Annotated in this window: 45 protein-coding genes and 1 pseudogene; 19 read left to right on the top strand and 27 right to left on the bottom strand. The window is 61.5% G+C overall.

Features of this window, described 5'->3' with window-relative positions:
• Positions 1 to 498 precede the first annotated feature (498 nt).
• Positions 499 to 2,307 carry an aspartate--tRNA ligase gene (gene aspS, locus AA309_RS20505; RefSeq protein ID WP_047190889.1) on the bottom strand — a complete coding sequence of 603 codons (1,809 nt, stop codon included), beginning with the start codon at positions 2,305 to 2,307 and terminating at the stop codon, positions 499 to 501.
• 309 nt (positions 2,308 to 2,616) lie between these two features.
• On the opposite strand from aspS, the gene AA309_RS20500 reads away from it, so the two are divergent.
• Entirely contained in the window at positions 2,617 to 3,003 is a 387-nt protein-coding gene (locus tag AA309_RS20500; protein WP_052954886.1) for a hypothetical protein, read from the top strand.
• A gap of 45 nt (positions 3,004 to 3,048) precedes the next feature.
• On the top strand, positions 3,049 to 4,209 hold the full coding sequence (gene rnd, locus AA309_RS20495) for a ribonuclease D (RefSeq protein ID WP_047190867.1): 1,161 nt from the start codon (positions 3,049 to 3,051) through the stop codon (positions 4,207 to 4,209).
• Positions 4,210 to 4,375: 166 nt separating this feature from the next.
• Here rnd and AA309_RS20490 read toward each other — a convergent pair whose 3' ends face one another.
• The 6 genes from AA309_RS20490 to AA309_RS20465 all read right to left on the bottom strand — a co-directional run bounded on the left by AA309_RS20490 (position 4,376) and on the right by AA309_RS20465 (position 11,307).
• Positions 4,376 to 4,999 (bottom strand): 2OG-Fe(II) oxygenase, encoded by a 624-nt coding sequence (locus AA309_RS20490; protein ID WP_047190866.1) that lies wholly within the window; start codon positions 4,997 to 4,999, stop codon positions 4,376 to 4,378.
• Between the two features lie 104 nt (positions 5,000 to 5,103).
• Positions 5,104 to 6,627, bottom strand: a complete 1,524-nt coding sequence (gene ppx / locus AA309_RS20485; RefSeq protein WP_047190865.1) for an exopolyphosphatase — start codon at positions 6,625 to 6,627, stop codon at positions 5,104 to 5,106.
• Position 6,628: 1 nt separating this feature from the next.
• Positions 6,629 to 8,797 carry an RNA degradosome polyphosphate kinase gene (locus AA309_RS20480; RefSeq protein WP_244470430.1) on the bottom strand — a complete coding sequence of 723 codons (2,169 nt, stop codon included), beginning with the start codon at positions 8,795 to 8,797 and terminating at the stop codon, positions 6,629 to 6,631.
• A gap of 146 nt (positions 8,798 to 8,943) precedes the next feature.
• Complete coding sequence (locus tag AA309_RS20475; protein WP_047190863.1) at positions 8,944 to 9,636, bottom strand: P-loop NTPase family protein; 693 nt, start codon at positions 9,634 to 9,636, stop codon at positions 8,944 to 8,946.
• Positions 9,629 to 10,744 carry an AI-2E family transporter gene (locus AA309_RS20470; protein ID WP_047190862.1) on the bottom strand — a complete coding sequence of 372 codons (1,116 nt, stop codon included), beginning with the start codon at positions 10,742 to 10,744 and terminating at the stop codon, positions 9,629 to 9,631. The genes AA309_RS20475 and AA309_RS20470 overlap by 8 nt, the downstream gene beginning before the upstream one ends.
• Before the next feature lie 32 nt (positions 10,745 to 10,776).
• A complete protein-coding gene (locus AA309_RS20465; RefSeq protein ID WP_047190861.1) occupies positions 10,777 to 11,307 on the bottom strand; it encodes a CDP-alcohol phosphatidyltransferase family protein in 531 nt (176 codons plus the stop codon).
• Between the two features lie 275 nt (positions 11,308 to 11,582).
• On the opposite strand from AA309_RS20465, the gene purM reads away from it, so the two are divergent.
• Together purM and purN are read left to right on the top strand one after the other, a co-directional pair.
• A complete protein-coding gene (gene purM, locus AA309_RS20460) occupies positions 11,583 to 12,650 on the top strand; it encodes a phosphoribosylformylglycinamidine cyclo-ligase (protein ID WP_047190860.1) in 1,068 nt (355 codons plus the stop codon).
• A complete protein-coding gene (purN, locus tag AA309_RS20455; RefSeq protein ID WP_047190859.1) occupies positions 12,650 to 13,294 on the top strand; it encodes a phosphoribosylglycinamide formyltransferase in 645 nt (214 codons plus the stop codon). Before purM ends, purN begins: the two co-directional genes overlap by 1 nt.
• A gap of 148 nt (positions 13,295 to 13,442) precedes the next feature.
• Here purN and AA309_RS20450 read toward each other — a convergent pair whose 3' ends face one another.
• The 4 genes from AA309_RS20450 to AA309_RS35385 form a co-directional block, all read right to left on the bottom strand.
• Positions 13,443 to 13,805, bottom strand: a complete 363-nt coding sequence (locus AA309_RS20450) for a hypothetical protein (protein WP_052954885.1) — start codon at positions 13,803 to 13,805, stop codon at positions 13,443 to 13,445.
• Between the two features lie 92 nt (positions 13,806 to 13,897).
• Entirely contained in the window at positions 13,898 to 16,051 is a 2,154-nt protein-coding gene (locus tag AA309_RS20445; RefSeq protein ID WP_047190858.1) for a molybdopterin oxidoreductase family protein, read from the bottom strand.
• 88 nt (positions 16,052 to 16,139) lie between these two features.
• Complete coding sequence (gene ndk / locus AA309_RS20440) at positions 16,140 to 16,562, bottom strand: nucleoside-diphosphate kinase (RefSeq protein WP_047190857.1); 423 nt, start codon at positions 16,560 to 16,562, stop codon at positions 16,140 to 16,142.
• Positions 16,563 to 16,568: 6 nt separating this feature from the next.
• Complete coding sequence (locus AA309_RS35385) at positions 16,569 to 16,880, bottom strand: hypothetical protein (RefSeq protein WP_047190856.1); 312 nt, start codon at positions 16,878 to 16,880, stop codon at positions 16,569 to 16,571.
• On the opposite strand from AA309_RS35385, the gene AA309_RS20430 reads away from it, so the two are divergent.
• The gene (locus AA309_RS20430) at positions 16,879 to 17,283 is read left to right on the top strand and encodes a DUF2147 domain-containing protein (RefSeq protein ID WP_047190855.1); all 405 of its coding nucleotides are present in this window, start codon (positions 16,879 to 16,881) and stop codon (positions 17,281 to 17,283) included. The two genes, AA309_RS35385 and AA309_RS20430, sit on opposite strands and share 2 nt — an antisense overlap.
• 163 nt (positions 17,284 to 17,446) lie before the next feature.
• On the opposite strand, the gene AA309_RS20425 is transcribed toward AA309_RS20430, so the two are convergent.
• The gene (locus AA309_RS20425; RefSeq protein ID WP_047190854.1) at positions 17,447 to 18,154 is read right to left on the bottom strand and encodes a glutathione S-transferase N-terminal domain-containing protein; all 708 of its coding nucleotides are present in this window, start codon (positions 18,152 to 18,154) and stop codon (positions 17,447 to 17,449) included.
• 188 nt (positions 18,155 to 18,342) lie between these two features.
• On the opposite strand from AA309_RS20425, the gene AA309_RS20420 reads away from it, so the two are divergent.
• Positions 18,343 to 18,591 carry a hypothetical protein gene (locus tag AA309_RS20420; protein WP_047190886.1) on the top strand — a complete coding sequence of 83 codons (249 nt, stop codon included), beginning with the start codon at positions 18,343 to 18,345 and terminating at the stop codon, positions 18,589 to 18,591.
• 152 nt (positions 18,592 to 18,743) lie between these two features.
• On the opposite strand, the gene AA309_RS20415 is transcribed toward AA309_RS20420, so the two are convergent.
• Positions 18,744 to 19,202 (bottom strand): GNAT family N-acetyltransferase, encoded by a 459-nt coding sequence (locus tag AA309_RS20415; RefSeq protein WP_047190853.1) that lies wholly within the window; start codon positions 19,200 to 19,202, stop codon positions 18,744 to 18,746.
• The gene (locus AA309_RS20410) at positions 19,199 to 19,843 is read right to left on the bottom strand and encodes a glutathione S-transferase family protein (RefSeq protein WP_052954883.1); all 645 of its coding nucleotides are present in this window, start codon (positions 19,841 to 19,843) and stop codon (positions 19,199 to 19,201) included. The genes AA309_RS20415 and AA309_RS20410 overlap by 4 nt, the downstream gene beginning before the upstream one ends.
• A 96-nt stretch (positions 19,844 to 19,939) precedes the next feature.
• Between AA309_RS20410 and AA309_RS20405 the strand changes: the two genes are divergently transcribed.
• Together AA309_RS20405 and AA309_RS20400 are read left to right on the top strand one after the other, a co-directional pair.
• Positions 19,940 to 20,350: a DUF4345 domain-containing protein gene (locus AA309_RS20405; protein ID WP_047190884.1), complete on the top strand. Its 411-nt coding sequence runs from the start codon at positions 19,940 to 19,942 to the stop codon at positions 20,348 to 20,350.
• 202 nt (positions 20,351 to 20,552) lie between these two features.
• The gene (locus AA309_RS20400) at positions 20,553 to 21,959 is read left to right on the top strand and encodes an adenylate/guanylate cyclase domain-containing protein (RefSeq protein WP_047190852.1); all 1,407 of its coding nucleotides are present in this window, start codon (positions 20,553 to 20,555) and stop codon (positions 21,957 to 21,959) included.
• A 120-nt stretch (positions 21,960 to 22,079) separates the two neighbouring features.
• Here the strand turns inward: AA309_RS20400 and AA309_RS20395 are convergent, their stop codons facing one another.
• Both AA309_RS20395 and gatB read right to left on the bottom strand, forming a co-directional pair.
• Positions 22,080 to 22,583, bottom strand: coding sequence for a GNAT family N-acetyltransferase (locus AA309_RS20395; protein WP_150117666.1), 504 nt, complete (start codon positions 22,581 to 22,583; stop codon positions 22,080 to 22,082).
• A gap of 2 nt (positions 22,584 to 22,585) precedes the next feature.
• Positions 22,586 to 24,061, bottom strand: coding sequence for an Asp-tRNA(Asn)/Glu-tRNA(Gln) amidotransferase subunit GatB (gene gatB, locus AA309_RS20390; RefSeq protein WP_047190851.1), 1,476 nt, complete (start codon positions 24,059 to 24,061; stop codon positions 22,586 to 22,588).
• Between the two features lie 338 nt (positions 24,062 to 24,399).
• On the opposite strand from gatB, the gene AA309_RS20385 reads away from it, so the two are divergent.
• Both AA309_RS20385 and AA309_RS20380 read left to right on the top strand, forming a co-directional pair.
• Complete coding sequence (locus AA309_RS20385; RefSeq protein WP_052954881.1) at positions 24,400 to 24,735, top strand: hypothetical protein; 336 nt, start codon at positions 24,400 to 24,402, stop codon at positions 24,733 to 24,735.
• Positions 24,736 to 24,885: 150 nt separating this feature from the next.
• The gene (locus AA309_RS20380) at positions 24,886 to 25,413 is read left to right on the top strand and encodes a hypothetical protein (RefSeq protein WP_047190850.1); all 528 of its coding nucleotides are present in this window, start codon (positions 24,886 to 24,888) and stop codon (positions 25,411 to 25,413) included.
• A gap of 131 nt (positions 25,414 to 25,544) precedes the next feature.
• Here AA309_RS20380 and AA309_RS20375 read toward each other — a convergent pair whose 3' ends face one another.
• The 4 genes from AA309_RS20375 to AA309_RS20360 all read right to left on the bottom strand — a co-directional run bounded on the left by AA309_RS20375 (position 25,545) and on the right by AA309_RS20360 (position 28,735).
• Positions 25,545 to 25,853: a hypothetical protein gene (locus AA309_RS20375; RefSeq protein ID WP_047190881.1), complete on the bottom strand. Its 309-nt coding sequence runs from the start codon at positions 25,851 to 25,853 to the stop codon at positions 25,545 to 25,547.
• A complete protein-coding gene (gene gatA / locus AA309_RS20370; protein ID WP_047190849.1) occupies positions 25,850 to 27,364 on the bottom strand; it encodes an Asp-tRNA(Asn)/Glu-tRNA(Gln) amidotransferase subunit GatA in 1,515 nt (504 codons plus the stop codon). The genes AA309_RS20375 and gatA overlap by 4 nt, the downstream gene beginning before the upstream one ends.
• Positions 27,365 to 27,486: 122 nt before the next feature.
• Entirely contained in the window at positions 27,487 to 27,774 is a 288-nt protein-coding gene (gene gatC, locus AA309_RS20365; RefSeq protein ID WP_047190848.1) for an Asp-tRNA(Asn)/Glu-tRNA(Gln) amidotransferase subunit GatC, read from the bottom strand.
• A 259-nt stretch (positions 27,775 to 28,033) separates the two neighbouring features.
• Positions 28,034 to 28,735, bottom strand: a complete 702-nt coding sequence (locus AA309_RS20360) for a metal-dependent hydrolase (RefSeq protein WP_047190847.1) — start codon at positions 28,733 to 28,735, stop codon at positions 28,034 to 28,036.
• 132 nt (positions 28,736 to 28,867) lie between these two features.
• On the opposite strand from AA309_RS20360, the gene AA309_RS20355 reads away from it, so the two are divergent.
• From AA309_RS20355 to AA309_RS20325, 7 genes are all read left to right on the top strand, one after another.
• Positions 28,868 to 30,133 (top strand): ABC transporter substrate-binding protein, encoded by a 1,266-nt coding sequence (locus tag AA309_RS20355; protein WP_047190846.1) that lies wholly within the window; start codon positions 28,868 to 28,870, stop codon positions 30,131 to 30,133.
• A gap of 2 nt (positions 30,134 to 30,135) precedes the next feature.
• Complete coding sequence (locus AA309_RS20350) at positions 30,136 to 31,107, top strand: carbohydrate ABC transporter permease (protein ID WP_047190880.1); 972 nt, start codon at positions 30,136 to 30,138, stop codon at positions 31,105 to 31,107.
• Positions 31,104 to 31,928, top strand: coding sequence for a carbohydrate ABC transporter permease (locus tag AA309_RS20345; protein ID WP_047190845.1), 825 nt, complete (start codon positions 31,104 to 31,106; stop codon positions 31,926 to 31,928). Before AA309_RS20350 ends, AA309_RS20345 begins: the two co-directional genes overlap by 4 nt.
• A 17-nt stretch (positions 31,929 to 31,945) precedes the next feature.
• The gene (locus AA309_RS20340; protein ID WP_047190844.1) at positions 31,946 to 33,082 is read left to right on the top strand and encodes an ABC transporter ATP-binding protein; all 1,137 of its coding nucleotides are present in this window, start codon (positions 31,946 to 31,948) and stop codon (positions 33,080 to 33,082) included.
• Between the two features lie 65 nt (positions 33,083 to 33,147).
• A complete protein-coding gene (gene ruvX, locus AA309_RS20335; protein ID WP_047190843.1) occupies positions 33,148 to 33,708 on the top strand; it encodes a Holliday junction resolvase RuvX in 561 nt (186 codons plus the stop codon).
• 438 nt (positions 33,709 to 34,146) lie between these two features.
• Positions 34,147 to 34,497: a hypothetical protein gene (locus AA309_RS35380; protein ID WP_160310513.1), complete on the top strand. Its 351-nt coding sequence runs from the start codon at positions 34,147 to 34,149 to the stop codon at positions 34,495 to 34,497.
• On the top strand, positions 34,418 to 35,332 hold the full coding sequence (locus AA309_RS20325) for a DUF4238 domain-containing protein (RefSeq protein WP_047190841.1): 915 nt from the start codon (positions 34,418 to 34,420) through the stop codon (positions 35,330 to 35,332). Before AA309_RS35380 ends, AA309_RS20325 begins: the two co-directional genes overlap by 80 nt.
• Before the next feature lie 433 nt (positions 35,333 to 35,765).
• Here the strand turns inward: AA309_RS20325 and AA309_RS20320 are convergent, their stop codons facing one another.
• The 7 genes from AA309_RS20320 to AA309_RS20290 form a co-directional block, all read right to left on the bottom strand.
• Entirely contained in the window at positions 35,766 to 36,272 is a 507-nt protein-coding gene (locus AA309_RS20320) for a hypothetical protein (RefSeq protein WP_047190840.1), read from the bottom strand.
• A gap of 83 nt (positions 36,273 to 36,355) precedes the next feature.
• Positions 36,356 to 37,486 carry a hypothetical protein gene (locus AA309_RS20315; protein WP_052954880.1) on the bottom strand — a complete coding sequence of 377 codons (1,131 nt, stop codon included), beginning with the start codon at positions 37,484 to 37,486 and terminating at the stop codon, positions 36,356 to 36,358.
• Between the two features lie 184 nt (positions 37,487 to 37,670).
• Complete coding sequence (locus AA309_RS20310) at positions 37,671 to 38,249, bottom strand: TetR/AcrR family transcriptional regulator (protein ID WP_047190839.1); 579 nt, start codon at positions 38,247 to 38,249, stop codon at positions 37,671 to 37,673.
• Between the two features lie 98 nt (positions 38,250 to 38,347).
• A complete protein-coding gene (locus AA309_RS35375; RefSeq protein ID WP_047190838.1) occupies positions 38,348 to 38,575 on the bottom strand; it encodes a DUF6894 family protein in 228 nt (75 codons plus the stop codon).
• Positions 38,576 to 38,896: 321 nt separating this feature from the next.
• Positions 38,897 to 40,195 (bottom strand): ISL3 family transposase, encoded by a 1,299-nt coding sequence (locus AA309_RS20300; RefSeq protein ID WP_052954879.1) that lies wholly within the window; start codon positions 40,193 to 40,195, stop codon positions 38,897 to 38,899.
• A gap of 42 nt (positions 40,196 to 40,237) precedes the next feature.
• Positions 40,238 to 40,483 carry a DUF551 domain-containing protein gene (locus AA309_RS20295; protein ID WP_047190837.1) on the bottom strand — a complete coding sequence of 82 codons (246 nt, stop codon included), beginning with the start codon at positions 40,481 to 40,483 and terminating at the stop codon, positions 40,238 to 40,240.
• A gap of 27 nt (positions 40,484 to 40,510) precedes the next feature.
• A complete protein-coding gene (locus tag AA309_RS20290) occupies positions 40,511 to 40,720 on the bottom strand; it encodes a hypothetical protein (protein ID WP_047190836.1) in 210 nt (69 codons plus the stop codon).
• Positions 40,721 to 41,229: 509 nt separating this feature from the next.
• On the opposite strand from AA309_RS20290, the pseudogene AA309_RS20285 reads away from it, so the two are divergent.
• Positions 41,230 to 41,385: pseudogene (locus AA309_RS20285) on the top strand (transposase domain-containing protein); the annotation flags it as partial.
• Positions 41,382 to 42,029 (top strand): 5,6-dimethylbenzimidazole synthase, encoded by a 648-nt coding sequence (gene bluB, locus AA309_RS20280; protein WP_200902016.1) that lies wholly within the window; start codon positions 41,382 to 41,384, stop codon positions 42,027 to 42,029. The pseudogene AA309_RS20285 and the gene bluB, both read left to right, overlap by 4 nt.
• Positions 42,030 to 42,199 lie beyond the last annotated feature (170 nt).

Below are 42,199 nucleotides of genomic sequence, written 5' to 3'. Positions count from 1 at the left end.
TTGGTCGGCTGGATCTCGAGCTTACCGGGGCGCGGATGCTGGTGGTAGAACATCGCCCCCGATTTCAGATCCTGCGAGATGTTCTCTCCCATCGCCAACGCTCCTTACGCCCGTCGCTACGTGTAATTGGTTCTTGTGCGCGCCCTTCGCCATCGCGTCAATGTTCTTCTCTCGCGGGAAGATGAGACGAAGGATCCAGGCATGACAGGTCTGCCCGTAACGCAAGACGGCCGGGATGATGAAGCGGTCCACCTCACTCCCCGCGCCTCCTGCAGGAAGGGGTCAGGCGTGGGGCGAGGGCGACCTGGTGATGGCCGGACCCAGCGAAGCTGTCATGGCCGCCCCTCTCCGTCATCCCCAGGCTTGTCCTGGGGATCCACGTTTTTTGACGTTACGTTTCAGAGACGTGGATGGCCGGATCAAGTCCGGCCATGACGAGTGGAGAGACAGGCTGGCGACGACACGGCTACTGACCTCACGCTCTCCGGACGAGAGTCATTATTTCTCCGGCAGGTTCGTCCGGATGTGCAGCTCGCGCAGCTGCTTGGGTGTCGCCTCGGAAGGCGCACCGAGCAGAAGGTCCTCCGCCTTCTGGTTCATCGGGAAGAGCGTGATCTCGCGCAGGTTCTGCGCGCCGCAGAGCAGCATCACGATACGGTCCACGCCGGCCGCCATGCCGCCGTGGGGCGGAGCGCCGTACTGGAACGCGCGGTACATGCCGCCGAAGCGCTCCATAACTTCCCTCTCGCCGTAGCCTGCGATCTCGAAGGCCTTCACCATCCGGTCAGGGCGGTGATTACGGATCGAACCCGAGGCCATCTCGTAGCCGTTGCAGACCATGTCGTACTGGAAGGCCGTGATCTTGAGGATCTTGTCCTTGTCATTCGGATCGAGCGCCATGAAGGCGTCGTGGTCCATGTTGCCCATGGAGAACGGGTTGTGGGAGAAGTCGATCTTCTTCTCGTCCTCGTTCCACTCGTATTGCGGGAAGTCGACGATCCAGCAGAAGGCGAACTGGTCCTTGTTGCTTAAGGACAGCTCATCGCCGATACGCACGCGCGCCTTACCGGCGAGCAAGGCTGCCTTGTCCTCAGGCCCGGCCGAGAAGAACACCGCGTCGCCAGCCTTGATGCCTGCCTTCTCGCGAATGATGGCCTGAGCCTCTTCAGGGATGAACTTGGCGATGGGGCCCTTAGCCTGGATCTGGCCGCCTTCTTCCTCGAACACGATATAGCCGAGACCGGGGGCGCCTTCCGTACGGGCCCAGTCGTTGAGCTTGTCGAAGAAGGAGCGCGGCTGGGCGGCAGCACCCGTGGCCGGAATGGCGCGCACCACGCCGCCGGACTTGATGACGTTCTTGAACGCGTTGAAGGTCACGTCCTCACGCTCAAACACCTCCGACACATCGGCGATCACCAGCGGGTTGCGCAGATCTGGCTTGTCGGAGCCGTATTTCAGCATCGCCTCGAAGTACGGAATGCGCGGGAAGACGTCCGTCACCGGCTTGCCGTCCGCGAATTCCTTGAAGGTGTCGCGGATCACCGGCTCCATGGTCTGGAAGATGTCCTCCTGCGTGACGAAGCTCATCTCCACGTCGAGCTGGTAGAACTCGCCCGGGAGACGGTCGGCGCGCGGGTCCTCGTCGCGGAAGCAGGGCGCAATCTGGAAGTACCGGTCGAAGCCGGACATCATGATCAGCTGCTTGAACTGTTGCGGAGCCTGCGGCAGCGCGTAGAACTTGCCGGGATGGATGCGCGAGGGCACCAGGAAGTCGCGCGCGCCTTCGGGTGACGAGGCCGTCAGGATCGGCGTCGTGAACTCGAAGAAACCGCTCGACTTCATGCGGTTGCGCAAGCTGTCGATGATCGCGCCGCGCTTCATGATGTTGTTGTGCAGCTTCTCGCGGCGAAGGTCGAGATACCGGTACTTGAGGCGGGTCTCTTCAGGATATTCCTGGTCGCCGAAGACCGGCATCGGAAGCTCGTCCGCAGGACCGAGCACCTCCATGTCGGTGATGTAGACCTCGATCATGCCGGTGGGCAGCTCGGGGTTCTCGGTACCGGCCGGACGCTTGCGCACCTTGCCGTCCACACGGATCACCCACTCGGAGCGCGCGGTCTCGGCCAGCTTGAAGGCTGGGGAATCCGGATCGATCACGCATTGCGTCATGCCGTAATGGTCGCGCAGGTCGATGAACAGCACGCCGCCGTGGTCGCGGATGCGGTGGCACCAGCCGGAAAGGCGGGCCGTCTGGCCGACATCGGATTCGCGGAGCGCGCCGCAGGTGTGGGAACGGTAACGGTGCATGGAGGCGGACATTGAAAAAGCCTGCTGGTTCGGAGTTACGCGCAACATCCATGGGAGGCCCGGGAAGTCAAGGCGGAAGGCTGAAATGGGGGCGGATGGGCCGGATTTCGGCTCTTCCTTTGTCGCAGTCCTCCATCATGGCCGTCCCCGGACTTGATCCGGGGATTGGCCCGGCCATCCACGTCTTGAGAACCACTGAGCTATGAAGACGTGGATCCCCGGGACGAGCCCGGGATGACGCGTCTCCCCCGTGCCCTTTTTTCAGCTCAACCCCTTATTTTTCAACGCTTTTCCCTTGAAGAACAAAGCATGAATTACCATATCATCCTCATGATGACGAACCATGCGACAACCCTGCTGCAACACGGCCGGAACGCTCCCAACCAAGAGCGGATCGAGGGGAACTGGCACGTCTACCCCTTCGACGGCGCGCTCGAAATCGACTACGTGGACCAGGCCGGCAATCCCACCCGGCGCTGGGTGATCGCACGCGAGCTGAAAGTGGGTCCTGGCAAGATGCTGCTCGGCGGCATCGACATGTCGGACGACGGCTATCGCGGCTTCCGGGTGGACCGGATCGAGCGTCTGGAGGATGCGGAAACCGGCCTCGTGGTCGACCGCAACATCCTGGATTGGCTCATGAAGCGGGCCGAGCGGCAGGCAAAAGAGCGGAGGAAAGCCCTTCAAAGGGTTTAAACGGGGAGTCGCCTGCACCAACAGGTTCCGCTAAAAGACTTCTCCATGGATTTGATTACGACCACCGAGGCGCTCGAAGCCGCCTGTTCCCGCCTGAGCCAGCATCCGTTCGTCACCGTCGACACGGAGTTCCTGCGCGAGACCACCTATTTCCCGAAGCTCTGCCTGATCCAGATGGCGGGGCCGGATCTTGCGGACGCCTATCTCATCGACCCCCTGGCTGAGGATCTGAGCCTCGAGCCGTTCATGGCGCTCATGGCAAACACGAGTGTGGTGAAGGTCTTCCACTCCGCCCGGCAGGATCTGGAGATCATCTGGAACCTCGGCAACATCGTTCCTGATCCCCTGTTCGATACCCAGGTAGCCGCCATGGTCTGCGGCTATGGCGATTCGGTTTCTTATGAGCAGCTGGTGAACGATCTCGCCAAGGCGAAGATCGACAAATCCTCCCGCTTTACCGACTGGTCGCGCCGGCCCCTCACCGACGCCCAGCTTACCTATGCGCTCTCGGACGTCACTCATCTGGTGAAGGTCTATGACGCGCTCATGGCCCAGCTTGAAAAGAACGGCCGCCTCGACTGGCTGAGAGAGGAGATGTCCATCCTCACCTCGCCGGAGACCTATCAGGCCGATCCGAACAATGCCTGGCGTCGCCTTGCCGGCCGCCTGCGCAAGCCGAAGGAGATCGCCGTCCTCATGGAGGTCGCCGCCTGGCGCGAGCGCGAGGCTCAAAACCGTGACGTCCCCCGCGGACGTGTTCTCAAGGACGACGCACTGATCGACATCGCCACCTCCGCTCCCCGCAGCGTGGAGGCTCTGGGCCGCCTGCGCTCCATCCCGAACGGCTTCGAACGCTCCCGCACGGGCGCCGATATCCTGGAGGCCGTAGAACGTGGCGTCGCCCGCGATCCGTCCAGCATCCCGATGCCGGAGCGCAGCCGCGGGCGCGGCAATACAGGTGCCGTCGTCGACCTCCTGAAGGTCCTGCTTAAGGCGGTGGCCGAGCAGGAGGGCGTTGCTCCCAAGATCGTCGCCACCGTCGAGGAGTTGGAAGCCATCGCCGAGAGCGACACGGCGAACGTACCCGCCCTGCACGGCTGGCGCCGGGCCCTGTTCGGCGAGAAGGCGCTGGCGCTGAAGAACGGCCAGCTCGGCCTCGTGCTGGAGCGCGGGCGGGTGAGGCTCAAGGCGATTGCATCGGCATAAGCGCCGTTCACAACCGAAACATCTGTCTCCTATCGTCATGCCGGCCTTGGGCCGGGCATCCACGTCTTTGATGCGCCTGCGGCTTTAAAAAGTGGATGGCCGTCCCCGGATCAAGTCCGGGGACGGCCATGACGAATGGACGTTCCTATGTTTCTAGAATTGTGGCTTACCGTCCGAAGATGCCCTTGAAGAATTGGGCGACTTTGTTGTGCTTCTTCTTGCGGTCCACGTCCGCCTGACTCTTCACCCATGCGATCTGGACGACACGGCGCTCGCCGACGAACGGCAAATGGCCGTGCCAGGAATTGTCGGAGCGCAGGAAGGCGAACATGGTGCCCATCATCGGCGGCACTTCCAGCTTGTAAGGCTCAAAATTCTTGCCGTCGTAGAGCACGCGGAGGCGGCCGCCATCGTCCTTCTGCCACTCGTCGTTCATATAGACGAGCATGGTCATGACCTTGGATGGACCGTCCGTGTGAATCGCGCCGTATTTCGGCTGCGAGCGCTTCATGATCGTGGTGAGGCGCGGATAGGGATGGAGGTCGATCCCGAACTTCTTCGACAGGGCTTCTGTCAGCTCGGGGCCTTCGAGCTCCTCGATAAGCTGCTTGAAGCGGCCATGCAGCTTGACTTCGTCGACGGTGAGATAACCTGGCTTGTCGATCTGTGGAAAGTCGCGGCGGAGTTCCTCGATGGCGTCTCCTTTCAGAAAGCTGGACGCCAGAAGATGATCGTAGGGGTCACGCGAATGCTGCGCGTTCTCGACCGCGGACAGGTTGATGAGGCTCATATTCTACTCCCGCTTGAGCCCCTGTTGGTTTTCTGATCGGGGCTCGCCTGATCTTGTGAAGGGTTGCATCTTGTAATCGAAAAATCAAACGCACAGTAGCCGCATCAGCCCACGATCTCGATCACCGGCTCCATGTTGAGGAGCTTGCCCAGCGCCCGGACCCGACCCACGAGCCGCTCGTTGGCGAGATCCTCGAGGTGGGACGGCAGCTGCAGGACCACGTGGCCGCCCTGCACCCGCAACGGCGCCTGCGGGAGGATGCCTTCCATCGACACTGAGACCGGATAGGCAATGCGCATGAGCGCCGCGAGCAGGCGCGCGCGCTCCAGATAACGCGGCCCCGCCAGAGACTTGATGCGCGAACCCACCTTGTCCGGCGAGAGGCCCTCGTGGCGGAAGAAAATCGAGAGCGCCAGATAGGCGCGGCCTGGATGATCGAGGCCCGCGAAGGCCCCGTAGGCAATGAGGTTGAGGCTCTGCTCGCCCCGGTAATCGGGATGAGCACGCCAGCCGATATCGGCGAGCAGGCAGGCAGCACGGCGCAACCGGCTTTCCGTCTCGGTTTCCGTGATGCCTAAGCTCTTCATGAAGGCTTCGGTCCACGCGCACAGTTCCTGGCCATGGCGCGGGGAACGGGACCTGAGCAGGTTCAGGTCGCTGGCAGCGGCAAGAAGCGGGTCGCGCTTCTGAGTCTCCGGATCGAGCTTGTCATAGAGCACGCCCTCTCGAACGCCGAAGGCAGAGATAGCGACCTCCTTCGGCTCGCCGAGCCGTATGATTTCCTCCAACACGATGGCGCCATAGGCCAGAAGCGGCCGTCGGGCTTCGGAGACGCTCTCGATATCCTTCAGGGTTTTGGCGTCCGCCTCCTCCACGAGGTGCAGGAAGTCGAGACCATCTTCGGGGTTGAGAAGATAGCCATGCATCACATGGAGCGGGTAATCGCGGGCCGCCTGGTGCAGACGCGCCAAGGCGCGCCAGGTGCCGCCGACCGCATAGAAGGTGCGGCCATGCAGGTTTTCGAGATATTCCGGAGCGCGTTCCAGGGCGGCACGCACGATCTTCTGCGCCTTCTTCAGCGAGCCGCCGCTCATGTCCTGAAGGGCCAAGCCGCCGAGGGGCATCGTGATGCCCTTGCCCACGGTCGTGCCCGTCACATCCACGAGTTCCAGGCTGCCGCCGCCCATGTCACCCACGATGCCATCCGGCTCGTGGAAACCGGCAACGATGCCCAGCGCCGAGAACCGCGCCTCTTCCCCACCCGACAGCAGGCTGATGGAGCGGCCGCAGGCCTTCTCCGCCGCTTCCAGGAAGGCAGGGCCGTTGGAGGCATCGCGTGCGGCAGCGGTGGCCAGCACGAACACGTCGGACACCTGCATCGTGTCGCAGAGCACTCGGAAACGGGCGAGCGCGCGCAGCGCCCGATCCACCGCCTCCTCATCCAGCTGGCCTGTCGTTGCCACATGACGACCAAGTCCGCAGAGAACCTTCTCGTTGTAGATCGGCGTCACGGCGCGAGCCATGCCCTCGTAAGCCACGAGGCGCACGGAGTTCGAGCCGATATCGATGATGGCGACCGGACGTCCGATCTTGAGCCTGCCTTGCGCTTCGCTGGCGACGATCTGCATGTCAGCGCTGCCCACGTTTCGCGAGCGCCTTGGGGCTCGACGTCTTCAGGGATTTTCCGCGTCCGGAAAGACTTGGGTTCGTCATGAAATACTTGTGGGCGTTGAAGGATTCCTCGCCCTTGGCCGGAACGATGCGCCGGCTCGTGCCGTCCGGCAGAACATTCCAGCTCTGCTCGTTGTCGAGAAGGTTGGCGAGCATGATCTGATCCAGCACCTGCTGATGAACCGTGGGATTGATGATGGGCAACAACGCCTCGACGCGCCGGTCGAGATTGCGCGTCATTAGGTCGGCGGAGGAGATGTACACATGCGCCTTGGGATTCGGTAGCCCGTAGCCGTTGCCAAAGGCATAGATGCGCGTGTGTTCCAGGAAACGTCCGACGATGGACTTCACGCGGATGTTTTCCGACAAGCCCTTGATACCGGGACGCAGGCAGCAGATGCCGCGCACGATGAGATCGATCTGCACGCCCGCCGCACTCGCGTCATAGAGCGCATCGATGATATCCGCATCGACCAGCGAGTTGCACTTGCCCCAGATCGCTCCGGGCCGCCCGGCTTTGGCATGGGCGATCTCCTCCTGGATGTGCTGAAGAAGACGCTTTCTCAAAGTCAGCGGCGAAACCGCCATGCGTTCCAGCTCCGCCGGCTCCGCATAGCCCGTCACGAAGTTGAAGATGCGCGACACGTCTCGACCGATCACGGGATCGGCGGTGAAGAAGGAGAGGTCCGTATAGATGCGCGCCGTGATCGGATGGTAGTTGCCCGTGCCCACATGGCAATATGTGATGAGCTGACTGCCCTCGCGCCGCACAATCATGGAGAGCTTGGCGTGGGTCTTCAACTCGATGAAGCCGAACACCACCTGAGCACCCGCGCGTTCGAGGTCGCGAGCCCAGCGGATATTCGCCTCTTCGTCGAAGCGCGCCTTCAGCTCCACGAGAGCTGTGACGGACTTGCCCGCCTCCGCAGCCTCCGCAAGAGCAGCGACGATAGGTGAATCCGAAGACGTGCGATAGAGCGTCTGCTTGATTGCGACCACATTCGGATCGCGCGCGGCCTGACGCAGGAACTGCACCACCGCGTCGAAGGATTCATAGGGGTGATGGACGATGATGTCCTTCTCCCGGATGGCAGCGAAGCAGTCGCCGCTGTGTTCGCGGATGCGCTCGGGGAAACGTGGATTATACGGCTTGAACTTGAGATCGGGGCGCTCGAGCGCGACAAGCTGCGAGAGATCGCGCAGGCCCATCATGCCCTCGACGACGAACACCTCATCGCTGGAAACTTCCATCTCCTCGGCCACGAAGAGGCGCAGGTCCTCCGGCATCGCGGCTTCGACTTCGAGGCGGATCACACTGCCGCGACGGCGCTGCTTGAGCGCCGTCTCGAACAGGCGCACCAGATCCTCGGCCTCTTCCTCCACTTCGATATCGGAGTCACGAATGACCCGGAAAGCGCCCTGCCCCTGCACCTCGTAACCCGGGAACAGGCGGCTCGTATAGAGCACGATCATCTGTTCGAGCGCGATGAAGCGGGCGGATCCCGTCTCGGAAAAATCCGGCAGGCGGATGAAGCGCTCGGCGCGGGACGGCAGGCGGATCAGGGCGTTCAGCACCTTGCCGTCGCTCTGGCGCACGAGTTTCAGGGCGATGGACGAGCCAAGGTTCGGAATGAACGGGAACGGATGCGCCGGGTCGATTGCGAGCGGCGTGAGAACCGGGAAGATGTGGTTGAGGAAGTAATCCTCGAGCCAGGAGGCCTCAGGCTTCGTCAGGCCCACGCCTTCGACAAGAACGATACTTTCCTCCTGCAGGGTCTCGCGAAGCTCCCGCCAGCGTCGCTGCTGATCGGAAGCGAGGTTCGACACCTCGACCGAAATCTTCGCCAGCTGTTCCTGAGGCGAGAGCCCGTCCTGCGAGATCGTGGCAACGCCGGAGCGCACCTGGCCCCGGAGGCCTGCCACGCGGACCATGAAGAACTCGTCGAGGTTCTCGGCCGAGATCGAAAGGAAGCGCAGCTGCTCCAAAAGCGGATGATTGCGGTTTGCGGCCTCTTCCAGCACCCGGCGGTTGAACCGCAGCCAAGAGAGCTCGCGATTGATGAAGCGCTGCGGAAACTGGCGCAGCACCGCACCGTCCAGCTCGATATCCGGCGGGGCCTTCGGCAAGGGAGCTTCGCTGAACGTCTCTACGTCTCTCAAGGCAATCGCGTCACGCACTTCGATCTCCGCCGCTTCCTTCTTCGGCGTCCGTTTTGCTCTGGGCTTCGCGACGGTTTCACGACGGTTCGGCAACAGTGTGGTAGGATCAGGCTTCACTCGATTTCATCCGTTTCCTGCGAGGCTCCGAGGATCTCGGCGGCGATCGCCCGCGACACACGCCGACCCCGGCTGAGCGCCTCCTTGTCGAGAAGCGCCACCAGTTCCGAAGCCTTGGCCAGAGATCGCTCGATCCGAAGCGAGATATAGTCGACAACGGAGGTGTCGACCACGAGTTGCCTATCGACGAAGAGCTTGACCAGAACGGCCTTGAGCAGGGCGTCGTCCGGGGCATCGAGCGTCACGCTCGGAGCAAGTCGCAGGCGGGAGAGCAGATCGGGCGTCTTCAGGCCCCAGCGGTCGGGCGATGTCTCACTGGTGATCAGAAGGGAGGCCTTTTTCTCCCGCGCCAGATTGAGCAGATGGAACAGGGCCGCCTCGTCCCGCTCAGCCCTGTCCATGTCCTCGATGGCGAGAGCCCCATTGGAGACAAGATGCGGAACATTGTCGTGCGTGATCTCAGAAGCATCGATGGTCCAGGCATGGGCGTTCGTGGCCCAGATGGAGGCGAGATGACTCTTGCCGCTGCCTGGCGGGCCGATCAGCAGAAGGATCGTGTCCGGCCAGTCCGGCCAGCTCTCGATGAGGCCATAGGCCTGCTCGTTGGACGGGCTGACGAGAAAGTCCTCCGCCCCGAACCGCGGATCCAGGGGCAGATCGAAGGTCAGTTGCTTGGGCCCATCACGCATCGAGATCGACCTTATCCTCGACCTTCGGGTGGATGATCACCGGGCTGCCCGGGCCGCGATAGAGCGGGCTCGCCAGGTACTGGCTCAATGCAAAACGCGCGATCACGCCCATGGCGGCGGCGAGCGGCACGGCGAGCAGCAGGCCAACGAATCCGAAGAGCGCACCGAAGGCGAGCAGCGCAAACATGAGCCAGACCGGGTGGAGCCCCACGGAGTCGCCCACCAGCTTGGGCGAGAGGATGTTGCCTTCCACGAACTGGCCGAACACGAAGATACCGAGCGTCGCCAGGATCATGGTCCAGTCGGGCCAGAACTGCACGATGGCGACGCCCATGGAGAGAATGAGACCGGTGAGCGAGCCCACATAGGGAATGAAGCTCAGGAGGCCCGCGGTCATGCCGATGAGGGCGCCGAAGTTCAGGCCGATGACGGCAAGGCTCACCGCATAGAAGGTGCCGAGGATGATGCACACCAGAGCCTGCCCGCGCACGAAGCCCGCGATGGCCCGGTCGATGTCACGGGCGATGGCGCGGATCGTGTCACGCTGGCGAACCGGCATCCAGGAATCGACCGTCTTCACCATGCGGTCCCAGTCCACCAGCATGTAGAACGCCACCACCGGCGTCACCACGAGCAGGGAAAAAATGCTGAGCAATGCCTGACCGCCGGACCACAGCCCCTGAAGGAAGGTGGCGATCCAGGCAATGCCCTGGCTTATGAGGTTGCCCACGGAGGTCTGCATTTCCGGCAAGGCGCCCGAGCCGCCAAGGCGCTGGATCAGAGGTCTCAACTGTTCGTTGGCCAGTTCCTGGAGCCTTGCCACGTAGCTGGGAAGCCGCTCCACAAAGGCGCCGACCTGCTGGGCCGCGAACGGCACCAGGATCATGAGGGTGATGATGAAGACGAGAACGAAGAGCACCAGGATCAGGAGGCTCGCGCCCAAGCGCCCGATCCCGATCTTCTGCAGTCGATCCGCCAACGGGTCGAGCAGGTAAGCCAGCGCGAAGCCGGCCACGAACGGCAGAAGAATGCCGCGCAGGACGAAGAGCAGAAGCACTGCCACGACCAGCGCTGCAATCCAGAAACCGATCTGCCGTTGGATCGTCATTGGTACTCCATACTCCGAAACGGTAAGAGCCTTCAGCCTGCCATGTGCCGCAGCCAGCCGCCGAGATAGGCACCTGCGGAAGCTACGGTCAAGGTGGCGACGGCCAGCATCACCAGATCCTCGAAACCACCCAGTTCGACCCCATAGGCATTGGCGGCAAGCGCGAAGGCCGCAAAGCCTATCTGCGCGCCTGTGTTCAGCTTGCTCACCAGGATCGGCTTGATCTCGACCGGGCGGCTCATGACCCAGGACAGGAGCACGGCCGACACGATCATCGCGTCCCGTGACACCACGATGATGGCAAGCCAGCTCGGAATCGCCCCCACCACCGCCAAAGACACATAGATCGAGACCAGGAGCGACTTGTCGGCCAGGGGGTCGATATAGGCCCCGAACTCGCTTTTCATGTTGAAATGGCGGGCGATGAACCCGTCGACCGCGTCCGAGACGCCTGCCACCACGAACAGAATGAAGGCCGCCGCCCATCGTTGCTGCATGATCATGACGATCACGATGGGGACCATGATGAGCCGGGCAATGGTGATGAGGTTCGGGATAGTCATCGTGCAAGGATGATGCCGGGTCGGGGGGATAAGTTCAATGTCTGACGGCTGGCAGGAGTATACGCCCCGCTCCACATGGCCGGGCTCGTCCCGGCAATCCAGGTCTTATCCCGTCTTAAAGACGTGGATCCCCGGACTTGATCCCCGGATCAAGTCCGGGGCCGGGGATGACGAGAAGACCCGGGGATGACGATCAGGTTGGCCTCTCGGAACACAAAAACCCTTGCCTCCCGCCCCCTCTCGCCTTACTGCCCACCCCAACACGGGGTGTGCCCATGACCGAGAAGCAGACGAACGGCCTGACCTATGCCCAAGCGGGTGTCGATATCGACGCGGGCAACGCCATGGTCGACCAGATCAAACCCTTGGTGCGGTCCACACGCCGCCCCGGAGCGGACGCGGAAATCGGCGGGTTCGGAGGCCTCTTCGATCTCAAGGCCGCCGGCTTCAAGGATCCGATCCTGGTGGCCGCCAATGACGGCGTCGGCACCAAGGTGAAGATCGCCATCGACACGGGCATCCACGATACGATCGGCATCGATCTCGTGGCCATGTGCGTGAACGACATCATCGTTCAGGGCGCCGAGCCCCTCTTCTTCCTCGACTATTTCGCCACCGGCAAGCTGTCTCCCGAGGTCGGCGTCCATATCGTAAAGGGCATCGCCGAGGGTTGCCTCCAGGCAGGCTGCGCGCTCATCGGCGGAGAGACGGCGGAGATGCCGGGCCTTTACGCCAAGGGCGACTACGATCTCGCGGGCTTCGCGGTGGGTGCCGCCGAGCGCGGCACACTTCTGCCCAAAGACGTGAAGGTGGGCGACGTGCTCATCGGCCTGCCCTCGTCAGGCGTTCATTCAAACGGCTTCTCGCTCGTCCGGCGCATCGTGGAGCACTCCGGCCTGTCCTGGGATGCGCCGGCCCCCTTCGCTTCCGGTAAGACACTGGCTCAGGCTCTCCTTGAGCCGACCCGGATCTATGTGAAGGCCCTCCTCCGAGTGCTGAAGGGCGGCGACGGCATCAATGCGCTCTGCCACATCACCGGCGGCGGCTTCCCCGACAATATTCCGCGCGTTCTCCCCGACGGCGTCGGCGTGCGGCTTGATCTGAACACCATCTCCGTCCCGCCCGTGTTCGGCTGGCTTAGCCGTGTCGGCGGCGTCGCTGAAGCGGAGATGCTGCGCACCTTCAACTGCGGCATCGGCATGATCGTGGTCGCGAGCGCGACACAGGCGGATGCCGTCATCGAGCGTCTGCGTCAGGCCGGCGAGAGCCCGGTCCGCATCGGCGAGACCATCGCCCATACGGGCGGCGAACGCGTTCAGACCGCAGGATCTCTTAAGCTCTGATGGCCCGCCGCGTTGCCGTTCTGATTTCCGGGCGCGGGTCCAACATGGTCTCGCTGATCGAGGCCGCCTCCGCGCCAGGCTTCCCGGCCGAAATCGCCCTCGTTCTCTCGAACCGCCCCGATGCGGCCGGGCTCGAGCGCGCCCGGGCTGCGGGTATCGCGACGGCTGTCATCGATCACAAGTCTCACCCCACCCGTGAGGATTTCGAGCAGGCCATGGATGCGGTGCTTACCCGGCATCGGGTCGAGTTCATCTGCCTGGCCGGTTTCATGCGCGTGCTCACCGACTGGTTCGTGGAGCGCTGGACCGGCCGGATGATCAATATCCACCCTTCCCTCCTGCCCCTGTTCCGCGGTGTGCACACCCATCGCCGCGCGCTGGAGGAAGGCGTGCTCATCCATGGCTGCACGGTGCATTTCGTGGTGCCGGAGCTCGATGCCGGCCCCATCATTGCCCAGGCCGCCGTGCCGGTGATCCCCGGCGATACGGAGGAAAGCCTCGCAGCGCGCATCCTCGTCCAGGAGCATCTGCTCTATCCGCAGGCCCTGCGCATGATCTGCGACGGCAGCGCCCGGCTCGAAGGCGGCCGCGTGGCGTTCTCGCAACGCTGGAATGGCGAAGGCGCACTACGCTCACCCATTTAAATTTCCGTCATCATCTCCTCTTCGTCATCCTGTCCCCGGGCTTGATCCGGGGATCAGTCCCGGGGATCCCCACCTTCGACCCGCGGTGGTTCCTAAGACGTGGATAGCCGGGTCAAGCCCGGCCATGACGACAAGAAGCGGCGCAACATCAGAGCTGCGGGCGCTGCAGCCTGCAGGCATCGATAGCCGAAAGAGCCTTTTCGCGGGCGCTGTCATCGAAGACACCCGTATCGCGGTAAACCTGCACCTCATCGGCACTCAGGGCATGCATGGTGCGGCCTGCATAGCAATCGCACTTCCTGCTCAAGGAGATCTCGGTAACGCCCTGAAGCTTGGCCTGAGTGATGGCGCAGGCCTGGTTCACGCGCTCGCGCAGTTCGGAAACGCTGGCGGTTTTGAGTGCCGGATCGGGCTCGTACATCGTGGGCGTGCTGGAAGCCGCGGCAAAGGCCGGCGTGGCGCTGGTGCTGATGGCAACAGCCGTCAGCAGCGCGCGAAAAGTCGAAATCATGGAAAGCTCCCCAGGGAACAAAGTTCACGTCGGAGCTTAGGAATAGCCTTGACCGTTTAGGATCAAGGCTTACGCAAAAATAGGCTTAAGACTTAGCCAACAACCGGCTCAGCCCATTCACGAACAGTGACAAGAGGCGTCTCGACCTTCAGATCCGCATCGACCTTTTCCAACGCCACCCGGTTGTCGTGGAAGGCAGCCCCGCCATAGGGCGCCACCTGATCGCCGCCGGTGAGCGTGTTGATGCCGCGCCCCAGAGGATGCGCCTTGTTGGGCCAGATGCCTTCCGCGATCAGCACGCCACGGCGCACGCCATCGAACAGACGTGCCCGCAGGAACACCTCGCCGCGATGGTTCCTGAGCTTCACCCAATCGCCGTCGAGGATACCCTGCCGCTCCGCATCGAGCGGATGAATCATCACCTCGGGCCTGCCCTCCTTGGCAACCGAGCCCGGCGTCTCCGTGAATGAGGTATTCAGGAAGCTGCGGGCCGGGCTCGTGGCGAGGCGGAAGGGATAATCGCTCGTCGCATCTTCGATAACGGCCCAGTGATCAGGCAGCGCGGGCATGTTGGCGTAAGGCCCCATCGGTCCGTTGTTGTAGGACGGGACCGTCGTCCAATCGGGCTTGAACCGAAACTTGCCGTCCGGGTAGCCGAAGCCTTTCAGGTAATGCGCCTCCTCGAAGGGCGGCTGCACGTCCTTATGAACTGCAAGCTCCAATTCCTCGATGCTGCCCCAGCCGGAATGGCGCAGGGTCCAGTCGATGATCTCGCGCGGCGCCATGTCGAAGCCACGATGCTTGGCTCCCAGGCGCTTGGCGAGTGCGCGGGTCACCTCGTGGTTCGACCAGCATTCGCCGGGCGGATCAATGAGCTTCGGGCCGATCTGGAAATGTTGGTGTCCGCCGCCGGAATAAAGATCGTCGTGCTCCATGAACATGGTCGCGGGCAGGACGATATCGGCCATCATCGCCGTCTCGGTCATGAACTGTTCGTGCACACAGACGAACAGATCCTCACGCGCGAAGCCCTGCTTCACCAGATCCTGCTCCGGCGCAACCGTGACCGGATTGGTATTCTGGATCAGAAGAGCCTTGATGGGCGGGCCGTTGTAGAGCGCCTCGGCGTCACCGCTCAGCACGCGGCCGATCTGCGACTGATCGAGCTGACGGACCGAGCGGTCGATGGCCTCATGTCCTTCGATCAGCGCCTTGTTCCAGCGGAAGATGCCGCTGTTCGAATGGAACGCGCCGCCGCCCTCGTATTGCCATGCACCGGTCACCGCCGGAATGCAAGCGGCCGCATGCATGTTGACCGCGCCGTTGCGCTGGCGACCGAAGCCGTAGCCGAGACGGAAGAAGGTGCGCTTGGTCTCGCCGACGAGCTTCGCGAAAGCCTCGATCTCCTCGACCGACAGGCCGGTGATAGCGGAGGCCCAGGCCGGATCGCGGACTTTAAGATGCTCTTCGAGTTCGCGCGGATGATCGGTGTAACGCTCCAGATAGTCCCGATCCGCGTAACCATCGCGGAAGAGCACGTGCATGACCGCGCAGGCGAGCGCGCCGTCGGTACCCGGCTTCACCAGAAGCGCCATATCGGCCTGTTTCATGGTGGCATTCATGTAGATGTCGATGGCGACGATCTTGGCCCCGCGCTCCCTCCGGGCGCGCATGGCATGGGTCATCACGTTGACCTGGGTGTGAACCGGGTTCGTGCCCCAGATCACCACGCAGTCGGAAACCGCCATCTCGCGCGGGTCGGAGCCCGCGAGCTTGCCCGTGCCGGCGACATAGCCGGTCCAGCCCATGGGCGTGCAGATGGTGGAATACTGGCCGGAATATTTCTTCACGTGGCGCAGGCGGTTGATGCCGTCGCGCATCACGAGGCCCATGGTTCCTGCATAGTAATAGGGCCAGACGGACTCTGAGCCGAACTCGGCTTCAGCCTTGAGGAAGGCCTTGGCGACCGTATCGAGCGCCTCGTCCCAGGAGATGCGCGCGAACTGCCCCGATCCCTTGGGGCCGGTGCGCTTCAGCGGATAGAGCAACCGCTCCGGATGATGGATGCGTTCCGCATAGCGCGCGACCTTCGCGCAGATGACGCCCGCCGTATAGCTGTTGGTCTTGGCCCCATGCACGCGCCCGATGCTCTTGGCCTCGATCACCTCCACGTCGAGGGAACAGGCCGAGGGGCAATCATGGGGGCAAATGGAAGCGCGGCGGTCGATGCGGGGAGCTTGGTTCATGGTGCACGCATGATGACGGAGCTGAAGGCCAAAGAAAAGGCCGCCATGAAGGCGGCCTGATCATTTTGCGCGGCATGCCGAAGAAGGCTTAGCCGACGATCTCGTTACCCGAGAAGAACTGGGCGATCTCGATCTTGGCGTTCTCGATGCTGTCGGAGCCGTGGACCGAGTTCTCGCCGATCGACTTGGCGTAGAGCTTGCGGATGGTGCCCTCGGCAGCGCTCTCCGGGTTCGTCGCACCCATGATTTCGCGGTAGCGGAGAACAGCGCCCTCGCCTTCGAGAACCTGCACGACGACCGGGCCGGAAATCATGAAGTCCACGAGTTCACCGAAGAAGGGACGCTCCTTGTGGACCGCGTAGAAAGCCTCGGCCTCACGGCGGGACATGATGATGCGCTTCTGGGCGACGATGCGCAGGCCGGCGTTCTCGATGACGGCGTTGATGGCGCCGGTCAGGTTCCGCTCGGTTGCGTCGGGCTTGATGATGGAGAAAGTACGCTCGATGGCCATGACAGGTCATCCTTTTAAGAGAAGAAATCGGGAAAGTCCGGCGCTTATAGCGGCGAGGCCCCTCCCCCTCAAGCGCCTTTTCGCGATTGCGAAGGTTATCGTGAAGATGGGGAGGCGGGTCTCGCGGCGGAAAAACTGCCTCTTGGGCACCTGTGCCTCTTGGGCACCTGATTGAGGCACCTGATTGAGCATCGCTTTTGCCGAAGAACCGGTATCCACTTCTTCACGCCATGCTCCTGCCCCGTTGGAAAGCTGGGCCGTCTCCCCTAGTCTCTTCCCCTGATAGGCCCCATGAAGACCGACCTGGAGGGAAATCATGAAGTCTCTACCCCTTGCTGCCTTTGGACTTTCTCTTCTGATGGGGGTTGCCTACGCCCAAGCTCTGGACCCGAGCGGCACGTATCTCAGCGAGAGCGGCGAAACCCGGGTGCGCATCGCCAAATGCGGGCAGGTCTATTGCGGAACCATCATTTCCACTCAGGGCGATGCCAGGGACGTGAACAATCCGGACGCCAACTTGAGGGGCCGCAGCCTTGTCGGGGTCCAGATGATTTCGAACATCGAGCCTTCCGGCAACGGCTTCACCGGTCAGCTCTACAATTACAAGGACGGCAAGACCTATACGGGCAAGATGAGCTTCGCGGGCAAGTCCATGCAGCTCTCCGGCTGCGTTCTGGGTGGGCTCATCTGCCGGTCGCAGACGTGGGCTAAGTTGAATTGAGGAGCCGTCCCTTCCCGCCCTCTGGTGCTTCTCTCGTCATGCCCGCACTCGTTGCGGGCATCCACGCCTTCGATCCCGTGCAGTTCCCAAAACGGGCATGGCCGGGACGGATCCCCGGATCAAGTCCGGGGATCGGTCATGACGAAGAGATTTCAGGGATGAGTTACCGCGCCTTCTGGCCGAAGAGCACGGCCTGAACAGCCGGGTCCTTCATATCGTAGGAACCACGATCCTCGGCATTGACCTCAAGGGCGCGCTGCACCGCCGGACGCTCAAGCACAGCATTGAGCCAGCGCTTCACGTGCGGGAAGTCCTCGATGTTCTGGCCCTGGCGTTCCCAGAGCTTGGCCCAGGGGGCAATGGACATATCGGCGATGGAATAGTCGCCCGCCACGTATTCCCGGTCCGCCAGGCGCTTGTTGAGCACGCCGTAGAGACGGTTGGTCTCGTTGGTGTAGCGCTCAATGGCGTAAGGCACCTTCTCCGGCGCATAGATGCGGAAATGATGCGTCTGGCCCAGCATGGGGCCGAAGCCGCCCATCTGCCAGAACAGCCATTGCTCCACCTCGACGCGCCCGCGCTCGTCCTGCGGATAGAACTGGCCCGTCTTGCGGCCGAGATATTGCAGGATTGCGCCGGACTCGAACACGGAGATCGGCTGTCCGTCGGGACCCTGATGGTCGACGATGGCCGGCATCTTGTTGTTGGGCGAGATGTCTAAGAACTCAGGCTTGAACTGGTCTCCCTTGCCGATATTCACCGGGTGGATCGCATAGGGCAGCCCGCATTCCTCGAGCATGATGGTGATTTTCCACCCGTTCGGGGTCGGCCAGTAATAGAGATCGATCGGTTTTTGGGCGGAAGCCGCCATGACACGCCTCTCCTTGTGTAACGACACAGGTTGCTGTGCAGAAGTTAGGGTATCGAACCTGATCTCGCACCCTCACATCCCCTGGTTTGCGGTGGATAGAGCGCATGGCTGACCACCCCCACTTGCATGTTTCATTGTTTCATTATGAGATGCCCAACGCGCCTTTCACAGCGCCTATGGGGGATCTCATGATGAATCGAATTGTCAGCACGGCACTCGCCGCCACCGTGGCCCTGGCTTTCGCCGCTCCGGCCATCGCTGAAACAAAGCCGAAGAAGGAGCCAACCGCGGCCCAGATCGCAGCCCGCGAGCGCATGACCAAGTGCAGCGCCGAGTGGAAACAAGCCAAGGCTGGTGGAAAGATCGCGAAGGACGCCAAGTGGCCGAAGTTCTGGAGCGAGTGCAACATGCGCCTGAAGAGCGGCACAAAGGCTTGAGGCAATCCTTCGATGCAGGTGCTTGAGGAGCCCCTCCGTCATCCCCGGCCTTGTGCCGGGGATCCACGCATTTGAGGCGTTGCGGCTCTGAAGACGTCATGGCCGGAACAAGTCCGACCATGACGGGGAAGGTTTTTGCCTCGGCTCTTTCCTCAAAGCCTCTTCTTGAAGCCCTCGTGAGATCGTGAAAAGCCGAGCCGCTCGTAAAAGCGGTGGGCGTCCTTGCGGGTTTTGTTGGATGTGAGCTCGAGCATGGCTGCGCCGCGGGCGCGGGCCACGCTTTCTACATGGGCCATCATCCTCGCACCGATGCCGCCGGAGCGACGTGCGGCCTTCACCTTCACGCTCTCCACCTTCACCCGCAACGCCCCGCGCCCGGTGAGATTCGGGATGAAGGTGAGCTGGAACGTGCCGACGACCTCATCGCCATCCACCGCCACGAAGAGCATGTTCTCCGGGCTTTTGGCGATAGCGGCGAAAGCGGCCTCGTAGGCTGGCCTTGTCTCGGGCGACCACACGTCTCCGTGTGCACCGAGTTCATCCTCCTCATGGAGGCGGATGATCGCCTCCAGGTCTTCCGCCCTCGCCTCGCGAAACTCCAGGGCGCTCATGCGGCGATCCGGGATTCCATCGGCAGAAGGTTCTGGGGGAGCTTCATTCCCGGCAGAGCCTCCATGCGCTTCAGCCACGCGCTGACATGAGCGTAGGGAGAAAGATCAATCTCCGCCTCGCCTGCGAAAGCCAGCACGCCGAAGATGTCGATATCGGCAATCGTGACGTCCTCCCCGACGATCCAGTTGCGACCCGCCAAATGCTGGTCGAGGACCTTGAGAGCGGTGCTCGCTTCCGCGGCATACATCTCCAGGATCCCAGGCCCGGCTTGGCGGAAGCCACGTTTGACACCACGCGTGCGATAGATCGACGGGGCGAGGCGGTCGAAGTCCCAGTAAAGCCATTCGCGCCCCTGCAGTCGTTCTTCAAGGGTAGCGCCCCCGAACTTGCCGAGCGTATCCGCGAGATATTCCAGGATGGCCGCCGACTGGCAGAGATGCCGTCCGTTGTTCCTGTCGACCAGCAGCGGCACCTGACCGTAGCGCTGCTTGGCAAGGTAAGCCGGCTGCTTGTGAGCACCCTCGCGTAGGGGCACATGCACGTAGTCGAAGGCCTCTCCTGCCAGAGACAGCATCAGGCCGACCTTGTAGGTAGGACCCGAGAAGGCAATTCCATGAAGTTCAAAGCGCGCGGGCACCATCGGCTCCTGTGAGCAAGTTTGCTTGGACTCAAGCTAGAGGATTGCGTCTCGAACCGGAAGGAGCAGAATCCCCAGGGAGGACCAGTTATGCCCAGCATGAAACGTGAGCGGAAGCTGCTGCAGCAGACAGTTGCCATCATTGCCACGGTTCCCGTGGCAACGGGGCTTTACGGCGTCCTCTTCGGGCAGGCCCTCACGGGCGATGCGGTGAGCATCTCGGCGGAGAGCCATTTCCGCTTCATGTCCGGCCTCCTGCTCGGCATCGGTCTATGCTTCTGGAGCACGCTGCCCGGCATCGAGGACAAGACCAGTCGTTTCCGGTTTCTGACGTTGCTCGTCGTCATCGGGGGCTTAGGCCGCCTGATCGGCCTCATGCTCACCGGCCTGCCTTCCTTCTTCATGATGGGAGGCTTGGTTCTTGAGCTCATCGTCACCCCGGTTCTGTGTCTATGGCAGACACGGATCGCGAACCGTTATGCAGAAGAATACGGCGTGGCAGAAACGTAAAAGCCTTTTCCGCGCCATCAATTTGCCTCCTCGTCCCTTTCTGCTGCTCGATTGCGTGCTCAAGTCCTTGTTTTGCAAGCCTTTGAGCCCGTGAAGTGCTATTCTGAGCATCCAAAGCCGGCATCTACGAGTGTGCGTAAAATACTGCATACAACGATGCCCAAGACTCAAGGCGCACCTGCACCTCGAAGGAGGTCGGACCATGAGTGAAGATCAGAAACTTCTCACAATACTGCGTCAATCGGCAGACCCCGATGCCGTCGATGCCATCGAGCACCTGATCCGCGAGGCACCGGACCATGAGCTGAACCGCATCAACGTTCTCGCTTTCGCTGCCAAGCACCATCTCCACGAGGAGGGCACCATTGCGGCCTTCCTGCACGCCGCGCGGCTTGGCCTTTTCGAGTTGTCCTGGAACGTCCTGTGCCCAGGCTGCGGCGGGGTGATGGATGCAGGCGCAAGCCTGAAGTCCTTAAAGAAAGAGGAATACAGCTGCGCTCTCTGTGCCGCCGGATATGAACCCACCCTCGATGAAATGGTCGAAGTGACCTTCACGGTCAGCCCGCGAGTGCGCAAGATCGCAGCGCATGAGCCGGACAAGCTTCCGATGCCGGAATACTTACGCCAGATTTTCTGGAGTTCCGGCGTCGATCTGCCGGACGATTTCGAGAAGCGCCTTGAGGAAATCATGCTCGATTCCGTCGAGCTTTCTCCGGGAGAGCGGGTCATCCTCTCTCTGCAGCTCCCTCCGGCATTCGTGATCGTCTTCGATCCAGTGACGCATGCCACCCAGTTCGTCGAGGTTAAAGGCGAACCCACTCGCGAGCGCCAGAATCTGTCTCTGATTCTGACGGAGCAGCCTGCGGAAAACGACACGGTGGAGCTGCGTCCTGGCCCCGTCCGCCTCCTGCTCGAGAACCATACCAAGAGGCGCACGCTTCCCGCCGTGTGGCTCGCCAGCGATGCCCTGCATGAACTGATGGAGCACCGTCGCCCCTTCCTCACCGCCAAGCGCCTTCTGACGAACCAGACTTTCCGCGACCTCTACCGCACGGAAACGCTCGATATCGATCAGCGATTGAAGATCACGAGTCTCACCTTCCTCTTCACCGACCTCAAGGGCTCGACAGAGCTCTATGAGCGTGTCGGAGACCTCGTGGCCTACGATCTGGTGCGCGAGCATTTCCGCGTGCTGAATGAGATCGTAGCCTCCGAGGCCGGGGCCGTGGTGAAGACCATCGGCGACGCGGTGATGGCCACCTTCCCGACGCCAGATCACGCCGTCTCTGCTGCGCTCAGAATGCGAGAGGCCATGCGCACGCTGAACGAGCAGCGCGGACATGAGGACCTCCTGCTCAAGATCGGCATTCACGAGGGCCCATGCCTTGCCGTCGTCCTCAATGAGCGGCAGGACTATTTCGGGCAGACCGTGAATATCGCTTCAAGGGTCCAGAACCTTGCGGACTCACGCTCGATCTATGCAACCGGAACCGTGATCGAGAACCCTGAAGCTCTCGAGATCATCGAAACGCAAGGCCTGCACCCGACCCTGCAGAAGACCACCCTGCGCGGGATCAACAACGAGTTCTCGGTTTATGAGATTCCGTGAAGCCGCTCCTCGTCATCCCCGGACTTGGTCCGGGGATCCACGTCTTCTTTGGCGCTACAGTTCAAAGATGTGGATGGCCGGGAAAGGGCCCAGCCATGGCGACGTTGACGAGCAACCGCCTCAGAGATCCTTCTCAAACCGGTATTCCGACGAGTTGGAAATATCGCCGAGATCGCGCCGCCGATCGGTCTGCGTGTAGCCCAATGTCTTGTAGAGCCGGTGCGCATCGGTGAAGCGCGTGTCGGACCAGAAGAACATGCGCGTCGCACCCTTCTCGCGAGCGTGACGCTCGACAGCGCGCACGAGCGACGAGCCGAGCCCTCGGCCGCGCTGGTCGGGACGCACGTAAAGTCGATGGAGCTCCGCTACGTCGGCTTCGGGAAAATCGACGGAAACGCACGCGCAGATGCGTCCGCTCTCGTCCTCCATCACCCATAGAACGCCATCATTCTGTCGCGGCGATCCCGGCGCACGAAGATCCTTCAGATCGTCGTGGGGATCGATGAAGCAGCCGGGATAGTCGGCGAAGCAGAGAGACAGAAGCCCGAAGAGATCCTGCGCATCGCGATCTTCCGCGACGCGCAGGACAAGAGCGTTGTCAGCGACATTCAGCGCCTCGCCCACGATCACTCGATCCCGAGCTTGGACTTCAGGATCTCGTTGACGGCCTGCGGATTGGCCTTGCCGCCGGTCTGCTTCATCACCTGGCCGACGAACCAGCCGAGCAGCGTGGGCTTGGCCTTGGCCTGCTCGACCTTATCGGGATTGGCCGCGATGACCTCGTCGATGGCTTTCTCGATGGCGCCCGTATCGGTCACCTGCTTCATGCCGCGCTTTTCCACGATCTCGCGCGGATCGCCGCCCTCCGTGAAGACGATCTCGAACAGGTCCTTGGCGATCTTGCCGGAGATCACGTTCTCGCCGATGAGTTCGATGATGGCACCGAGTTGCTGAGCAGAGACCGGCGATTGCGTGATGTCCTTGCCTTCCTTGTTCAGGCGGCCGAACAGTTCGTTGATGATCCAGTTCGCGGCGGCCTTGCCGTCGCGGCCCTTCGCGACTTCCTCAAAGAAGTCGGCCGAAGCCCGCTCGGCCACCAGCACGCCCGCATCGTAGGACGACAGGCCGTAATCGCTCATGAAGCGGGCCTTCTTGGCGTCCGGCAGTTCCGGCAGGTGCTGGGCCAGATCGTCCACGTAAGCCTGGTCGAATTCGAGCGGCAGCAAGTCCGGGTCGGGGAAGTAGCGGTAATCGTGCGCCTCTTCCTTCGAACGCATGGAGCGCGTCTCGCCCTTGCCCGGATCGAAGAGACGGGTTTCCTGCTCGATCACGCCGCCGTCTTCCAGGATCGCGATCTGGCGGCGCGCCTCGACTTCGATCGCCTGGCCGATGAAGCGGATGGAGTTGACGTTCTTGATCTCGCAGCGGGTGCCGAATTCCTCGCCGGGACGGCGGACGGACACGTTCACGTCGGCACGAAGATTGCCCTTGTCCATGTCGCCGTCGCAGGTGCCGAGATAGCGCAAAATCGTGCGCAGCTTGGTGACGTAGGCGCGCGCCTCGTCCGCCGAGCGCAGGTCCGGCTTCGACACGATTTCCATGAGCGCCACGCCAGAACGGTTGAGATCGACGAAGCTCATGGTGGGGTGCAGGTCGTGGATCGACTTGCCGGCATCCTGCTCGAGGTGCAGGCGCTCGATGCGCACCATGATCGTCTCGCCGGTCTCCGGCACGTCCACGATCACCTCGCCCTCGCCCACGATGGGGCTCTTGTACTGGCTGATCTGATAGCCCTGCGGCAGATCCGGATAAAAATAGTTCTTCCGGTCGAAGGTGCTCTTCAGGTTGATCTGCGCCTTCAGGCCGAGGCCCGTGCGGATCGCCTGGCGGACGCATTCCTCGTTGATGACGGGCAGCATGCCGGGCATGGCCGCATCCACGAGAGAGACATGGCTGTTCGGATTGCCGCCGAAAGCCGTCGAGGCGCCGGAGAACAGCTTGGCCTGGCTCGTCACCTGGGCATGGATTTCCATACCAATGACGATTTCCCAATCGCCTGTCGCGCCTTTGATGAGCTTCTTAGGTTTGACCGGAGCGTTCATAAGCCGTGCGCCTTTATCTCTAAAGCATCGGACGTGAAAAGTGGACGTGCACTTTTGGGATCGCTCCGATGCTTGCTTCCCTTAGCGAGCGCATCGCGTGACGCGGAAAACCAGGTCCACTTTTCCGCACGATGCGCTTGTATTTCCTTCCCGGAGTAAGAGCGACGCGAAATCGGGTCAACCCCTTTCGAGATGAACAGGCGTTCAGATTAGTGCGGCATAAGGCCAAGATTAATTATGATTTATGCACAGGGGTTTAAGATAATTGCCACGCTGGGATGAAACCGCATCCAACATCAGGCGTTGAACGGGAGGTAAAACGGTCAAGGAGATTAAAAATGGCTATGGATCCCATGGATCGCGAACCGAACGTCTACAATCGTGAGACCAACGTCTACGATACGGACCGTCGCGGCTCAAATACTCTTGCTTACGTAATCGGCGGTCTTGTTATCGCGCTCGGCCTGTTGGCTTTCCTTTTCTACGACGGTGGCAACGAGCCCAGCACGACCGGCAGCACCGGCACGCAGACCGAAAGCTCTTCGCCGGCCACCGGCTCGAGCGGTACGGGTGCCACGGGCGGTTCGTCCACGGCTCCGGCCACTCCGGCCACCCCGGCTCCCGCTTCGCCGGCCCCGGCCTCTCCGTCGGCCCCGGCTTCCCCGCAGCAGTAATCTCGCGTCCAGCGTAACGCTGCATCGACAAGGGCCTGACGGACGTCAGGCCCTTTTCTTTTGGCTCGAAGCCTGCCCATCCAGGAACAAAGCCGAAGCTTGAGCGGTTACGCCTGTCGAACCCCACGGCACCGCATCAGGAGCATCGCGATGGCAAGCAAATCGAGCTTCACCCCCGAGGAATGGTCCCGTCTCGTTGCAAGCCCGGTCGTGGCCAGCATGGCGATTACCGCCGCGGACCCCGGCGGTCTCTGGAGCCTGCTGCAGGAATCCATGTCGAGCGGCTGGGCACTCCTGGAGGCCAAGCAGGACGCACAGGCGAGCCCTCTCGTGAAGGCCGTGGCAGACGATATCTCGAACGCGGACACGCGGGACGCCGTGCGTCATTCCTTTCAGGCGCAGTTCAAGGGCAGCCAGTTCGCCGATATCAAGCGCAAGGCCATCGAGGAATTGACCGCGATCTCGAGCCTGCTCGACGCCAAGGCGCCCGATGAGGCAGCAGCATTCAAATCCTGGATTTGGAGTGTGGCCCGGAAATCCGCGGAAGCGGGCAAGGAAGGCGGCTTCCTCGGCTTCGGTGGCGTAGCGGTGAGCGACGCCGAAAAGGCGACGCTCGCAGATATCGCAGCGGCGCTGGGAAACCCGGCCGGTTCCGGCGCAGGACTTGCAGAAACCTAGAGCCTCGGACGAGAAAAGTGGACTCCACTTTTGGGATCCATCCGATGCTCATTTCCTTAAGTAGTGCATCGTTGCTGCGGAATACCGGATCTACTTTTCACTGACGTGGCCCTTCGGGTCCGCACGATGCGCTAGCGCCGCGCCACCCGCCTCGCTGCATAGGCCCCGGTGGCCCACAGTAACCCGGCGACCACGCGCACCGGGAAGAGCGTCAGCGCATCGGACCGGATGGGAGCGATCCAGGGAATGCCGATGCTGCTGAGTGCCCAGGACACCAGAGCCGAGATGCCCAGAGCGGCGATCGCGGCAATGAGCACCTTGCCGAACTGATCGGCCTTCCAGCCGAGCAGCACGGCAACGATGATCAGGACCGGATCGAAGGCTGCGGGCAGCCAGTCCCAGAGGTGGATAACGGGAACGGTCGGAGCCACGTCGTTCAAGCCCACCAGGGCTGCGGCAGCTTGATGCGGCCAGCAGCATCCTCGATCACTTGGCCTGCGGCGAAGAGCGTCTCTTCATCGAAGGCGCGGCCGATGAGCTGGAGGCCGAGCGGTAACCCTTGCGAGTCCAGGCCAGCCGGAACGGCGAGACCCGGGAGGCCCGCCATGTTGACGGTCACCGTGAAGATGTCGTTGAGGTACATCTCCACCGGATCGCCGGAGCCCTTCTCGCCGATGCCGAAGGCGGCGGACGGCGTGGCGGGCGTCAGGATCGCATGAACGCCCTGCGCGTAGACTTCCTCGAAGTCGCGCTTGATCAGCGTGCGGATCTTCTGGGCGCGCACGTAATAGGCGTCGTAATAGCCCGCCGAGAGCACATAGGTGCCGATCATGATGCGGCGCTTGACCTCGCGGCCGAAACCGGCGGCGCGGGTCTTCTCGTAGAGATCGACGATGTCCCTGCCGTTCTCGCGCAGACCGTAGCGCACGCCGTCATAACGGGCGAGGTTCGAGGAGGCCTCGGCCGGAGCCACGATGTAGTAGGCCGGCAGCGCATACTTGGTGTGCGGCAGGGAGACCTCGACGATCTCGGCGCCGGCGGCACGCAGCCATTCCGCACCCTGACGCCAGAGCTTCTCGATCTCCGGCGACATGCCATCGACGCGGTATTCCTTCGGAATGCCGATCTTCAGCCCCTTCACGCCACGTGTGACGGCAGCCTCGTACTCCGGAACCGGAAGGTCGACACAGGTCGTGTCCTTGGCGTCAGGGCTGGCCATGGAACGCAGCATGATGGCGGCGTCGCGCACCGTGCGGGTGATGGGGCCGGCCTGGTCGAGAGACGAGGCGAAGGCGACCGTGCCCCAGCGGGAAACGCGGCCATAGGTCGGCTTGATGCCCACGGTGCCCGTGAAGGCCGCAGGCTGGCGGATCGAGCCGCCCGTATCGGTTGCGGTCGCGCCCAGGCACAGGTGTGCGGCGACAGCCGCCGCCGAACCGCCGGACGAACCGCCCGGGACGAGATGCGTACCCTCGATCTGGCCGGAAGCACCCGCGCTCACGTTCGAGCCCTCGCGCCGCCAGGGCGACACGACCGGGCCGAAGGCACTGGTCTCGTTGGAGGAGCCCATGGCGAACTCGTCCATGTTGAGCTTGCCGAGCATCACGGCGCCGTCGTTCCAGAGGTTCTGGGTGACGGTGGACTCGTAGGGCGGGTTGAAGTTGCCAAGAATCTTGGAGGCGGCGGTGGAAACCACGCCTTGCGTGCAGAACAGATCCTTGATGCCGAGCGGGATGCCTTCCATCGGGCGGGCTTCGCCCTTGGCGATCTTCTCGTCGGAGGCCTTGGCCATGGCGAGCGCCTTCTCGGGCGTCTCGAGCACATAGGCGTTCAGCGCCCTCGCCTTCTCGACGGCGGCGATATGGGCCTGCGTGAGCTCGGTAGCGGAGAAGGTCTTGGCCTTCAGGCCGTCACGAGCCTCAGAAATCGTGAGATGGGTCAGTTCGGTCACGGGACTGGATCTCTTTAATCGACGTCATGGCCGGGCTCGTCCCGGCCATCCACGCCTTACTCTGCGGGAGATCCCCGGGTCGCGCTTCGCTTGCCCGGGGATGGTTGAAAAAGGCTGGCGCCTTATTCAACCACCTTCGGCACCAGGAAGAAGTCGTCTTCGGTGACGGGGGCGTTCTGGACGATCTTCTCCGGGTAGCCGCCATCGGTCACGCCGTCCTGGCGCTTCTTCATGGTCATGGGCGTCACGGAGGTCATGGGCTCCACGCCATCCACATTCACTTCGTTGAGTTGCTCGACGAAGGAGAGAATCGCGTTGAGCTCGCCCTGGAGGTGAGGCACCTCCTCATCCGTCACGGCAATGCGCGCCAGATGGGCGATGCGGCGGACCGTTTTCTCATCGACCGACATGAATGGTCATATCCCTTGGAAATCTGATCGGCGGGCTATAGCACCCGCCCGCCCAAAGTCGCAACGTTGGATGTAAAGGAAACCCGCCCCGGCACTCTCTCCGTCATCCCCGGGCTTATCCCGGTGATCCACGCCTCAAACCACAGTGGTTCCTAAGGCGTGGATGGCCGTAAACCAAGTGCGGCCATAACGAGAGAGCAAGAACACGTGGATGGCCGGGCCTGACCCGCGGACCAGGTCCGGTGATGACGGTAGAAGATCAGACCCGCACCGCCACCGTCTTGTGCGGCACCACGACCTGGATGCCCTTGCCCTCCAGGGCCGCCACGAAGCGGTCCGCATTGGGGACGAGCGGCGGGAAGGAGGCATAGTGGCAGGGAATGACCGCCTTCAGGCCACTGAAATAGCGCTGGACGGCGAGTGCCGCGACCTCCGGGCCCATGGTGAAGCGGTCGCCGATGGGCACCATGGCAATTTCCGGCTGGTGTATTTCGGCGATGAGACCCATGTCGCCGAAAATGTCCGTATCGCCCATATGGTAGACGGTTGGCTCCCCGGGCGCCTTCACGACGATGCCGTTGGCCGAGCCTAAGGGGAAGTTCACATCCATCTCCACCAGGCCGGAGGAATGATCCGCCCGCACTAGGGTGACGGTAAAGCCGCCCTGCTCCGTCGTGCCGCCGGTATTCATGGGATCGATGTTCTGAACGCCCTGCTTCGCCAGGTACATGCAGAGCTCGAAATTGGTGACGACCTTGGCGCCCGTCGCCTTCGCGATCTCCACCGTGTCGCCCACATGGTCACCGTGGCCGTGGGTGAGCAGGACGTGGCTCACGCCCTCGATGATCTTTGCCTTGTCACCCTCGAAAGCTGGGTTGCCGGTGAAGAACGGGTCGATGAGCACGGCCTTGTCGGCGAAATCGAGCCGAAAGGCAGAATGTCCAAACCAAGTGATTTTCATGGGAGCACCTTCGCTTGAGGGAGCTTGAAGATGGGGCAAGGTGGGCTGGCGGCCATGTTTCAAAGGAACAAAGAGAGGGGCCTTAGGCTTGTCAACCTAAGCAATAAACATGAACTTTGCTGGAGGATAGCCATGTCCCGAGTCATCGCCAGTCTGACCCTTGCGGCCGGCCTTCTCACCTCGGCCAGCGTCTCCGCCGTCGAGATTTCCATCTCGTGCAGCGCGCTCGGCAAGGAATATGAAATCTGCAAGCAGGGGGTCGATGCCTGGGCGCAGAAAACGGGCAATACGGTCAAGATCGTCTCGACGCCCAACTCCGCCACCGAGCGCCTCGCTCTCTATCAGCAACTTCTCGCTGCCGGCGCGGGCGATATCGACGTGTTCCAGATCGACGTGGTGTGGACCGGTATCCTCGCCGATCACCTGCAGGACCTGACCTCGAACGGCCAGAGCGTCGTGAGCCAGCATCTGCCTGCGATGGTCGAGACGAGCCGCGTGAACGGCAAGCTCATGGCGATGCCCTGGTTCGCCGATGCGGGCCTGCTCTATTACCGCAAGGACCTGCTCGACAAATACAAGCGCCCCGTGCCGCAGACCTGGTCCGACCTGACCGAGACCGCCCGCATGATTCAAGAGGGCGAGCGCAAAGAGGGCAAGGGCGATTTCTGGGGCTATGTCTGGCAGGGCCGCGCCTATGAGGGCCTGACCACGGTCGCTCTCGAATGGATCGCCTCCTACAACGGCGGCACCATCGTCGACGAGAAGGGCGAGGTCACAGTTGAGAACCCGAAAGCCGTCGAGGCCTTGAAGACGGCCGCCGGCTGGGTCGGCACCATCACGCCGGAAGGCGTGCTCAACTACACGGAAGAGGAAGCGCGCGGCGTCTTCCAGGCCGGCAACGCCGCCTTCATGCGCAACTGGCCCTATGCCTGGGCGCTGGCTCAAGGAGCGGACAGCACCATCAAGGACAAGGTCGGCATCGCACCACTGCCGAAGGGTGGTGCAGACGGGCGTCATGCGGGTACGCTCGGCGGCCAACTGCTCGCCGTCTCCAAGTACTCCAAGAACGCCGATGCCGCGATCGACCTCGTCATGTATCTGACAGGTCAGGAGGAGCAGAAGCGCCGCGCGGTCCAGGGCTCGTTCAACCCCACTCTTGTTTCACTCTACGGCGATGCTGATGTCGCCAAGGCGAATCCGTTCATCGGCGATCTAGCGGACGTCTTTGCCAATGCTGTTGCCCGCCCGGCAACCGTGACGGGGCAGAACTACAACAAAGTCTCGACCGAGTTCTTCAATGCAGTGCACCAGGTGCTCTCGAAACGCGCGGAGCCTGCGCAGGCACTCAATCGCCTCGATCGTGATTTGAAGCGGATCAAGCGCAGCGGCTGGCAATGATCATGTCGGGCGCAACCATCCAGGCGAGCGCCCCTGCGCGAGAAACCGTGCGGGGCGGCCGATCCTCCCTCACCCGCTCGCGCATCAGGGCGGCGTGGATCTTCATCGCGCCGACGCTGATCGTGTTGGCGCTCATCGCAGGCTGGCCCCTCGCGCGGACCATCTGGTTCAGCTTCACGGATGCCAACCTCAATAGCCTCAACGATTACGAATTCATCGGCCTCGAGAACTACATCGCCAATTACGACGGCGAATGGCTGGGCCTGCTGACCGATACGGACTGGTGGCGCTCGGTGTGGAACACGGTGTGGTTCACGGCGATCTCCGTCTCCATCGAGGCCGTGCTCGGCACCATCGTCGCACTGATCCTCAACGCGTCCTTCCCCGGACGCGGCATCATGCGCGCCGTCATTCTCATCCCCTGGGCCATCCCCACGGTGGTCTCGGCCAAGATGTGGAACTGGATGCTGCACGACCAGTTCGGCGTGATCAACGACATGCTCCTGCGCCTCGGCCTCATTGCCGCGCCGATCACCTGGACCGCCAACCCGGACACGGCGCTTTGGACCGTGGTCATGGTGGACGTGTGGAAGACCACGCCCTTCATGGCGCTGCTCATTCTTGCTGCCCTGCAGATGCTGCCGGGTGACATCTATGAAGCCGCGAAGGTGGACGGCGTGCATCCTGTGAGGGTCTTCTTCAGAGTGACGCTACCGCTGATCAAGCCGGCGCTCATCGTCGCGGTGATCTTCCGCGCGCTCGATGCCCTGCGTGTCTTCGACCTGATCTACGTGCTCACCGCCAATTCGCGGGACACCATGTCCATGTCCGTGTTTGCACGCCAGCAGCTCGTGGACTTCCAGGAGGTGGGCCTCGGCTCGGCAGCCTCCACTCTCATCTTCCTCATCATCGCCCTGCTCATCGTCATCACCATGGCCGCGGGCCGGGTTCGGCTGGGAGGTGAAACCCGATGAAGGCGCTGACCCGCATCGGCTTCTGGTTGCTGGTTGTGGCCATCGGCCTGTTTTCGATCTTCCCGTTCTACTACGCGGTGATCTCGTCCTTTCGCTCGGGCTCGGATCTGTTCAAGGTGGCCTATCGGCCCGAGCGTCTGGACTTCTCCAACTACATCGCCGTGTTCGAACGCCAGCCCTTCGGCACGAACATCTTCAATTCCGTTGTTGTCGCGGGCTCCGTGGTGGCGCTCTCGCTCGGCTTAGGCATCACGGCGGCTTATGCCTTCGGGCGCATCCGCTTCCGAGGCCGATCGCTGCTGCTCATGACCATTCTTACGGTCTCCATGTTCCCGCAGGTGGCGGTGTTGTCGGGCATGTTCGAGCTGATCCGGAGTTTCGGACTCTACAACACCCTGCCCGGCCTGATCCTCGCCAACCTCATGCTCACCCTGCCCTTCACGATCTGGGTGCTCACCACCTTCATGCGGGAATTGCCGAAGGAGATCGAGGAGGCCGCTTTCGTGGACGGAGCAACGCCCTGGATCGTGGTGCGCAGGGTCTTCCTGCCGCTCATGATGCCGGCAGCCGTCACCACGGGCCTCCTCGCCTTCATCGTCTCGTGGAACGAGTTCCTCTTCGCCCTCACCTTCACCCTGACCAACGAGCAGCGCACCGTGCCGCCCGCCATCGCGCTCATGAGCGGCTCAACGGCCTACGAGCTGCCCTGGGGCACGATCATGGCGGCTTCCGTCATCGTGACGGTGCCGATCATCGCGTTGGTGCTGATCTTCCAGCGCAAGATCGTGGCGGGCCTCACCGCAGGCGCGGTCAAGGGATAACTTCAAGGACTTTTCAGATGGCTGACGTTGTTCTCAAAAATGTTCGCAAATCTTTCGGCCGAGCCCGTGTGATCCATGGCGTGGATCTCGACGTCAAGGACGGCGAATTCCTCGTCTTCGTCGGCCCTTCCGGCTGCGGGAAATCCACCCTGCTGCGCCTCATCGCAGGCTTGGAGGACATCACCTCCGGCGACCTCTTCATCGGCGGCCAGCGCGTCAACGACCTTGCACCGGCCAAGCGCGGCATCGCGATGGTGTTCCAGTCCTATGCGCTCTATCCGCATATGAGCGTCTACGACAACATGGCCTTTGGCCTGGAGCTGGCGAAATCGTCAAAGGCTCAGATCGACGCCAAGGTGCGCGAGGCCGCCCGCATGCTGCAGATCGAGAACCTTCTCGACCGCAAACCACGCCAGCTCTCCGGCGGCCAGCGCCAGCGCGTCGCCATCGGCCGCGCCATCGTGCGCGATCCGAAGGTTTTTCTCTTCGACGAGCCGCTCTCCAATCTCGACGCGGCCCTGCGCGTGCAGACTCGCATCGAAATCGCAAAACTCCACACCGACACCCGCGCCACCATGATCTACGTGACCCACGATCAGGTGGAGGCGATGACACTCGCCGACCGCATCGTTGTGCTCAATGCGGGACGCATCGAGCAGGTGGGTACGCCTCTCGAACTCTACCACCGCCCGGCCAATCTCTTCGTTGCCGGTTTCCTCGGCTCGCCGCAGATGAACTTCATCACCTGTGTCGTTTCCCATGTCGGCTCAGACGGCGTGCAGGTGCAATTGCCCAATGCCGGCATGATCACCGTTCCGGTTTCGTCGGATGGCGTGCGCGTGGGCGAGACCGTGACGCTCGGCATCCGGCCTGACCATGTGAAGGTCTCCGCCCAAGGCACCCTCACCGGGCGCATCGAGCTGGTGGAGGAGCTTGGCGAGAACCACCTGCTCTATGTGGATTTCGGCAAGGACCGCCACCTGACAATCCGCGAGCCGGGCGATGCGCGTCATGGGATCGGGCAGGAGGTCAGCCTCTCCCTGGCCCCGGAATCCTGCCACCTGTTCAAGGACTCGGGCGAGGCTCTGCCTCTCATCGCGCCCACTGGGACACCCATGGCTCGGTCGCCCTCTCCGGCGACCAGCGCCGCCTGATCTCGACGGCGGCCAACTTCCTCTATACTGGCTGTCATCGAGACAGTGCCATGAGGAGGCCGCCCATGACCTCGAAGGATGACGAGCTGATTGCCTTCATCGAATCTTTGAGCCCCCGCGCGCGCCTCATGGGCGTCGATCTCGGCACCAAGACCATCGGCTTGTCCCTGTCCGATGTGGAGAAGCGGATCGCGACTCCGCTCGAGACCATCAGGCGGGTGAAATTCACCCCCGATGTGGAGCGCATCAAGGAACTGGTGGAGCGCTACGAGGTCGGCGGTCTCGTCTTCGGACTGCCCCTCAACATGGATGGCACCGAGGGCCCCCGCTCGCAGGCGACCCGCGCGTTCGTGCGCAACCTGAAGCCTCTCCTGCCCCTGCCCGTGCTGTTCTGGGACGAGCGCATGTCCACCATGGTCGTGACCCGCACCCTCCTCGACGCGGATGCCTCCCGCGCCAAGCGCGCCGACGCCGTGGACAAGATGGCCGCCGCCTACATCCTGCAAGGAGCGCTCGACCGCTACGAGCGGATCGCGGCGGACGCGGAGGCCGCCCATGATGAGGCCGAATACCGGGCCGGCCTGGGCCTCGATCCGCCTCCCGAAAACGGCGACATGGACGATTGAGGCCTCGTCTCAGCGCCAAGCCTGGGGAGCCTGTCATTCAGATGTCAGAAAGCCGTCGAATGGGGGTGACGCACCCGCAAAAGAAGCCTATCTAACCGGCCAGCGCGAGAGCGACCTCGTGCGCTTCGGCCCGGTGCACCGGGAGCGCAATGGCCTGTGATGCCGGCCGCGGAAGACGAACCGGGTGCGCAAGGCCTTCTTCATTCCGCTCTCGACTGCCGAGGCGCTGGAGCTCGACCGCTGGGCCAAAGAGCCGATCGCCTTCACTAACAGCCGCTGGAGGACGCCAATCAAGCGTTCCGCGAGGATGTCTATCTCTACACCCCGAAGTGCGACATCTACACGCCCGAACGCATTCGCGCCCGCTGGGGTCGCTGGCTCGATGCCGCGCACTGTAAGGAGCTGTGCAGGCGCTGGCGCAAATGGCTCAATGACCAAGTGCAGCGCTACGGCTGGGAGATCGATCCGGAAGACAGCCGCGGCCCCACCCTGCACGGTCTGCGCGGCGCGGCCGTTATGGAGCGGCGAAGGCAAGGCTACGAGGCGCAGGCGATCTACGATATCGGCATGAGCCTGCCAATGGTGATGCGCTACACTCGTTTCATGGACCAGATGGACGCCGCCGAATCGAACCGGCGGCGGTTTGAGATGTCAAATCGTGACGTTCACCGAGCACTCGTGATCCAACTGTGCTATTCCATTCTATTGAATGCAGAATCCCTCTCACAAGCATCACTACCTTCCAGTCTTCTACACCCGGCGTTGGACGGGCTCCGACGGCAGACTTGAGCAGTTCCACCAACCGTACGGCCCACTCGTCAAGGCGCGCCGGCTGCACCCGGAAGGAATCGGCTATGTCGATCAGCTCTATGAACTGCGTGGCCTGGAGCCCGCTCTCGCACAGCAGATCGAGACTGCATTCTTCAAGCCGGTTGATAATTTGGCAGCTCGCGCGCTGGCCCACCTGGAGAATGGTCGGCGAAACCCTGAATGGGATGATGACACCCGAAGTGCCTGGTCGCGCTTTCTCCTCTCGCTGATAATGAGGCATCCCGCCGCTATCCGAGATCTCAAATACGAATGGACCCGGCGGATATTCGAGATCACTCCGGAGGAGGAAGCAGCCTATCAGATCGAACGAGAGTCGCATCATCCGCTGACCTATCGGGAATATCTGAAGGGTGAAGGTCAGCGCCTAATCGAACACAGCGCGCTCGCTCAACTGCTGAAACTCACAGATCACGAGGGAAGTGGCCAACGATTAAACAACATGCTCTGGGCCACCATCACCACGGAAGGGTCCTATCTGCGGTTTCTAACTTGCGACGACCCAGTCGTTAGAACCGATGGACTCGATCACGAGGCAGTGGCAATCACACTGCCGATCGGGCTGGATCTCCTGTTTGTAGCCGCCAGGAGCCGCCATGTAATAGAATTGCTGCTGAATACCAAGCCCATCGAACTCGTGAAGCGTGTCAACTTAGAGATCGTGACCCGCGCCAATCCTATGTCTACGGCACCGATCGATCCCAGCAACACTTCATTCAGAAGCACATGTCGCGTAATCGGGTCCCCAGCCTGTTTGCCGAGGTCATGTCCGCCAAGCTCCACGAAGGCTGCATAATATCACCAGCTTCGGAATTGCCCGAGGAGGCTTGACGACCACCCAAAAAACACCTATCTCAGCGCCACCGGCGACGGTGATTGAAAAACTTTGGCCTTGGATCGAAAAACTATCCGAAAAAGCCCAATAATTTCAATGCCTTAGTTGGGGGATAGTTTAATGGTAGAACAGCGGCCCGTGAGCCGCTTTTTGTTTGTCTGCAAGGCTTTCAGCCTCGTCTTAGTTTACAAGATTTGCCCCATTGGACCCTGCTTTTCCAAGGGTTTCCGGTAACCTTGTAAACGCATCTGACATCCCTCCCCGTGTCTGCCGCGTGCACAATGTCGCCCTCCAGACCGGCCTGAATAACGGACGGAAGCCGGAGAGGGGCAGCCTGTACCCCTCATCCCGCTTCTCTTCCAGAGGAGGATGAGAGGCGGGGAGGACAAAACCTCTAGATGGTTGATGCGGTAGGCTTACCGACAGCCTCTTCAATAATCGGGCGGACTTCTTTCATGTCTTGGAACAGTCGCACCAAGGCCACGCTCAGAGGATCCAGATCTTTTTTCCCGTTCACAAGCTGAACCCGCTTCTTCACTTCATTAATCGACGTCTGAATTCGGCGGACAGGCTGTTCCCTTTCAGGGGACAAATTAACGCTAAATGCTCCAAAGCTGTTGTAGAGCCGCACCAAACTCGCAGATATTTCCTTCTTTTTATCCTGATCAACAGTGCCGCTAAGGGCAATTTGCTCTGTAAAGGTGCTCATAAGCTCCAAAAACTTCTTATTTTCCGTCGTAAGCTCATTAAATTCAGCAACCTTCATCTCCTCGATGCGGTTCGTACGAGCCTCATAAAGGTTCCATAAGACCCCAACTCCGCCTGTGGCGCCAAGCGCAAGAGCCCCAAGGAGCGAAACTATGATGTGTTCTCGTGCTAGTTCGATCGCCTGCTTGAACATCTCAGCACTCCATGGCGACAGGGACGGACACTGCCCAATACAAATATAGGCAACCCTCAGGCGGAAAAAATGTCTGTGCCATTCTACTCCCTCTGAATGGTCACGTCAGTTTTTAGACCAACCCCTTCCATCGTGGCGCGGCGTCTAGGACAAACTTCGGTCTCCCAGAGGTGGATATTCGCGTACATCTCCATCGTCTCGCGGATATCCTTTTCAAGCTGCTGGTCGCAAATCGACACTACAGCGTTGGCCGAGTTACGCACTTGAACATCAACCGCCTCCTGCGCCGGAACGCCCGCAGCTGACAGCGCAAGCATTGCTGAGACATAACCTGCAAGCAGCGCGTCCTTCATAGGACGCCCAAAGTAACCAGGCGAATGTATCTCAACATTCACACCGCCAAAATAGCGCTTGTCATAGTATCTATCAATAGCCTGATTGAACTCAAGCTGAAGGAACGTAGACAATTCTCCTTTCTTGAGAGCCAGATACTGAGAAGCGAAATAATTAGTTAGATCAACAGCCTTATTGAGATCATAAAGGTCAATCTCATCTTCGGTAACTCTAATCAGGTTTCCTGAAGACTCTCGCCAAACATAATCTCCATACGTGTGGCTATATACCTCTCGCCTATCCTCCTCGCGTGTGATGCGGATGAGTGCTTGGCGGTTCTGCATCAATCGGATCAGTCGCCGATTAAATTGACCTTTGGCAAGGTTCACCGGCAGCCACCGAACCTTCCTTGCCGGGATCCTCTCGCCTGGATAGCGAACTGATTCCACAGTCAGGTTCGGATCGAAGCCGTTGACGAACTCGCCAAAATAAACGGTAGAGTTATATCCTTTGCCGGGGATGATAATCAGGTCGCCAGCCCGTCCATCAGAATAAAGATCGACCACTTCACGCACAAATCGTGGCGCCTCGACGAGGGGATTAGCTACAGCATATTCATTCGGATCTCTGCTGGGCCGATCATCGTCAGGGGATCCCCGACGGCGCCACAGCGAGATGCGTCGAGCCATACGAAGTTCATTGCGCACATTGACGTCGTCAGCATCCGGAGGCTCAGAGAACGAAATTCCTGGGATATCAAGGAAGACGGCCTCGGTTTCTAGAAAGTCGGCATAGAAGCGCTTTCCCTCTCCCGGATGTAGGACGAAGATCCGATGATCATCAGGAAGTATCCGGATCGCCGGATCTACAATAATTGCCATTGCCCCCTCCGGGTACTTTGCCGGAGCGGCATCTCTATCCCAAGAAAGTAATCTTGTCAGTCGGACTCAAGAAGAATTTCTGAGGGGCAGTTGCAACCCTCTCTTCACCGTTCCCTGCCATATCCCAGGGCATGACCTACTCCCGCGACACCGCCGCGGAACGCCCCAGATGCTCGCATTTGGGTTAGTCGAGGTTTGAGAAGATTACCCTCAGGGCATCGTCGAGCCGGGCCCTGTTGCCGCCGGCCCGCATCATCACCTGAAGGCCAGGGAACGCCACCACAAGTAGCCGGGCCAACTCCCGGGAACTTCTGGCACTCCTCACCGAGCCGTCCACCTGCCCGCGTTCGATTGCACTGGTGAGAGCGTCCTCGATGAGCTGGAAGTCCTCTTCCACACGGTCCCGGATCTCGGGATCATGCGGGGCCAGCTCGACAGCCTGGTTGATGCTCATGCAGCCACGCGAAAGCTCGGGAGCTTGAGCATCGGCGATGATCATGCGGAAGAACTCCTCGATGGCCTGCCGAGCAGGCGCCTGATGAAGGACTCGTCTCATGGCACGCGCCCGTGCCTCACGGTAGGCGTCGAAGGCAGCCAGGAATAGCTCGCGCTTGCCGCCGAAGCTGCTGTACAGGCTGCTCCTGCTCAGCCCCGTAGCCTCCAGCAGGTCAACAAGGGAGGTGGCCTCGTAGCCCTTGCGCCAGAACACGCCAATAGCCTTGTGCAGAACTTCAGCGGTGTCGAACTCCTGCGGCCGCGCCACGATGGCTCTCCATCTCCAATGCCAGTTACTTCGGACCGCTTAGCCCATTACATGGGAGGGGTATATGAGTTGCTGACCCCGCCGTGCGTAGATCTGCTTTAGGCTGGCGGCATGTCGAGCCGGACTGACATGAGAAGGGTACCGGCCTCATCGACTACATTGAGCTGCCAGTCGCGCCAATTCGCCTCGTAGTTATGGTCGTCCTGGCGGAGTTCGTAGATCGCCCGCGCTGCTTCGTGCTGCATTGCGGCCAAGTCGGCAAACTCGATTCCAGTATCATCTAAGATACTCTCGTGCGTGCTCACGAGGTGAAAGAAGCACCGCATCTGACCACCTGAGTTGAGGAGAAGCGACTGTCCTGAGTCTCGACGCCCTGAGACTTGCAAGCGGGCGCGGGCCGCCAGAGCCCTTTACCGTTGTGGTTGTATCCTTAAAACCCTACGTTAGGGATGTAATCGTTTTCGCGATTTCGTTTCGCAGAAACTTCCAAGACCTGTGACTACGAAGACACAGGCCTTCATCGCAGCCAAATCAGCCTCTCCCCGACCGGAAGTCGGAGAGGGGCTGTCTGTAAAACCTCTGCCCGCACGGCACCTCGAGTCTTTATGGGTATATTGGGCTATCCGGTTTTTCAGGTTGAATGAGGCTCACTGATGATCCTCTCTCAAGACACGCTCCAGGGTTGGAACGTTCACGCCGAACCGGACCTCTGGCGGTGGGCCGGGGATGTCGAAGGCCAGCTTGCCGTCGTTGTCTCCACCCCGTCTGACCCAGGCTCTCCGGTCCAGCATGACCTTCGCCTTGAGGGTCTCGAACGAGTAGCCACGGCCTGTCCGGTTGGCGATCTTGATGAGGCCGTTCTCTGCCTCGGTCGGCCCGTTGGAGACGGGCACCCGGAAGTAGTTGAACACCTCCTTGTGCCACCGTCCCATCGAGTTGATGAGCGGCTGGAAGACCGCCTTGTTGGGCGTGGAGAGGCTGCGCTGCCACTCCATGTAGGCCGCCCTGGCGTCCTTCTCGGTGGTGTGGTTCCAGATGTCGAAGAACGCCTCCTTGGCGTCGTAAGCCTCCTTCATCTGCGGGAACTCGTTGGTCCAACTCTCGATGATGAGCTGCTGCATCGGGTTCAGGTCTTTGCGGCGGCTGAGCATGAGGAACCGATCCTTCAGCAGTTGGACGCGGCGCTCCTTCGGCAGCCCACTGCGGAGGGACTTGCGGATCGTCTCCAGGTGGTTGTTGGCCTCCTTCACGACGTGGAACTTGTCCACAACGATCATCGCCTGGGGCAGCATCTCCTCAATGACGTTCTTGTAGCGGGCCGTCATGTCGATGGTGACAACCCTGACGCGGCGTGGATCAGAGAGGCTACCGAGGGCCGCAGCAACGGCCTCGTTAGTGTGCTTCTCCCGCATGTCGATCACGGTGTTGGTGCCGTGGTTGATCAGGACGAGCCGCGCCCTGTGGAGCAGGTGAACCTCATCCAACCCCAAAACGCGCGGAGTGATAATCTCCAGATCCGCGAACTGTGCCTCGGACCATTCTCGGAAGACGCTGGAAACAGCCCTCTCGGAGAGCCCTACATCGGCTGCCACATCCACGAAGGTATGGTCGATGGAACGCTGCCCGATCCAGTTGAACAGGCGCCATGTCATCTGGCGAACCGGGTGCAGGTCCTCATGGTCGTCGCTGAAGCTCTTCCGGCACGAGTCGATGTTGAGGCAGATGTACCGCTGGCGGTCCCACTTGAGCGTTGTGGGCTTGCCCCGGACGGGAAGGTCCATGTACTCGACGGCCCGCGTCCCGTTCGGAACGGCAGCCGCGCCGCAGTACCTGCAACGCATTTCGGGGTTGGGACGGCGGGAGATGGAGATCACCACCCGCTCTCTATCCTCATAGCTTTTCTCAGGTTCGGGCATGAGCCCCTCGATATTCAAGATGTCCAGCAACCGCCAACCTCCAAATGCGGAAGCTGGCTTACACCATACGGCTTAGCTTGTGGAGTCCGGTGGAGCCGGAAGTGTCATCCAGTGGGTGACTTCCCAGGTGATCTGCCCACCGCAGCGGAACTGTCCCTTCCCAGCATCGTAGAAGCCGAGCCGGATGCCCCAACCGCCTCCGTCGCGGGCCTGAAAGTCGGTCAAGCCGCAATGCCCGTTGAGGAAGCACAGCACGTCCTCGCTGTCCTGCCCCTGCTCACCGGGAAGGCGGTCGTTTACGTCGATCCACTTGGTCATCGTACGCCCCTAAAAGAGGAAGGCCGCTTACGCGGCCATCTTCAGGACTTCGAGGTAGGAGCGGATGCTGCTCGTCTCGTTCTCCACCACCACGTAGGCCGTTTCGCCTCGGGTGTAGTCGCCGCCAGGAGCCGGGACGAAGGTGGACTTCACAACTTCGATGCCCTTCTTCTTGAGAGCGGTGAGGGTCTTCCGGTTGAAGTGGCTGCGGATGATGTCCTGGGCGACGCTGGTCATTGGCTTGCTCCGTTTCCGATGAGTTGAATATGGCACATCACAGCCAAGCTATCAACCCCAAAATGCGGAAGTTGTATGAATTATCTTATGGACCAACCAACCCCGAAAACCGGAAAGCCGTATATTGTCGCGATCCCCCTCTGCCTTTACTAGCTTCCTTTCCTAGCGGGGGCTTGGGGGCAATGGTCGACAATCAAGACATAGAGCTAACGCGGCAGAGATTGGCACGCACTCTAGCCAAGCTCTCACAGCGTGAACACTGGACTGGGATTATCCTTGCAATCCTAACTTTCGCGGCAGTTGTGGCGCTTGGGCTACTGATCAACCACATTGCGTGCGTGCCATAGCTTTCGCGCAACCCTCTCTTCACCCTTCCCTGCCATACCTATGGCATGACCTACTCCCGCAGCGACACTACTAAAGATCCTCACCAAGGGACAGTTTCAGGACGTTGTCGAGCGCTACCCGGAGCAGCAGTCCACTCTCCGCCGCCCCTCCAGGAAACCATTGCCGCCATGGTGACGCTGAACGCGACCGCCAAACTGAACGATGTTGACCCTTACGCCTGGCTCGCCGATGTGCTCGCCCACATTGCCAGCACTCCGCAAAATCGGCTGTCCGAGTTGCTCCCTTGGCAGTGGGAGAAGCTGACGGGCGACGCATGAGCATGGAGCAATCGCCGGTTCCTGTCTTTGCGCGGGCGTTCCGCGACCAGCTCCGCGATCTGTTCGTCTGGCGTCGGGATGTTCGGCACTTTCGCTCCATGCCGATCGCGCCGGATGTGCTCACGCGCCTGCTTGAACTGGCTCATTTGGCACCGTCTGTGGGCCTGAGCCAGCCCTGGCGCTTCGTGCTCGTGGATGATCCGCAACGGCGAGCCGCAATCGTTGAGAACTTTGAAGTCTGCAATGCACAAGCCTTGAGGAGAGAGCCTACGGAGCGGGCTTCCGCCTATGCCAAGCTCAAGCTGGCCGGCTTGCAGGAGGCTCCAGTTCATCTGGCGGTGTTTGCCGAGGACAGCACACCGCAAGGTCATGGCTTGGGGCGGCGCACCATGCCCGAGACGGTGCGCTATTCAACCGTGATGGCCATTCATACCCTGTGGCTGGCGGCGCGGGCCGAGGGGATTGGGGTTGGTTGGGTGTCGATTCTGGATCCTGCCGCCGTGGCCATGACCCTGGATGTGCCATCGCACTGGGCCTTCATCGGCTACCTGTGTCTGGGCTATCCCGCTCACGCCGACGACACACCGGAGCTTGAACGCCAGGGCTGGCAGACAAGGACACCATTGCAGATCCTGCGGCGCTGACCCGGGCTACCGCCTCGGTTCCGTATCCGCGGCCTACACCGGATGAATACGGCGAAAGAGCATCAAGACATAATCAACGCGTCCGAGCTCTATGCCCGGAGTTCTGGGATGGGTCCGATGCACGGGCCGTAAACGCAAAAAGAACCCCGCCAGCCTGAGCCAGCGGGGCC

The sequence above is a fragment of the Microvirga vignae genome, from assembly GCF_001017175.1.
Classification (GTDB): domain Bacteria; phylum Pseudomonadota; class Alphaproteobacteria; order Rhizobiales; family Beijerinckiaceae; genus Microvirga; species Microvirga vignae.
Note: the sequence above shows the minus strand (reverse complement) of the source record. Positions and strands in the feature narration are given on the sequence as shown.

Excerpts from the sequence above, each read along its gene's own strand:
- aspS (WP_047190889.1), bottom strand. The coding sequence starts at position 2,307 with ATGCACCGTTACCGTTCCCACACCTGCGGCGCGCTCCGCGAATCCGAT.
- AA309_RS20500 (WP_052954886.1), top strand. The coding sequence starts at position 2,617 with ATGAATTACCATATCATCCTCATGATGACGAACCATGCGACAACCCTG.
- rnd (WP_047190867.1), top strand. The coding sequence starts at position 3,049 with ATGGATTTGATTACGACCACCGAGGCGCTCGAAGCCGCCTGTTCCCGC.
- AA309_RS20490 (WP_047190866.1), bottom strand. The coding sequence starts at position 4,999 with ATGAGCCTCATCAACCTGTCCGCGGTCGAGAACGCGCAGCATTCGCGT.
- ppx (WP_047190865.1), bottom strand. The coding sequence starts at position 6,627 with ATGCAGATCGTCGCCAGCGAAGCGCAAGGCAGGCTCAAGATCGGACGT.
- AA309_RS20475 (WP_047190863.1), bottom strand. The coding sequence starts at position 9,636 with ATGCGTGATGGGCCCAAGCAACTGACCTTCGATCTGCCCCTGGATCCG.
- AA309_RS20470 (WP_047190862.1), bottom strand. The coding sequence starts at position 10,744 with ATGACGATCCAACGGCAGATCGGTTTCTGGATTGCAGCGCTGGTCGTG.
- AA309_RS20465 (WP_047190861.1), bottom strand. The coding sequence starts at position 11,307 with ATGACTATCCCGAACCTCATCACCATTGCCCGGCTCATCATGGTCCCC.
- purM (WP_047190860.1), top strand. The coding sequence starts at position 11,583 with ATGACCGAGAAGCAGACGAACGGCCTGACCTATGCCCAAGCGGGTGTC.
- purN (WP_047190859.1), top strand. The coding sequence starts at position 12,650 with ATGGCCCGCCGCGTTGCCGTTCTGATTTCCGGGCGCGGGTCCAACATG.
- AA309_RS20450 (WP_052954885.1), bottom strand. The coding sequence starts at position 13,805 with ATGATTTCGACTTTTCGCGCGCTGCTGACGGCTGTTGCCATCAGCACC.
- AA309_RS20445 (WP_047190858.1), bottom strand. The coding sequence starts at position 16,051 with ATGAACCAAGCTCCCCGCATCGACCGCCGCGCTTCCATTTGCCCCCAT.
- ndk (WP_047190857.1), bottom strand. The coding sequence starts at position 16,562 with ATGGCCATCGAGCGTACTTTCTCCATCATCAAGCCCGACGCAACCGAG.
- AA309_RS20430 (WP_047190855.1), top strand. The coding sequence starts at position 16,879 with ATGAAGTCTCTACCCCTTGCTGCCTTTGGACTTTCTCTTCTGATGGGG.
- AA309_RS35385 (WP_047190856.1), bottom strand. The coding sequence starts at position 16,880 with ATGATTTCCCTCCAGGTCGGTCTTCATGGGGCCTATCAGGGGAAGAGA.
- AA309_RS20425 (WP_047190854.1), bottom strand. The coding sequence starts at position 18,154 with ATGGCGGCTTCCGCCCAAAAACCGATCGATCTCTATTACTGGCCGACC.
- AA309_RS20420 (WP_047190886.1), top strand. The coding sequence starts at position 18,343 with ATGATGAATCGAATTGTCAGCACGGCACTCGCCGCCACCGTGGCCCTG.
- AA309_RS20415 (WP_047190853.1), bottom strand. The coding sequence starts at position 19,202 with ATGAGCGCCCTGGAGTTTCGCGAGGCGAGGGCGGAAGACCTGGAGGCG.
- AA309_RS20410 (WP_052954883.1), bottom strand. The coding sequence starts at position 19,843 with ATGGTGCCCGCGCGCTTTGAACTTCATGGAATTGCCTTCTCGGGTCCT.
- AA309_RS20405 (WP_047190884.1), top strand. The coding sequence starts at position 19,940 with ATGAAACGTGAGCGGAAGCTGCTGCAGCAGACAGTTGCCATCATTGCC.
- AA309_RS20400 (WP_047190852.1), top strand. The coding sequence starts at position 20,553 with ATGAGTGAAGATCAGAAACTTCTCACAATACTGCGTCAATCGGCAGAC.
- gatB (WP_047190851.1), bottom strand. The coding sequence starts at position 24,061 with ATGAACGCTCCGGTCAAACCTAAGAAGCTCATCAAAGGCGCGACAGGC.
- AA309_RS20385 (WP_052954881.1), top strand. The coding sequence starts at position 24,400 with ATGGCTATGGATCCCATGGATCGCGAACCGAACGTCTACAATCGTGAG.
- AA309_RS20380 (WP_047190850.1), top strand. The coding sequence starts at position 24,886 with ATGGCAAGCAAATCGAGCTTCACCCCCGAGGAATGGTCCCGTCTCGTT.
- gatC (WP_047190848.1), bottom strand. The coding sequence starts at position 27,774 with ATGTCGGTCGATGAGAAAACGGTCCGCCGCATCGCCCATCTGGCGCGC.
- AA309_RS20360 (WP_047190847.1), bottom strand. The coding sequence starts at position 28,735 with ATGAAAATCACTTGGTTTGGACATTCTGCCTTTCGGCTCGATTTCGCC.
- AA309_RS20355 (WP_047190846.1), top strand. The coding sequence starts at position 28,868 with ATGTCCCGAGTCATCGCCAGTCTGACCCTTGCGGCCGGCCTTCTCACC.
- AA309_RS20350 (WP_047190880.1), top strand. The coding sequence starts at position 30,136 with ATGTCGGGCGCAACCATCCAGGCGAGCGCCCCTGCGCGAGAAACCGTG.
- AA309_RS20345 (WP_047190845.1), top strand. The coding sequence starts at position 31,104 with ATGAAGGCGCTGACCCGCATCGGCTTCTGGTTGCTGGTTGTGGCCATC.
- AA309_RS20340 (WP_047190844.1), top strand. The coding sequence starts at position 31,946 with ATGGCTGACGTTGTTCTCAAAAATGTTCGCAAATCTTTCGGCCGAGCC.
- ruvX (WP_047190843.1), top strand. The coding sequence starts at position 33,148 with ATGACCTCGAAGGATGACGAGCTGATTGCCTTCATCGAATCTTTGAGC.
- AA309_RS20325 (WP_047190841.1), top strand. The coding sequence starts at position 34,418 with ATGCAGAATCCCTCTCACAAGCATCACTACCTTCCAGTCTTCTACACC.
- AA309_RS20320 (WP_047190840.1), bottom strand. The coding sequence starts at position 36,272 with ATGTTCAAGCAGGCGATCGAACTAGCACGAGAACACATCATAGTTTCG.
- AA309_RS20315 (WP_052954880.1), bottom strand. The coding sequence starts at position 37,486 with ATGGCAATTATTGTAGATCCGGCGATCCGGATACTTCCTGATGATCAT.
- AA309_RS35375 (WP_047190838.1), bottom strand. The coding sequence starts at position 38,575 with ATGCGGTGCTTCTTTCACCTCGTGAGCACGCACGAGAGTATCTTAGAT.
- AA309_RS20295 (WP_047190837.1), bottom strand. The coding sequence starts at position 40,483 with ATGACCAAGTGGATCGACGTAAACGACCGCCTTCCCGGTGAGCAGGGG.
- AA309_RS20290 (WP_047190836.1), bottom strand. The coding sequence starts at position 40,720 with ATGACCAGCGTCGCCCAGGACATCATCCGCAGCCACTTCAACCGGAAG.
- bluB (WP_200902016.1), top strand. The coding sequence starts at position 41,382 with ATGAGCATGGAGCAATCGCCGGTTCCTGTCTTTGCGCGGGCGTTCCGC.